The organism is Rheinheimera oceanensis, from assembly GCF_018831085.1.
In the GTDB taxonomy this organism is placed as follows: Bacteria; Pseudomonadota; Gammaproteobacteria; order Enterobacterales; family Alteromonadaceae; genus Alishewanella; species Alishewanella oceanensis.
Window position 1 is genome coordinate 346,030 of record NZ_JAGPNM010000002.1, and the last position, 57,411, is coordinate 403,440.

General features: G+C 49.1%; 57 protein-coding genes (2 of these 57 cut by a window edge). 29 read left to right on the forward strand and 28 right to left on the reverse strand.

Annotated features, from left to right (window positions below; all coding sequences use genetic code 11):
• A protein-coding gene (gene metB, locus J3B89_RS06185; RefSeq protein ID WP_215396645.1) for a cystathionine gamma-synthase crosses the window boundary here: on the reverse strand, window positions 1-178 show its 5' portion. Its footprint begins 1,094 nt before the window's first position; the window shows 178 of its 1,272 coding nt (coding positions 1-178); its start codon is at window positions 176-178; its stop codon lies off the left edge, out of view.
• A gap of 182 nt (window positions 179-360) precedes the next feature.
• Between metB and metJ the strand changes: the two genes are divergently transcribed.
• The gene (metJ, locus tag J3B89_RS06190) at window positions 361-696 is read left to right on the forward strand and encodes a met regulon transcriptional regulator MetJ (protein WP_008217699.1); all 336 of its coding nucleotides are present in this window, start codon (window positions 361-363) and stop codon (window positions 694-696) included.
• A gap of 99 nt (window positions 697-795) precedes the next feature.
• Here the strand turns inward: metJ and J3B89_RS06195 are convergent, their stop codons facing one another.
• Window positions 796-2,037 (reverse strand): malic enzyme-like NAD(P)-binding protein, encoded by a 1,242-nt coding sequence (locus J3B89_RS06195; RefSeq protein ID WP_215396646.1) that lies wholly within the window; start codon window positions 2,035-2,037, stop codon window positions 796-798.
• 305 nt (window positions 2,038-2,342) lie between these two features.
• Window positions 2,343-2,555 (reverse strand): 50S ribosomal protein L31, encoded by a 213-nt coding sequence (gene rpmE, locus J3B89_RS06200; RefSeq protein WP_215396647.1) that lies wholly within the window; start codon window positions 2,553-2,555, stop codon window positions 2,343-2,345.
• A 205-nt stretch (window positions 2,556-2,760) separates the two neighbouring features.
• Between rpmE and priA the strand changes: the two genes are divergently transcribed.
• From priA to J3B89_RS06225, 5 genes are read left to right on the forward strand one after another with little or no spacing between them, the layout of a single operon-like run.
• The gene (priA, locus tag J3B89_RS06205; protein ID WP_349814192.1) at window positions 2,761-4,935 is read left to right on the forward strand and encodes a primosomal protein N'; all 2,175 of its coding nucleotides are present in this window, start codon (window positions 2,761-2,763) and stop codon (window positions 4,933-4,935) included.
• Window positions 4,936-4,994: 59 nt separating this feature from the next.
• Window positions 4,995-5,576, forward strand: coding sequence for an SPOR domain-containing protein (locus J3B89_RS06210; RefSeq protein ID WP_251372266.1), 582 nt, complete (start codon window positions 4,995-4,997; stop codon window positions 5,574-5,576).
• 58 nt (window positions 5,577-5,634) lie between these two features.
• Window positions 5,635-6,153 carry an ATP-dependent protease subunit HslV gene (gene hslV, locus J3B89_RS06215; protein WP_215396648.1) on the forward strand — a complete coding sequence of 173 codons (519 nt, stop codon included), beginning with the start codon at window positions 5,635-5,637 and terminating at the stop codon, window positions 6,151-6,153.
• Between the two features lie 11 nt (window positions 6,154-6,164).
• Complete coding sequence (gene hslU, locus J3B89_RS06220) at window positions 6,165-7,499, forward strand: ATP-dependent protease ATPase subunit HslU (RefSeq protein WP_215396649.1); 1,335 nt, start codon at window positions 6,165-6,167, stop codon at window positions 7,497-7,499.
• A gap of 2 nt (window positions 7,500-7,501) precedes the next feature.
• Window positions 7,502-7,906, forward strand: coding sequence for a gamma-butyrobetaine hydroxylase family protein (locus tag J3B89_RS06225; RefSeq protein ID WP_215396650.1), 405 nt, complete (start codon window positions 7,502-7,504; stop codon window positions 7,904-7,906).
• A gap of 12 nt (window positions 7,907-7,918) precedes the next feature.
• On the opposite strand, the gene J3B89_RS06230 is transcribed toward J3B89_RS06225, so the two are convergent.
• The 4 genes from J3B89_RS06230 to J3B89_RS06245 all read right to left on the reverse strand — a co-directional run bounded on the left by J3B89_RS06230 (window position 7,919) and on the right by J3B89_RS06245 (window position 12,848).
• Window positions 7,919-8,164, reverse strand: a complete 246-nt coding sequence (locus tag J3B89_RS06230) for a type II toxin-antitoxin system Phd/YefM family antitoxin (RefSeq protein WP_215396651.1) — start codon at window positions 8,162-8,164, stop codon at window positions 7,919-7,921.
• Window positions 8,165-8,319: 155 nt separating this feature from the next.
• Window positions 8,320-10,179: a methyl-accepting chemotaxis protein gene (locus J3B89_RS06235; protein WP_215396652.1), complete on the reverse strand. Its 1,860-nt coding sequence runs from the start codon at window positions 10,177-10,179 to the stop codon at window positions 8,320-8,322.
• Window positions 10,180-10,258: 79 nt separating this feature from the next.
• The gene (locus J3B89_RS06240) at window positions 10,259-10,783 is read right to left on the reverse strand and encodes a phosphatase PAP2 family protein (protein ID WP_215396653.1); all 525 of its coding nucleotides are present in this window, start codon (window positions 10,781-10,783) and stop codon (window positions 10,259-10,261) included.
• Between the two features lie 55 nt (window positions 10,784-10,838).
• Entirely contained in the window at window positions 10,839-12,848 is a 2,010-nt protein-coding gene (locus J3B89_RS06245; protein ID WP_215396654.1) for a putative bifunctional diguanylate cyclase/phosphodiesterase, read from the reverse strand.
• A 169-nt stretch (window positions 12,849-13,017) separates the two neighbouring features.
• Here J3B89_RS06245 and rraA point away from each other — a divergent pair, with 169 nt between their 5' ends.
• Window positions 13,018-13,503 carry a ribonuclease E activity regulator RraA gene (gene rraA / locus J3B89_RS06250; protein ID WP_215396655.1) on the forward strand — a complete coding sequence of 162 codons (486 nt, stop codon included), beginning with the start codon at window positions 13,018-13,020 and terminating at the stop codon, window positions 13,501-13,503.
• Window positions 13,504-13,515: 12 nt separating this feature from the next.
• Window positions 13,516-14,574 carry a formimidoylglutamase gene (locus tag J3B89_RS06255; protein WP_215396656.1) on the forward strand — a complete coding sequence of 353 codons (1,059 nt, stop codon included), beginning with the start codon at window positions 13,516-13,518 and terminating at the stop codon, window positions 14,572-14,574.
• Here J3B89_RS06255 and J3B89_RS06260 read toward each other — a convergent pair.
• Together J3B89_RS06260 and hutI are read right to left on the reverse strand one after the other, a co-directional pair.
• Window positions 14,561-16,090: a putative bifunctional diguanylate cyclase/phosphodiesterase gene (locus J3B89_RS06260; RefSeq protein WP_215396657.1), complete on the reverse strand. Its 1,530-nt coding sequence runs from the start codon at window positions 16,088-16,090 to the stop codon at window positions 14,561-14,563. The genes J3B89_RS06255 and J3B89_RS06260 overlap by 14 nt on opposite strands.
• Before the next feature lie 62 nt (window positions 16,091-16,152).
• Window positions 16,153-17,379 carry an imidazolonepropionase gene (gene hutI, locus J3B89_RS06265; protein WP_215396658.1) on the reverse strand — a complete coding sequence of 409 codons (1,227 nt, stop codon included), beginning with the start codon at window positions 17,377-17,379 and terminating at the stop codon, window positions 16,153-16,155.
• 98 nt (window positions 17,380-17,477) lie between these two features.
• Between hutI and hutC the strand changes: the two genes are divergently transcribed.
• The 4 genes from hutC (at window position 17,478) to J3B89_RS06285 (ending at window position 23,604) form a co-directional block, all read left to right on the forward strand.
• Window positions 17,478-18,203 (forward strand): histidine utilization transcriptional repressor HutC, encoded by a 726-nt coding sequence (gene hutC / locus J3B89_RS06270; RefSeq protein ID WP_215396659.1) that lies wholly within the window; start codon window positions 17,478-17,480, stop codon window positions 18,201-18,203.
• A complete protein-coding gene (gene hutU / locus J3B89_RS06275) occupies window positions 18,203-19,876 on the forward strand; it encodes a urocanate hydratase (RefSeq protein WP_215396660.1) in 1,674 nt (557 codons plus the stop codon). Before hutC ends, hutU begins: the two co-directional genes overlap by 1 nt.
• 4 nt (window positions 19,877-19,880) lie before the next feature.
• Entirely contained in the window at window positions 19,881-21,416 is a 1,536-nt protein-coding gene (hutH, locus tag J3B89_RS06280; RefSeq protein ID WP_215396661.1) for a histidine ammonia-lyase, read from the forward strand.
• 157 nt (window positions 21,417-21,573) lie between these two features.
• On the forward strand, window positions 21,574-23,604 hold the full coding sequence (locus tag J3B89_RS06285; RefSeq protein ID WP_215396662.1) for a methyl-accepting chemotaxis protein: 2,031 nt from the start codon (window positions 21,574-21,576) through the stop codon (window positions 23,602-23,604).
• A 292-nt stretch (window positions 23,605-23,896) separates the two neighbouring features.
• Here J3B89_RS06285 and J3B89_RS06290 read toward each other — a convergent pair whose 3' ends face one another.
• From J3B89_RS06290 to typA, 6 genes are all read right to left on the reverse strand, one after another.
• Window positions 23,897-24,511, reverse strand: coding sequence for a restriction endonuclease (locus J3B89_RS06290; protein ID WP_215396663.1), 615 nt, complete (start codon window positions 24,509-24,511; stop codon window positions 23,897-23,899).
• Between the two features lie 111 nt (window positions 24,512-24,622).
• Window positions 24,623-25,426, reverse strand: a complete 804-nt coding sequence (locus J3B89_RS06295) for an NAD(P)H-binding protein (protein WP_215396664.1) — start codon at window positions 25,424-25,426, stop codon at window positions 24,623-24,625.
• Window positions 25,423-26,337: a bifunctional GNAT family N-acetyltransferase/hotdog fold thioesterase gene (locus J3B89_RS06300; protein ID WP_215396665.1), complete on the reverse strand. Its 915-nt coding sequence runs from the start codon at window positions 26,335-26,337 to the stop codon at window positions 25,423-25,425. The genes J3B89_RS06295 and J3B89_RS06300 overlap by 4 nt, the downstream gene beginning before the upstream one ends.
• A 19-nt stretch (window positions 26,338-26,356) precedes the next feature.
• Entirely contained in the window at window positions 26,357-26,794 is a 438-nt protein-coding gene (gene dtd / locus J3B89_RS06305) for a D-aminoacyl-tRNA deacylase (RefSeq protein ID WP_215396666.1), read from the reverse strand.
• 1 nt (window position 26,795) lies between these two features.
• A complete protein-coding gene (locus J3B89_RS06310; RefSeq protein ID WP_215396667.1) occupies window positions 26,796-27,695 on the reverse strand; it encodes a virulence factor BrkB family protein in 900 nt (299 codons plus the stop codon).
• 148 nt (window positions 27,696-27,843) lie between these two features.
• The gene (typA, locus tag J3B89_RS06315) at window positions 27,844-29,673 is read right to left on the reverse strand and encodes a translational GTPase TypA (protein WP_215396668.1); all 1,830 of its coding nucleotides are present in this window, start codon (window positions 29,671-29,673) and stop codon (window positions 27,844-27,846) included.
• A gap of 347 nt (window positions 29,674-30,020) precedes the next feature.
• Here typA and glnA point away from each other — a divergent pair, with 347 nt between their 5' ends.
• The 4 genes from glnA (at window position 30,021) to glnG (ending at window position 34,639) form a co-directional block, all read left to right on the forward strand.
• A complete protein-coding gene (glnA, locus tag J3B89_RS06320) occupies window positions 30,021-31,430 on the forward strand; it encodes a glutamate--ammonia ligase (protein WP_215396669.1) in 1,410 nt (469 codons plus the stop codon).
• 121 nt (window positions 31,431-31,551) lie between these two features.
• Window positions 31,552-32,070 carry a DUF4124 domain-containing protein gene (locus J3B89_RS06325; RefSeq protein ID WP_215396670.1) on the forward strand — a complete coding sequence of 173 codons (519 nt, stop codon included), beginning with the start codon at window positions 31,552-31,554 and terminating at the stop codon, window positions 32,068-32,070.
• Window positions 32,071-32,148: 78 nt separating this feature from the next.
• Window positions 32,149-33,225: a nitrogen regulation protein NR(II) gene (gene glnL, locus J3B89_RS06330; protein ID WP_349814193.1), complete on the forward strand. Its 1,077-nt coding sequence runs from the start codon at window positions 32,149-32,151 to the stop codon at window positions 33,223-33,225.
• A gap of 4 nt (window positions 33,226-33,229) precedes the next feature.
• Window positions 33,230-34,639 (forward strand): nitrogen regulation protein NR(I), encoded by a 1,410-nt coding sequence (gene glnG / locus J3B89_RS06335; RefSeq protein WP_215396671.1) that lies wholly within the window; start codon window positions 33,230-33,232, stop codon window positions 34,637-34,639.
• A gap of 76 nt (window positions 34,640-34,715) precedes the next feature.
• Here glnG and J3B89_RS06340 read toward each other — a convergent pair whose 3' ends face one another.
• Entirely contained in the window at window positions 34,716-35,174 is a 459-nt protein-coding gene (locus J3B89_RS06340; protein WP_215396672.1) for a Spy/CpxP family protein refolding chaperone, read from the reverse strand.
• 137 nt (window positions 35,175-35,311) lie between these two features.
• Here J3B89_RS06340 and J3B89_RS06345 point away from each other — a divergent pair, with 137 nt between their 5' ends.
• From J3B89_RS06345 to J3B89_RS06365, 5 genes are all read left to right on the forward strand, one after another.
• Window positions 35,312-36,007 (forward strand): response regulator transcription factor, encoded by a 696-nt coding sequence (locus J3B89_RS06345; protein WP_215396673.1) that lies wholly within the window; start codon window positions 35,312-35,314, stop codon window positions 36,005-36,007.
• Entirely contained in the window at window positions 36,004-37,368 is a 1,365-nt protein-coding gene (locus J3B89_RS06350; RefSeq protein ID WP_215396674.1) for an ATP-binding protein, read from the forward strand. Before J3B89_RS06345 ends, J3B89_RS06350 begins: the two co-directional genes overlap by 4 nt.
• Before the next feature lie 29 nt (window positions 37,369-37,397).
• Entirely contained in the window at window positions 37,398-38,402 is a 1,005-nt protein-coding gene (locus J3B89_RS06355; protein ID WP_215396675.1) for an alpha/beta fold hydrolase, read from the forward strand.
• Window positions 38,403-38,445: 43 nt separating this feature from the next.
• Entirely contained in the window at window positions 38,446-38,913 is a 468-nt protein-coding gene (gene trmL, locus J3B89_RS06360; protein WP_215396676.1) for a tRNA (uridine(34)/cytosine(34)/5-carboxymethylaminomethyluridine(34)-2'-O)-methyltransferase TrmL, read from the forward strand.
• A gap of 83 nt (window positions 38,914-38,996) precedes the next feature.
• A complete protein-coding gene (locus J3B89_RS06365; RefSeq protein WP_215396677.1) occupies window positions 38,997-40,847 on the forward strand; it encodes a putative bifunctional diguanylate cyclase/phosphodiesterase in 1,851 nt (616 codons plus the stop codon).
• A 39-nt stretch (window positions 40,848-40,886) separates the two neighbouring features.
• Here J3B89_RS06365 and gpsA read toward each other — a convergent pair whose 3' ends face one another.
• The 4 genes from gpsA to J3B89_RS06385 are packed head-to-tail and all read right to left on the reverse strand — an operon-like array spanning window position 40,887 to window position 43,099.
• Complete coding sequence (gpsA, locus tag J3B89_RS06370) at window positions 40,887-41,894, reverse strand: NAD(P)H-dependent glycerol-3-phosphate dehydrogenase (protein WP_215396678.1); 1,008 nt, start codon at window positions 41,892-41,894, stop codon at window positions 40,887-40,889.
• A gap of 3 nt (window positions 41,895-41,897) precedes the next feature.
• Window positions 41,898-42,383, reverse strand: a complete 486-nt coding sequence (secB, locus tag J3B89_RS06375) for a protein-export chaperone SecB (protein WP_215396679.1) — start codon at window positions 42,381-42,383, stop codon at window positions 41,898-41,900.
• Window positions 42,384-42,403: 20 nt separating this feature from the next.
• Window positions 42,404-42,661, reverse strand: coding sequence for a glutaredoxin 3 (grxC, locus tag J3B89_RS06380; protein ID WP_215396680.1), 258 nt, complete (start codon window positions 42,659-42,661; stop codon window positions 42,404-42,406).
• Between the two features lie 3 nt (window positions 42,662-42,664).
• Window positions 42,665-43,099, reverse strand: coding sequence for a rhodanese-like domain-containing protein (locus J3B89_RS06385; protein ID WP_215396681.1), 435 nt, complete (start codon window positions 43,097-43,099; stop codon window positions 42,665-42,667).
• Between the two features lie 158 nt (window positions 43,100-43,257).
• Between J3B89_RS06385 and gpmM the strand changes: the two genes are divergently transcribed.
• The 3 genes from gpmM to J3B89_RS06400 all read left to right on the forward strand — a co-directional run bounded on the left by gpmM (window position 43,258) and on the right by J3B89_RS06400 (window position 46,742).
• Window positions 43,258-44,802 carry a 2,3-bisphosphoglycerate-independent phosphoglycerate mutase gene (gene gpmM, locus J3B89_RS06390; RefSeq protein ID WP_215396682.1) on the forward strand — a complete coding sequence of 515 codons (1,545 nt, stop codon included), beginning with the start codon at window positions 43,258-43,260 and terminating at the stop codon, window positions 44,800-44,802.
• A gap of 99 nt (window positions 44,803-44,901) precedes the next feature.
• Window positions 44,902-45,942, forward strand: coding sequence for a murein hydrolase activator EnvC family protein (locus tag J3B89_RS06395; protein WP_251372267.1), 1,041 nt, complete (start codon window positions 44,902-44,904; stop codon window positions 45,940-45,942).
• A 26-nt stretch (window positions 45,943-45,968) separates the two neighbouring features.
• A complete protein-coding gene (locus J3B89_RS06400; protein WP_349814194.1) occupies window positions 45,969-46,742 on the forward strand; it encodes a divergent polysaccharide deacetylase family protein in 774 nt (257 codons plus the stop codon).
• 51 nt (window positions 46,743-46,793) lie between these two features.
• Here J3B89_RS06400 and rpoH read toward each other — a convergent pair whose 3' ends face one another.
• The 4 genes from rpoH to ftsY all read right to left on the reverse strand — a co-directional run bounded on the left by rpoH (window position 46,794) and on the right by ftsY (window position 50,548).
• A complete protein-coding gene (gene rpoH / locus J3B89_RS06405; protein ID WP_068233039.1) occupies window positions 46,794-47,645 on the reverse strand; it encodes an RNA polymerase sigma factor RpoH in 852 nt (283 codons plus the stop codon).
• A gap of 124 nt (window positions 47,646-47,769) precedes the next feature.
• Complete coding sequence (ftsX, locus tag J3B89_RS06410; RefSeq protein ID WP_215396685.1) at window positions 47,770-48,753, reverse strand: permease-like cell division protein FtsX; 984 nt, start codon at window positions 48,751-48,753, stop codon at window positions 47,770-47,772.
• Window positions 48,750-49,436 (reverse strand): cell division ATP-binding protein FtsE, encoded by a 687-nt coding sequence (ftsE, locus tag J3B89_RS06415; protein ID WP_092792377.1) that lies wholly within the window; start codon window positions 49,434-49,436, stop codon window positions 48,750-48,752. The genes ftsX and ftsE overlap by 4 nt, the downstream gene beginning before the upstream one ends.
• A gap of 2 nt (window positions 49,437-49,438) precedes the next feature.
• Window positions 49,439-50,548, reverse strand: coding sequence for a signal recognition particle-docking protein FtsY (gene ftsY, locus J3B89_RS06420; RefSeq protein ID WP_215396686.1), 1,110 nt, complete (start codon window positions 50,546-50,548; stop codon window positions 49,439-49,441).
• A gap of 82 nt (window positions 50,549-50,630) precedes the next feature.
• Between ftsY and rsmD the strand changes: the two genes are divergently transcribed.
• Window positions 50,631-51,254: a 16S rRNA (guanine(966)-N(2))-methyltransferase RsmD gene (gene rsmD / locus J3B89_RS06425; RefSeq protein ID WP_215396687.1), complete on the forward strand. Its 624-nt coding sequence runs from the start codon at window positions 50,631-50,633 to the stop codon at window positions 51,252-51,254.
• A gap of 15 nt (window positions 51,255-51,269) precedes the next feature.
• Here the strand turns inward: rsmD and J3B89_RS06430 are convergent, their stop codons facing one another.
• The 3 genes from J3B89_RS06430 to J3B89_RS06440 are packed head-to-tail and all read right to left on the reverse strand — an operon-like array spanning window position 51,270 to window position 53,564.
• On the reverse strand, window positions 51,270-51,884 hold the full coding sequence (locus J3B89_RS06430) for a YjaG family protein (RefSeq protein ID WP_215396688.1): 615 nt from the start codon (window positions 51,882-51,884) through the stop codon (window positions 51,270-51,272).
• Window positions 51,865-52,218 (reverse strand): putative signal transducing protein, encoded by a 354-nt coding sequence (locus J3B89_RS06435; protein ID WP_215396689.1) that lies wholly within the window; start codon window positions 52,216-52,218, stop codon window positions 51,865-51,867. The genes J3B89_RS06430 and J3B89_RS06435 overlap by 20 nt, the downstream gene beginning before the upstream one ends.
• A 2-nt stretch (window positions 52,219-52,220) precedes the next feature.
• Window positions 52,221-53,564 (reverse strand): coiled-coil domain-containing protein, encoded by a 1,344-nt coding sequence (locus J3B89_RS06440; protein WP_215396690.1) that lies wholly within the window; start codon window positions 53,562-53,564, stop codon window positions 52,221-52,223.
• A gap of 150 nt (window positions 53,565-53,714) precedes the next feature.
• Here J3B89_RS06440 and J3B89_RS06445 point away from each other — a divergent pair, with 150 nt between their 5' ends.
• The 3 genes from J3B89_RS06445 to J3B89_RS06455 are packed head-to-tail and all read left to right on the forward strand — an operon-like array spanning window position 53,715 to window position 56,278.
• Window positions 53,715-54,104 (forward strand): DUF2721 domain-containing protein, encoded by a 390-nt coding sequence (locus J3B89_RS06445; RefSeq protein WP_231732036.1) that lies wholly within the window; start codon window positions 53,715-53,717, stop codon window positions 54,102-54,104.
• A 37-nt stretch (window positions 54,105-54,141) separates the two neighbouring features.
• Window positions 54,142-55,668: a response regulator gene (locus J3B89_RS06450; protein WP_215396691.1), complete on the forward strand. Its 1,527-nt coding sequence runs from the start codon at window positions 54,142-54,144 to the stop codon at window positions 55,666-55,668.
• A gap of 16 nt (window positions 55,669-55,684) precedes the next feature.
• Window positions 55,685-56,278, forward strand: coding sequence for a DUF4136 domain-containing protein (locus tag J3B89_RS06455; RefSeq protein WP_215396692.1), 594 nt, complete (start codon window positions 55,685-55,687; stop codon window positions 56,276-56,278).
• Window positions 56,279-56,305: 27 nt separating this feature from the next.
• Here the strand turns inward: J3B89_RS06455 and J3B89_RS06460 are convergent, their stop codons facing one another.
• A complete protein-coding gene (locus tag J3B89_RS06460; protein ID WP_215396693.1) occupies window positions 56,306-56,893 on the reverse strand; it encodes a DUF3833 domain-containing protein in 588 nt (195 codons plus the stop codon).
• A 138-nt stretch (window positions 56,894-57,031) separates the two neighbouring features.
• Between J3B89_RS06460 and J3B89_RS06465 the strand changes: the two genes are divergently transcribed.
• A protein-coding gene (locus J3B89_RS06465) for an RNA polymerase sigma factor (protein WP_215396694.1) crosses the window boundary here: on the forward strand, window positions 57,032-57,411 show its 5' portion. Its footprint extends 181 nt past the window's final position; only the first 380 of its 561 coding nucleotides appear in the window; the start codon lies at window positions 57,032-57,034; its stop codon lies off the right edge, out of view.

Below are 57,411 nucleotides of genomic sequence, written 5' to 3' on the forward strand. Positions count from 1 at the left end.
CAGCTAATAAATCCCGGGTCGGGTTATTCGAACGTGAGTAATCATAAGGGCCGGGCTGTTTAAAGGCTTTTAATTCATAGGTTGAGGTTAAATACAGCGGTGGTGTAACCGCAGCGTGGGCAGAGTCCTGGGCAATACCGGCTCTGGCAGCGATAGTCGCGGCGTGGCGCTTTGACATAGGAAACCTCATTTAGATGTTTAGACGTCTAAAAGTATAATGATAGAAATAGAGATGTCAAACCATTTAGCCGTCTATAATCATTATTTGTTGTACACTATTTGACTGGGCGGCATAACAAGATAGAATTTCGCCACTTGCGTAAAGCAATACAACATAATGACTAATTACAAGGTAACCATATGGCTAAGTGGAATGGGGAATATATTCACCCGTACGCGGAACACGGTAAAAAATCAGAACTCGTAAAAAAAATCACCGTATCTATTCCGCTGAACGTATTAAAAGTGCTGACAGATGAACGCACCCGCCGCCAGGTAAACAACCTGCGACATGCAACCAACAGTGAATTATTATGCGAAGCGTTTCTGCATGCATTTACCGGCCAGCCACTGCCAGCCGATGAAGATTTACGTAAAGACAACCCGCACCAGATCCCGGCAGAAGTGCGTCAGATCCTGACCAGCATGGGCAAACCCATCCCGGTTATTATTGAAGCCGACAGCGACGAAGAATAACAAACAAAACACCCGCCAGCTGGCGGGTGTTTTGTTTTTGCGGCACGTTAACTGCACAAATAAAGTATAACAGCTAACTTTGGCAGTTAATTATGACAATTAGCTATAGTAGTTTTCCGGCAACGGCAACCTGGCGACCCCGGATGCCACTGCCGCTTGCGCCACTGCCAGAGCTACCCGTGACAACAGCCGCGGATCCATTGGTTTAGGAATTATATAGCTTTTACCAAAACTAAGCTGGCTAACCTTAGCGGCAGCTAATACCTCCTGCGGCACAGCTTCTTTAGCAATAGCCCGAATGGCATTTACTGCTGCCAGTTTCATTTCGTCATTAATAACACTGGCGCGTACATCTAAAGCACCGCGGAAAATAAACGGAAAACACAGCACGTTATTTACCTGGTTCGGATAATCCGAACGGCCGGTAGCCATAATTATATCGTCGCGCACGGCATGGGCCAGTTCAGGTTTAATTTCCGGATCCGGGTTAGAGCAAGCAAAAATAACCGGCTTATCGGCCATCAGCTTTAACGCTTCCGGTGGTAACACATCCGGGCCCGACACCCCGACAAACACATCAGCTCCGTTTAAGGCATCTTCCAGCGTGCGTTTATCAGTATTGTTGGCAAACAGCAGCTTGTACTGATTCAGGTCATCACGGCGGGTATGAATAACACCTTTGGTATCCAGCATATAAATATGCTCGCGCTGGGCACCGCATTTAATCAGCAGCTCCATGCAGGCGATAGCCGCAGCGCCTGCGCCCATACAGACAATAATTGCGTTTTTAATGTCTTTACCCTGAATTTCCAGCGCGTTTAACATGCCGGCAGCAGTTACAATAGCAGTACCGTGCTGATCATCATGAAACACCGGAATTTTGCAGCGTTTGATCAGCTCTTTTTCAATTTCAAAGCACTCCGGCGCTTTGATATCCTCAAGATTTATACCGCCAAAGGTGTCGGCAATATTGGCTACGGTATTAATAAACTCTTCTGTGGTGCGGTGCGTTACCTCAATATCAATCGAATCCAGGTTAGCAAAGCGCTTAAACAACAGAGCCTTACCTTCCATTACCGGCTTCGAGGCCATAGGGCCTAAATTACCCAACCCCAAAATGGCCGTGCCGTTACTGATCACCGCCACCAGATTGCCTTTGGCAGTGTACTTGTACACGTTATCAATATCTGCAGCTATTTCGCGTACCGGTTCTGCTACGCCCGGGCTATAGGCCAATGCTAAATCTGTTACGGTTTCGGCAGGTTTACTGATCTCAATACTGATTTTGCCGGGTTTGGGTTCTGCGTGGTAACGCAGTGCTTGTTCTCTGAAATCTGACATCTGTTTATCCTGCCGTTTGTTGTAGGGCCTAGCGTAAAGTTATTGTTGTACAGTTACGTCTGAGGGAGGCTTATTCTAAAGAGCTACCAGCGGTAAGAGAACCGTAATCAGTCTGATCGTACCAGCGTAAAATGGCCTGTCTGACTATACCACTTTAGTCGCAACCCGTAGCTGTTATAACAATTACGGCACACAAACAACATTTCTTTTAGCAATATTGAATATAAATTCCTCATCTGGCACAAATTTCAGGCACAAAAAAAGCACCCGCAGGTGCTTTTTCTGTTTTGCTGCAGCAAAACCGATTAACGGCTGCCCAGTACAGAGAAACGTTTTTTGAAGCGATCTACACGGCCGCCTACGTCTAACACTTTTTGCTTACCGGTATAAAACGGGTGGCAAGCAGAGCAAACGTCCAGGTGGATGTCTTTGCACAGTGCTGATTTAGTTTTGAATGCATTACCGCAAGTACAAGTAGCAGTAATCTCTTTATATTCTGGGTGAATACCTGGCTTCATGGGTTACCTCGTTAGGCCGTATCGCTATCTGGTCAAAATTTTTGCCAGACACCATACGTAATTACAGTTAATTAAGGGCGCGTAGCTTAATAGATAGCCACAAAAGTTGCAACAGCTTATGCAGTTGTGCAATAAATTTTGTTTTACTTGGCATTTCACCGGGCTGTCCTTACACTTGAAGGCTGCTATTTAACAGGACCCTGTTGTGACTGTAGTTCGCGTGGCTCTGCCGGTGCCGTTAAGACAACACTTTGACTACCTAATCGCCTCTGATCAACCCTGTCAGATTGGCTGTCGTGTGCTTGTGCCTTTTGGTAACCGCCAGTTAGTCGGCATTATATGGCAGCTTGCACCTGAAGATGGCTTTGATGCCGGCAAACTAAAACCCGTACTGCAACTGCTGGACACCACACCGGTGTTGCCACCACTATTGTGCCAGCTACTCAGTTTCGCGGCAGAATATTACCATTACCCGCTTGGCGAAGTGTTAGTCAGTGCCTTACCCGCTTTGCTGCGTGAAGGCCGTAACTTAGCAGACTATCAGCCCAAAGCTTACCGCCTGACCACAGCCGGCCAGCAGCTAAGTAGTACTGCATTAAAACGCTCGGCCAAGCAAAGTGCACTGTGGCAGGCGCTGCAAAGCCATCAGTTAACCGAATCAGTACTATTGCAGCAACACAGCCGTGCCACCTTAAAACAATTACTGGATAAACAGCTGGCAGAAGAGCTGATAGTGCCACCGGTGCCTTATGCTGCACCACTAAAACCCGCAGCGGGCCTTAAACTTACCAGCAATCAGGCGTTGGCAGTTACGGCAGTTGATCAGGCTTGCGGCCGCTTTGAACGCTTATTACTCGAAGGTGTTACCGGTTCAGGTAAAACCGAGGTGTACCTGCAAAGTATTGCTGGCTTGCTTAACCAGCAACAGCAGGTATTGGTAATAGTGCCGGAAATTGGCTTAACGCCACAAACACTGGCGCGGTTTCAGGCACGGTTTGATGTTCCGGTGCTATGCTGGCACTCTGCACTTAGCGATAGCGAGCGCTTACATTGCTGGCTGCAGGCCAGCACCGGTGCGGCGGCCATTATCATCGGTACCCGTTCGGCCCTGTTTTTACCCTTTTACCGGCTGGGTTTGATTATTATTGATGAAGAGCATGATCAGTCATTAAAGCAACAGGACGGTTTTCGCTATCATGCCCGCGATTTAGCCATTAAACGCGCGGCACTGCAACACTGCCCTATTCTGCTTGGCTCTGCCACACCAAGCCTGGAAAGCCTGCACAACGCACTGAATAAACGCTTTATCCATTTACCACTGCCGGATCGCGCAGCAGGCCAGACACTACCGGTATTTGAACTGATCGATTTAAAACAGCAGGTATTGCAATTTGGCTTAGCCAGCCAAACGCTGGCGCAAATTAAAAAGCAGCTGGCCCTGGGCCTGCAGGTAATGTTGTTTTTAAACCGCCGTGGTTTTGCCCCGGCATTAAGCTGCCAGGAATGTGGCTGGCTAACCGAATGCCATCGCTGCAGCGCTTTTACTACCTACCATAAACAAAGCCGCCAACTGGTATGCCATCATTGTGGCGCCAGCAAAACAGTGCCACGCCAGTGCGGTAATTGCGGCAGCACCCAACTAAAACCGCTGGGCCAGGGTACCGAACAATTAGAAGAAAACCTGCAGCAGCTGTTTACAGATGTGCCCATTACCCGGCTTGACCGTGACAGCACACGCCGCAAAGGCGCCCTGCATCAGGCGCTGGACGATATTCACCAAAGCGGTGCCAGGCTGATAGTTGGCACCCAGATGCTGGCCAAAGGCCATCATTTTCCTAATGTCAGCCTGGTAGTTATTGTTGATGTTGACGGTGCGCTATACAGCAGTGATTTTCGTGCCCCCGAGCAACTGGCACAGTTACTTACCCAGGTAGCGGGCCGGGCGGGCCGTGGCAACAGTGGTGGCAAAGTACTACTGCAAACCCACTATCCGGACCATGTTTTACTGCAGGATATTATTAATAACGGTTATGCGTCTTTTGCCCGCAGTGCGCTTAAAGAACGTGAGCAAACCCGCTTACCGCCTTATAGGCATCTGGCGATGTTTCGCGCTGAGGCGCATCAATCTGATCTGTGCCAGCAGTGGTTGCAGCAACTGGCCGACTACAGCCGCCAATTTACCGGTTTACAGCTGCTGGGGCCCATTCCGGCACCACTGGAGCGCCGGGCCGGTAAATACCGCTGGCAATTGCAGCTTTACAGCACAGGCCGGCCACAGCTACACAGTGCGCTGGATAACATGCTGCAACAACTACACAGCTGGCCATTAAGCCGCAAAGTAAAATGGCAGTTGGATGTTGATCCCACCGATCTTACCTGAAGCCGCGCTGTTGTTTCTTTTTCTGTTTAACCTAGTAGAATAGCGTCAAGCCCTGAAGTTTGAGCAAATTACCTGACCTTATGCCACAAAAAGATTACGTTAAAGCCAGCCGGCCTAAGGCCAAAACCGCCAGCCGCCGTCCGGCCAGAGCCAACAGTAACGCTGCCGCGCCGAAAAAACCCTGGTTGTTAATGCTGGTCACCCTCACCCTGGTCAGTGGTTTTATTTATTTTCTCTGGTATTTAAATCAGCAACCGGCTGCACCGGTAACCCCGGTGGCGCCAAAACAGCAAGCCGCTAAAAAAGACGAGTTACCGGCCAAGCCAACAGAAGAGCCATACCAGTACATTAAAGAGCTGGAAAACAAAGAAGTGATCGTAGAAGTGCCGGTACAGCAACAATCCAGCGGCCCTTATCAGATGCAATGCGGCTCATTCCGCCAGCAGCAGCAGGCTGAAGCCATGAAAGCCCAGATCGCTTTTGCCGGCTTTGCCTCAACTGTGCGCCGTACTGAAGGTGACAACGGTGTCTGGTTTCGGGTGGTGTTAGGCCCTTATGAGTCTAAACGCAAAGCCACTTCAGACATGAACCGCCTGCGCCAGCAGAATATCAATACCTGCCGCATATGGAACTGGACTTGAAAAGCGCCATGCGCAACCACACTTAAGCCTTAAGTTAATCACGCCACAGGGCTTATTCATGACCACTATTGTTTCTGTCCGCCGCGATGGCCACGTTGCCATCGGCGGTGACGGCCAGGTTTCGCTTGGTAACACTGTAATGAAGGGCAACGCCCGCAAAGTTCGCCGTTTGTACAACAACAAAGTTATTGCCGGTTTTGCCGGTGGTACCGCAGACGCCTTCACCTTATTTGAACGCTTTGAAGCCAAGCTGGAAGTGCATCAGGGCCATTTAATGCGCGCAGCCGTTGAGCTGGCTAAAGACTGGCGCACCGACCGCATGCTGCGTAAGCTTGAAGCACTGCTTGCGGTAGCCGACGCCAATACCTCGCTGATTATTACCGGTAACGGTGACGTAGTGCAGCCCGAGCAAGATCTTATCGCTATAGGCAGCGGCGGCCCCTACGCCCAGGCTGCAGCAACGGCACTGCTGCAAAATACCCAGTTAAGTGCGCGCGACATTGTTGAAAAAAGTCTGACTATTGCCGGTGATATTTGTGTTTACACCAATCACCACCAGACCATCGAAGAATTATAAGCAGGTATTTTATGTCTGATATGACCCCAAGAGAAATTGTGCACGAGCTGGACCGCCATATTATCGGCCAGAATAAAGCCAAACGTGCTGTTGCTATAGCCCTGCGTAACCGCTGGCGGCGTATGCAGCTGGACCCGGCGTTGCGCCAGGAAGTCACACCCAAAAACATTCTGATGATTGGCCCCACTGGTGTCGGTAAAACTGAAATTGCCCGCCGTCTGGCCAAACTGGCCAATGCGCCCTTTATTAAAGTAGAAGCCACCAAGTTTACTGAAGTAGGCTACGTCGGCAAAGAAGTAGAAAGTATTATCCGCGATCTGGCCGACAGCGCGGTAAAGATGTTCCGCGAGCAGGCGATTGAGAAAAACCGTTTTCGTGCTGAAGAAGCCGCTGAAGAGCGTATCTTAGATGTACTGCTACCACCGGCCCGAGACAGCTGGGGCGAAGCCGATAATAAACCCGTAGCAGACAGCAACACCCGCCAGGTATTTCGTAAAAAACTGCGCGAAGGCCAGTTAGACGATAAAGAAATTGAACTGGAGCTGTCACAAGGCCCTATTGGCGTTGAAATTATGGCACCGCCAGGTATGGAAGAAATGACGTCGCAGCTGCAAAGCATGTTTCAGAGCCTTGGCAGTGAGAAAAAGAAAAAACGTAAACTGAAAATCAAAGATGCTTTTAAGCAGCTTGTCGAAGAAGAAGCCGCCAAACTGGTAAACCCGGAAGAGCTAAAAGCCCAGGCACTGGAAGCGGTAGAGCAAAATGGCATAGTGTTTCTTGATGAAATAGACAAAATTTGTAAGCGCGGCGAAACCAGCGGGCCCGACGTGTCACGCGAAGGCGTACAGCGTGACTTACTGCCGCTTATCGAAGGCTGTACCGTTAACACCAAGCATGGCATGGTAAAAACCGACCATATTCTGTTTATTGCCTCAGGCGCATTTCAGATGAGCAAACCATCAGATTTAGTGCCGGAATTACAAGGCCGCCTGCCAATCCGGGTAGAACTGGAGGCATTAAGTGCTGCCGATTTTGAGCGCATACTAACTGAGCCTAAAGCCTCCCTGACCGAGCAGTCTATTGCGATGCTGGCCACCGAAGGCGTTAAACTGAGTTTTAACGGCGAAGGTATTAAAAGCCTGGCAGCAGCGGCATGGCAGGTAAATGAAACCACGGAAAACATCGGTGCCCGCCGCCTGTACACAGTAATGGAGCGTCTGCTGGAAGAAATTTCATATGACGCGGCAGACCACGCCGGTGAACATATAGAGGTTGACGCCGCCTATGTGGAAAAACATCTGGGTGCCCTGGTAAAAGACGACGACTTAAGCCGGTTTATTCTGTAACAATGGCCCACACAGAGCACAGCGCAAAAACTATTCAGCTGCAGGTTAGCCGCCTGCACTACCACCGCCAGAGCCGGATGCTGGATATTACCTTCAGCGATGGCTCTGTGGCGGGTTTTAGTGCAGAGTTTTTGCGCGTGTTCTCGCCATCGGCCGAAGTACGCGGCCACGGTAAGCCTAAACTGGTTAGCAATAAAAAACAGGTTAGCATCAGCAAGCTGCAGCCGGTTGGCCACTATGCGGTAAAGCTGGTGTTTGACGATGGCCACGACAGCGGTATCTATAGCTGGCAATATCTGAAACAGCTCAGTGAGCAGCAAAGCGAGCTATGGCAACAGTATCTGGCGCAACTGGAACAGGCCAACGCCAACCGCGACGATTTAATTGCTGTTAAGGTGCGTTATTAACCTGATTAATCATCATTTGATGCTTACTTCCACCGCTTCAGCAAGCCCCGCCCTTCGGCGTTCAACCAATTGTGATAACTGATAATCGTCCAGCATATCCATTAACCATTCATAGGTTTCTGCCGGCACAAGGTAAGCTGTAGGTTTATTGTGATTAAGAATAGCAATAGCAGCGCCGTTGGCTTCGTTAAGTAACGCTGTTGGGTTCTTTTTTAACTCTGAAATGCTGACTGAGCAATCTGCCAAAACCCGCCTCATAAAAACACCTTTTTCAACACCAAATTAAGTGCTAATTTCAGACCTATATAATAAAAAGTGCCAGCGCTGAGTTTATAGTGTTGCAGTTAGTGGCAAATACTAAAACCCGTCTGATAAGACGGGCCGGTTTTATGGTTAGTATTTATGCTGCCGGTTCAGGCGCGGAACCTGTCTACCGTTTGATGCAAACGGGCGGCCTGCTGGGCTACTTCTTCACTGATAGACGCATTTTGTCTGGCGTGGGCGTAGGTTTCATCTGAAAGATCCCTAATTTTAACCACGTTTTTATTTACCTCTGCTGCCACATGGCTTTGCTGTTCAATTGCTGCGGCTATTTGCGTGGTCATATCCATAATATTGCTGACATCTGCAGTGATTTCACCGAGTAAACGCATGGCTATATTAGCCTGGCTGGCGCTTTCGCTGCCCTGCTCGCGGCAACTTAGCATTACTTTGACAATCTCATTAGTGCGCCCCTGCAGGCCGCTTACTATGGCCTCAATCTGCCGGGTTGATTCCTGCGTGCGCATTGCCAGGTTACGTACTTCGTCGGCCACTACGGCAAAACCACGGCCCTGATCGCCAGCTCTGGCCGCTTCAATAGCGGCATTAAGTGCCAGTAAGTTTGTTTGCTCGGCAATACCGCGGATAACATCCAGCACTGAGCCTATGGTTTTGCTGTCCTGCTCCAGCTCTGACACTACCCCGGCGGCATTTTGCAGCCGGTCGGATAACAGCTGAATACGTTGTACCGTTTGCTGTACTTCCGTTCTGCCGGTTTGAGCATTCTGGTTGGTCGCTTCTGCTCTGGCCGCGGTATTTTCTGTATTGCTGGCAATTTCGTTTATGGTAGCGCCCATTTCCGTTACTGCTGTGGCAACCATGTCGGTTTCGCTTTGCTGTTGTTGCATGCCACGGCTGGTGTCAGCGGTAGACTGTGCCAGCTCATTAGTGGCCTGGTCCAACATTTCCAGCGCCTGATTTACCGTTTTAATTAAATCCTGAAAATCTCCCAGCATAGCGTTAAAGTCTGTTGCTAAGGTGCTCATTTCATCTTTACCGGCAACATCAACCCGCATACGAAAATCGTTACTGCTGCGAATAAGGCCAATGGTTTTACATACGTCGAGCACCGGGCGCAGTATGCTGCGGCTGGTCATGGCAACCAGCAACAACACTACCGCCAGTACAAAAACAAAAATACCTACCGCCAGCCGCTGCACTGAGGTAACAGCATTGGCAATAGCCTGGCTGGTTTGCACAGATAACTCGCTAAGGCTGGCTTCGGTAGCTTGAATAGCGCTACGCATTTGCCCGGTTAAGCCCTGGGTTTCATCCAGACCACTTTGCTGCATTGAATTAACCAGCGCAGCAAAATGTTGCTGATAATTAACCAGCAGGTTTTTACCGCTGGTATCATCAGCTACCGCTTGCTGTAACTGCAATGCCACCTGGTTAAACTGCTGCTGGTAAGCTAAATCGCGCCGTAACAGAAAGTCTTTCTCGGCGCGGCGTAATTGCAACAACAATACGCTAAGGTTGTCACGGCCCAGCTGTTCAAAGTGGCTTTCAAGCTGGTGTACCGTCTGGCGCAACTCTCCCATCATACCCGATGACGGGTTCAAACCAATAACCTGCTGCTGCGCCACTAGCTGATTAAACGCTTGCTGGTACTGCGCCGTTAAAGCAAGAAACTGCTGTAAGGGTTTAGCGTCAATATTGTGCTGCATTAACAACTGCTGTAGCTCAGTTGCGCGCTGCTGCATCTGGCTGTAGTGATCATTCAGCCGCTGCTGGTAGCGTAAATCGGTGCGCATAACAAAATCTTTTTCATGGCGGCGAAACATCAATACGTCGGTACTTATTTGTTCTACCAATTGCTGTGTTCTGGCCAGAGAGGTTAACTGCGCGCTCTGATAAAACAGGATCAGCAACATAACGGCCATTGCCACTACCAGCGCCCCGCCGTTAATAAACAACCGCTGCTTTATTGATAATTGTCGTAACTGATTCATGCTGCTCACCTGGATTATTAACAACTCAGTTGAGCATAGCGCAGCCAGATAAAAGTGCGGGCTATTTTTTAGTTAAACACTAACTGTATATAATATAGGCACTTAAACTACATAAAGTACCAAGAGTGGCACCGGCGATAACATCCAGCGGAAAATGTACGCCCAGCATAATACGTGACAAGCCCACACTACAGGCCCAAATCAGCGCTAAAACTGCCAGTGCCGGAAAATAAATAGCTAATGTGGTTGCTACCACAAAGGCACCGGCAGTATGGCCGGACGGCAGGCTAAAACGATCTGAAGGGGTAATATGTGCATAGCCGAATACCGTCAAAATATCTGCCGGACGGGCTCGTTTAATGCAGTTTTTCAACACCAGATACAACGGTAATTCCAACGAGAACGCCAGTAACAGCATCGTAGTTAGTTCTGTCGCGTCGGTATGGTTAAGCAGATACAAGATGCCGCAAAGCAGCAGATACAGCGGACCATCAGCTGTTTTAGACAAAAAGTAGCTGGCAACAAATGCCTGCCGGGACGAGCTGCGGCTGAACAAGCTGCAAAATGAGTGGTGATCCCATTGCTCCAGACGTTTAAGTAACATAACTGCGCCCTGTCATTTATCCTGACTAAGCGCAGCCTAACGGCTTTTTATGACGTTATAATGACATTTTATTACGATAAAACGCGATAGCAGCGGCTTCTGTCAACGGTTTAGCCAGATAGTAACCCTGCACCGCATCGCAGGACATACTCTGCAGCAGCTCTAACTGCACGGCCGTTTCAACGCCTTCTGCCAGAATACGCTTACCCAAACCATGCGCCAGCTGAATCATAGTTTTAACTATCATCATATCGGAGTCGTTACCGGCCATATCCATCACAAAGCTACGGTCTATCTTAATTTTGTCTATTGGCATACGCCGCAGATAGGCCAGCGAAGAATAGCCGGTACCAAAATCATCAATAGATACGCGAATGCCCATTTGCTGTAGCTCCATCACATAATTTGAGCCTTTTTCCATATCATGCATGGCAGTATTTTCAGTGATTTCGAGCTCCAGCAGATCCGGTGATACTTTGTACTGCAACAATAACCGCTGGATTTCACGTTTCAGGCCGTCGAGTTGAAAATTTACCGGTGACATATTTACCGCCAGCGGAATATGCAACTGTTGCTGCTTCCACTGGCTGATAGTATGTACTGCTTTGCGCAGCACCCACAAATCCAGTTGCCGGTTCAGCCCCAATTGTTCCACAAAGGGTAAAAACTGCCCAGGTAACAAAAAACCTTTTTGCGGATGCTGCCAGCGCAACAGCACCTCAAAGGCTTCTATGCTGCCCCCTCGCGCACTGCATTGCGGCTGAAAGTACAACACAAACTGGTTATGCTCCATCGCTGCCAGCAATTCGGTTTCCCAGCTGATCAAACGGCTGGTTTCATCTTCCATGCCTGGCTGATACTCCAGCCAGTGGCTTTGCATACGTTTGGCCTGATGAAAAGCAATGTTGGCTTTTTGTACCAATTGCTCTGCATTAGTTGCATGTTGGGGAAATTTAGCCAGGCCAATGCTGCAGCTTAACTTTAGTGAACCACAATCGAGCACAAAGCTTTTTTCTACTAATTGCTGTACATGCCGGATGGTAAACTGCAACTGGTTATCATTGTTTATATCAGTGATAACCAGAGTAAAAATATCGCCACCGGTGCGGGCAATTAATAGCGGTTTTAATACACTTTGTTCAAACCGCCGGATCAGCTGGCGCAAAATTTCATCGCCCTGCTTCAGGCCGACTGATTCATTAACGGTTTTAAATTTATCTAAACCCAGCATCAGTAAATGCAGCGGTGCTGCCTTTTCCTGTCGTAGCTGGTCGTTAAGAACAGATAACAGCGCATCACGGTTTAACGCCCCGGTGAGTTGATCGTAGCGGTTAAGATAGTGGGCTTTTTCGGTTAGCTGCTCATTTGTACTGCGTTCATGTTCTTGCAGCCATATAATCAGGCTTAACCCGAGGCAACAAAGCAGAAACAGTTCGGTGCTTTTATACAGCAGGATCCAGTAACTCCATTCCTCCTGGCGCTCAGCCAGCATTAACCAAATGCTATTACCAACATATAATAAACCCCAAAGCATCAGTGTCACGACCGCCAGCCGCTGCCCCAGCGTAGGTGACATTCTTTGCCACAACCCTACAGCAGCAGTTAGCAGCACAATGCCCATAAGTAACAGCCTGATATACAGCTGAAAATATAACTGCCAACCGGCCAAGGCATCGCTCAGCGCAAATGGCGCTACACTTAATAACGCCACAGCAATAAGCAGAAGCAGAGTAGGCCGCAATTTTAGCTTTAACAACAAATGCTGCCTGTCATGCCGTGTCATTACCATGCCGCGCAGTAGCAGCACGGCAAAAGCGTAACTGGTGAAAATCAGTAAAAACTGAAACACTGAAGGTATTAGCGTGGTTTCACGGACTTGCCCCAAAATCCCCTGAAGCAAAACTGCCGACTGATACACGGCAAAACACAGTAAAGCTGCAAACCAGCATTTTATGTATTCTTGCCGGTATATCCGGCTGAAATGCCATAGCAAATAGCACAATAGTAAAGCTATGCCCAGTTGGGTAAAGTACACAACAAACCTGGCAAATAATTCGGTGGTCACAACTGGCAGCCGCTAAATTTGGTTACCATCACCATAGCAAACAACCTGCAAAAACGACAACTGGCCTACCAAGGATTAACCACGAAAAACCAATAATAATAATAGTTTGAGCTTACTCCAGTCAGCGCTATACTGTGGGCTCAGTACCTTTTCTCAGCCGGAGCTTCGTATGGAATACAACACTTCTGAATTATGTGATCTTTATGCCGATTTAGTTGATGTAGTAGAGCCGCTGTTTGCCAGCTACGGCGGCAGACGTTCTTTTGGTGGTAAAATTCATACCATCAAATGTTTTGAAGACAACGGTCTGGTACGACAGATGCTAACCGATCCGGGCATTGGCAAGGTGCTGCTGATAGATGCCGGCGGCTCTGCCCGCCGTGCCATTATTGATGCTGAACTGGCATCACTGGCGGCCACTAATGGCTGGGAAGGTATAGTATGTTATGGCAGTGTGCGCGATCTGGATCTGCTGGAAGATTTTGATATCGGTATTCAGGCGGTTAATGCTATACCGGTAGGCGCTGATGATAAAGGCTTTGGTGAAACCGATGTGCCGGTGAATTTTGCCGGTGTGACCTTTTTGCCGGGCGATCATCTGTATGCCGACAGCACTGGCATTATTATGTCGCCAGATGCACTGGATATTGAATAAAGCGGCACTGGTATGCTGAATCTTTTTACCCACGATCAGCTCAGGCAATACTGCAGCATCCGGGATGGTGAGCAGCGCCTGGGGCAGGCATTAAGCCTGCCTGATCCGCTGCTAAACCTGGCCGGACAACTGGCACACAGCAAAGCTGAAGGCTGCCGTTTTGTACTGCTGGGCGTGCCGGAAGATATTGGCCCCCGTGCTAACTTTGGCCAGGGTGGAGCAGATAAAGGCTGGGCAGCTTTTTTAAGCAAATTTGTAAACCTGCAAAGTAATCATTTTATTGCTGCCGGGCAAATTCTGTTACTGGGCGAGATACAGTGCGCCGACTTACAACAGCAAGCCAGTACTCTTGATATCTCACAACCACTGCAGCTTAGCCAGTTACGGCAGTTGGTTGAAGTATTGGACCACAGAGTTGCAAGCGTGGTGCAGGCAATATTTGACGCAGGCCTATTACCGGTTGTTATCGGCGGTGGTCACAATAATAGTTATCCGATAATAAAAGCGTTAAGCCAGGTCAGCGGCCAACAGGTTAACTGTGCCAATATAGACCCCCACTCAGATTTCCGGCCGCTTGAAGGCCGTCACAGCGGCAATGGCTTCAGCTATGCCTGGCAAAATGGCATGCTAAAACATTATTTTGTGCTCGGCTTGCATGAGCTGAAAAACTCCGCCGCGACACTGGCCCAGTTACAACAGGCCGCTGGCGAATTTTGTAGCTACCAGCGTATTTTTGTCCGCCAGGAGCTGAATTACCAGCAAGCGCTGGATCTGTGTATCGACAATGTTGTGCAAGGCAGTGGCGACATAGGCATTGAAGTAGACACCGACAGCATCAGCCTGATGCCGGTAAGCGCCTTCACTAACTGCGGTATTAGTGTACAGGCCGCCGAGCAATTTGTTTATCAGTTGGCTAAATTGCCCCGCAGCCGTTATTTACACCTGGCAGAAGCGGCTCCGGCACAACATCCGGCAGGTTTGGCTGCCGGCGTTAACGAAGCCGGGCAAGTCTTGTCGGCTCTGGTATTGGCCTTTATACAGGGTAAAAAAGATCAGGCTATTGCAATTTAACCTTATCAGGCTGCCACTGCTTTAACCATACGGCAAAACCACTGAGTTCAAACGGCCGGGAGTAAAAAAAGCCCTGGCCCCGGCTGCAGCCCATGCGTAGTAATTTCTGCTCTACTTCTGCTTCTTCCACGCCTTCGGCTATCACACCCAGATCCAGATTACGCGCCATATCGATAATGGCACCGGTAATTGCGGCATTCATATCAGATTTATGCAAACCACTGATAAAAGAGCAGTCAACTTTAACGTACTGTACAGGTAATTGCCTGATATAAGCCAGCGATGATAAACCGGTGCCAAAATCGTCCAGTGCCAGCTCAACACCCAACTGGTGTAAACGCTGCAGCATGGTCTTGGCTTTTAGCGGCTCGGCTACCAAAGCACTCTCTTTCAGCTCCAGTATCAGTTGCCCCGGCTCTACCTGATATTGGTCAAGTAACTGCTCCAGCGCTTCTATCAGCTCATCGTGCAGTAAGTCTTTACTGGAAATATTCACAGCAATTTTGCTTACCAGCCCGGCCTGTTTCAGCTTAACGATCATGGCAATGGCTTCATTTAATACCCACTGCGTTAACGGGTAAATAACCCCCATTTCCTCAGCCAGGGTAAGAAAACTGTCTGGTGCCAGCAAGCCCCGCTTCGGGTGGCGCCAGCGGATATAAACTTCGCCAGCTAATACGTCATGGCTACGCATATCAACCTGCGGCTGGATATATAATGCCAGTTGTTGTTCGGCAATCGCCTGACGCAATTCTGCCATCAGGGTTAATTTGTCGTTGCTGTAGTGCAACATGTCGGTACTGAACACCTGGCTGCGGCCCCGCAAAGAACTGTGATATTGCAACGCAAGATAGGCCCGCTCCAATAACTCATTCAGTTGCGTACCATGCTCAGGATAATGCGCAATACCCGATTGCAGCTGGTAATCAATGGCACAGCCATACACGATCATCGATTCAGGAATAGCCCGCTCCAGTGTGTCTGCCAGATGTTCGGCCATATGCTCTTTGTCATCGCTGTTTACCCAGACAGCAAAATCAACCCCGCCTAAGTGACATACCCGGGTAGGTTTTTGCTGACGATATTCAAATGTCAGGGCTTTGTCTTCGTCGGCCAGTTGATCATTAATGCGCTGGGCTATCTGCGCCAGAATTAGGTTACTGTTACTGTGCCCCAGCAATTTGTTCACCTGATCAAACTGCGTTATTTTGATCAGTAACAATGAATAATGCTGCTCAGGCGAGCACTTTAACAACTCATCCAGTTGTTGCTGTAAAAAGAATTTATTAGGAAAACCGCTGATATCATCATGCAGAGAGTAAAAACCGAGCCCACTGTCTTTTTTTGTAATGCTGGCTTTTTGCAGCTTATAGATGTCGAGTTTTAGTTTAAACAAGTAAATAAACGCCAGCAGCAAAAAGCCACTAAGCAAACTGACTATTGGCAACGAAGACTCAGATGTCTGCGCTGCCAACGGACAACTGAGCAGGCCAGAAACAAGCAGCCGGTAAGACAAAGCAATACTCCAGCAAAAATAGTGCTATTAGCTTAAGCTAAAATACCAGCTTGTAAAGCAGATTAACGCTGTGGGTTTATCTCTTTACCATTAATAATCAGCTGCTTAAGTGAGTTTACACCAAATTGGTAGCATAACTCTGCTGGCCGGCTTATGGCGTAACAGGCAAAATCAGCCCGCTGCCCCACCGCCAGAGTACCGCGATCCGATAAGCCAAGCGCTTTAGCCGCATGCCGGGTTACACCCAGCAAGGCTTCTTGTGGCGTTAAACGAAACAGCGTGCAGGCCATATTCAGCATCAGCGGTAAAGAACACAGCGGCGACGTACCCGGGTTTAAATCAGTGGCGATTGCCATCGGCACAGCATATCGGCGCAGCAGTGCAACCGGCGGCAGCTGAGTCTCGCGTAAAAAGTAAAATGCGCCGGGTAACAGTACAGCCACAGTGCCTGCTTTGGCCATAGCCGCCACACCGGCTTCATCCAGAAACTCGATATGATCAGCCGACAAACCGCCAAACTCTGCTACTAAAGCGCTGCCGCCTAAATTGGACAACTGCTCAGCATGAGCTTTAACCGGTAAACCAAGTGCGCGGGCGGCAGCAAATACTTTACGGCTTTGTTCAGGGGTAAAACCTATGCCTTCGCAAAATACGTCCACAGCATCAACCAGCTTCAGCGCATGCAATTGCGGCAACATCCGGCACACTGCTTCAATGTAGCCATCAGCATCATGACTAAATTCGGCAGGTAAGGCGTGGGCACCTAAAAAGGTTTTTTGTACGCTTGCCGGATGATGCAAGTCCAGCTGCGCAGCAACTTCAAGAATTTTCTGCTCGGTAGCTAAATCAAGACCATAACCGGATTTAATTTCTACCGTGGTGACACCTTGTGCCAGCAAGGTGTTAAGCCGGTCTTTGGCTAACACAAATAAATCTGCGTGGCTGGCCGCACGCGTTGCCGCCACCGTAGCTTTAATACCGCCACCTGCTGCTGCAATATCCTGATAGCTGGCACCGTTTAAACGCATTTCAAACTCATTGCTGCGGTTACCGGCATATATCAAATGCGTATGGCAATCGATAAAACCCGGCAACAGCCACTGCCCGGCAGCGTCATACAAGGGGGTAGCTAAGGCATCAAATGGCGGCAAATCTGCTTTGCTGCCCACAAAGGCAATCAGGCCGTCTTTAACCGCTAAAGCGCCATTTTCTATGCTGCCATAGGCAGTACCGTTATCCGTCATGGTGGCGATGTTGGCGTTTATCCAGATAGCATCAAATTGCTGCATAAGAGCGTCCTGTAAGTCATTTGAAATAATTTTACACCAACAACTTGTATATACAACCGAATTGGCTTATTTTTTATTTAGTAAAACCGGAGGGTACTATGGCGGTTGCCAAATTTGCCGAAATTAAAGAATACATGCTTAGCCAGATTGAAATTGCGGCCTGGCCCGAACATAGCCGGGTGCCGTCAGAAAACGAACTGGCCGAACAATTCAGCGTTAGCCGGATGACTGCAAGGCGTGCGCTGCAAGAGCTGACCGAACAAGGCATTTTGTACCGCACTCAGGGGGTTGGCAGCTTTGTTGCGGCGCTTAAATCGCAATCGTCGCTGCTGGAGATCCGCAATATTGCCGACGAAATTAACAGCCGCGGCCATGCATACAGTGCCCGCTTATTACAGCTGACTGAATTACCCTGCCCAACGATTATCGCGGCTGCGCTCGGGTTAACGCGCAATGAGCCGGTGTATTTTTCCCTGATAGTACATTCAGAGAATAACCAGCCGCTGCAGTTAGAAGCACGCTACGTTAGCCCTAAACTGGTACCGGATTATGTAAAACAAGACTTTAATCAGCAAACGCCGCACCAGTATTTAAGTTTTATTGCGCCACTGACTGAAGCCGAACACACCGTTGAAGCGATTTGGCCGGACGATTTTACCTGCAAGCATTTAATGCTGAAAAAAGCCGAACCCTGTCTGCGTTTGACCCGCCGTACTTTTAGCCGTGAAGGCGCAGTCAGCCTGGCCTATTTAACCTCACCGGGTAGCCGCTACCGTTTAGGCGGCCATCTGAACTTTTCTTTACCCAGCAGAGAGACTATCTGATGACAGATCCACGTATTGATAACAGCCGGGTGATCCGCGCTGATCGCGGCAGCAAGATCACCGCTAAAAGCTGGCAGACTGAAGCCGCCAAGCGCATGTTAATGAATAACCTTGACCCGGAAGTAGCCGAACACCCGCAAGCCTTAGTGGTATATGGCGGTATTGGCCGGGCAGCCCGTAACTGGCAGTGCTATGACAAAATTGTCGAAGTATTAAACCGGCTGGAAGATAACCAGACGCTATTGGTACAAAGCGGTAAACCGGTTGGCGTATTCCCCACCCACCCGGATGCACCACGGGTACTGATTGCCAACTCTAACCTGGTACCGGCCTGGGCCAACTGGCAGCACTTTAACGAACTGGACCGCAAAGGCCTGATGATGTACGGCCAGATGACCGCAGGGTCGTGGATTTACATCGGTACCCAAGGCATAGTACAGGGCACCTATGAAACCTTTGTTGCTATTGCCAGGCAACACTTTAATGGCCAGGCAACCGGTAAATGGATATTAACCGGCGGTTTGGGTGGTATGGGCGGTGCCCAGCCATTGGCAGCGACTATGGCTGGTTTTCATATGCTGGCCTGTGAAGTAGACGAAAGCCGTATCGATTTTCGCTTAAAAACCCGCTATCTGGATAAAAAAGCCCACTCACTGGATGAAGCGCTGGCAATGCTGGAAGCAGCCAAAACAGCAGGTAAACCCACCTCTATCGGCTTGTTGGCCAATGCGGCCGATGTGTTTGCCGAGTTAGTCGCGCGCGGTATTACACCGGATGTGGTTACCGACCAAACCTCGGCCCACGACCCGTTAAATGGCTACCTGCCACAGGGCTGGAGCATGCAGCAAGCTGCTGAACAACGTAAAACCAACGAAGCTGGTGTGGTAAAAGCAGCCAAGCAATCAATGGCAGTGCAGGTGCAAGCGATATTGACCATGCAGCAACGTGGTGCTGTCGCCACCGATTACGGCAACAATATCCGCCAGATGGCCAAAGACGAAGGCGTAACGAATGCCTTTGACTTCCCGGGTTTTGTGCCAGCCTATATCCGGCCACTGTTTTGCCAGGGCATAGGACCGTTTCGCTGGGTCGCCTTATCGGGCAATGCCGAAGATATCTATAAAACCGATGCCAAAGTAAAAGAGCTGATCCCCGATAACCCACACCTGCATAACTGGCTGGATATGGCGCGCGAACGCATTCAGTTTCAGGGCTTACCAGCACGTATTTGCTGGATTGGCCTGAAAGACCGTGCCCGTATCGCACTGGCGTTTAACGAGATGGTAAAAAACGGCGAGCTGAGCGCACCGGTCGTAATTGGTCGTGACCATCTGGACTCCGGCTCTGTCGCCAGCCCGAACCGCGAAACCGAAGCCATGCTCGATGGCTCAGACGCCGTATCAGACTGGCCGCTGTTAAATGCGCTGCTTAACACTGCCGGAGGTGCTACCTGGGTATCACTGCACCATGGTGGTGGCGTAGGTATGGGCTACAGCCAGCACAGCGGCGTGGTAATAGTAGCCGACGGCACAGAGCAAGCTGCGGCTCGCTTAGGCCGCGTACTATGGAATGACCCCGGTACCGGCGTAATGCGCCATGCCGATGCCGGTTACGATATCGCAGTAAATTGTGCAACAGAACAAGGCTTAGATTTGCCAATGGTAACGGAGTAACAACATGAGCTTTAAACTGAATTTAGTGCCGGGCACCCTGACACTGGCGCAATTGCGCCAGGTACAACAAGGCCCGGTTGAACTGAGCCTGGACAACTCAGCCATCGCCGGGATTGAAAAATCGGCGGCCTGCGTTGCTGATATTATTAAACAAAACCGTGTGGTGTATGGCATTAATACCGGTTTTGGCTTACTGGCCAATACGCGGATCAAAAACGAAGAATTAGAGTTGTTGCAAAGGTCTATTGTGTTATCCCACGCCGCCGGCTTTGGCGACATTATGGACGACAGCACAGTACGCTTATTAATGGTGCTGAAAATTAACTCACTCGCCCGCGGTTTCTCAGGCATCCGCCTGTCAGTTATTGACGCACTGATCAAGCTGGTCAACGCTGAAGTTTACCCGTGTATTCCGAAAAAAGGCTCGGTGGGTGCATCCGGCGATTTAGCGCCACTGTCACATATGGTATTGCCATTGATTGGCGAAGGTGAAGTCAGCTACAAGGGCCAGATTTATGATGCCCGCGAAGGCCTGGCTTTTGCCGGTCTTGAGCCGGTAACCTTAGCAGCAAAAGAAGGTTTAGCCCTGCTTAACGGTACTCAGGCGTCTACCGCACTGGCACTGGAAGGTCTGTTTAAAGCAGAAGATTTATTCGCCGCCGGTAGCGTTATCGGTGCCATGAGTGTAGAAGCAGCTATGGGCAGCCGCTCGCCGTTTGATGACCGCATTCATCAGGCCCGAGGCCAGCGCGGCCAGATTGATGCCGCCGCCATATACCGCCATCTGCTGGGCACAACTTCAGAAATTGGCGAAGCACATCATAACTGCGAAAAAGTACAGGACCCATACAGCCTGCGCTGCCAGCCGCAGGTAATGGGCGCCTGTTTAACGCAAATACGCCAGGCGGCGGATGTATTGGTAATTGAGGCTAACGGCGTTACTGATAACCCACTGGTATTTGCCGATGACAACGATATTTTGTCCGGTGGTAACTTTCATGCCGAGCCTGTCGCCATGGCAGCAGATAACCTGGCGTTGGCAATTGCCGAAATCGGCGCAATATCTGAGCGGCGCATGGCGCTGCTAATAGATGCTACCTTAAGCAAGTTACCAGCATTTTTAGTACCCAACGGTGGTGTAAACAGCGGCTTTATGATCGCCCAGGTAACGGCAGCAGCGCTGGCTTCGGAAAACAAGAGCCTGGCACATCCGGCCTCGGTAGACAGCCTGCCAACATCCGCCAACCAGGAAGACCATGTGTCCATGGCTACCTTTGCCGCCAGACGCTTAGCCGATATGGCCGAGAATACCATTGGCGTATTAGCGGTAGAATATCTGGCTGCAGCCCAGGGCCTGGATTTTCGCGCCCCGCTAAAATCCTCCCCGGCTGTTGAGCAAGCCAAATACTACCTGCGTGAACAGGTAAGTTTTTATAGCGAAGATCGTTACTTTGCGCCAGACATTGAACAAAGCGCCAACTTGCTGCGTCAGCGTCAGTTAAATACCCTGCTGCCACAAAATTTACTGTGTAGCTTCTGAGTTATACGGCAGCACCATTTTGGTGCTGCCGCACCCTTTTCGTTCATGTCCCTTTTTACTGGCTGGACCAGTTCCCATTTCTTTGTTAACTTCAGGTTGTTTACCAGACAGCTAGTGTCTATGGTTAAGGCACAGCTACGGCGTGGAGTTTGCTTCCGTGACATCATTAAAAGTTGCGCATAAAGTTATTATTGGCTTCGGATTTATCGCTTTGCTGTTGCTATTATCCAGTGGCTCTGCACTGCTGAGCTTTGCCGCAATTACTCAGTCCAGTAACAGGGTTAATACCCTCGCTGTACCGGTACAGCAACAGAGTAACGCCGCGCAAATTCAGTTGTTAAAACTGGCGAAGTTGTCTGCGTTGGGTTTTACAGCAGAACAAGACAGTGAAATCAGCCAATACCAGCAACGGTTTAATAGCGGCAGTCAAACCTTACGCGATCTACTAACCGGCTTAACAACCCTCACCAGCGGCGAGGCGGCTTTTACTCAACCCCTGATTGATATCGACAACCACTACCAACAATATGCCGCTGCAGTTGATACGATGTTTAATGCCAGACTACAAAGCATTGCTATGCAACGCCAGGTGCAGACCGAACTGGCAGAATTGGAACAACTGATTGATAACATAGGCGCCAACCTGCTGGATATCTCTTATCTTGAACTGCGTGGTGGCAGACAACAAAATGAGTTGATAGCCGGCAGCGCAAACCGTATTGATGGCCAATTGCTTGGCTTGCTAAATACCCTGAAAGAAGTAGCCGCTTATAACGAACTGGCAGCGGCTGAAACCGGCCAGGAAAGTATTAGTTTTACGCTGAGTGATATGCAGGTCAACATCGACTATCTGGCTGATATTCTGGATAAGCTCGACACCGATGGTTTATGGCAAAATACCACTGAACAGCTGGCACAACTGACCCGTGAACTGGAAGCCCAAAACAGTCTGGCCAGCGTTAAGCTGCAGCAGGTCAGCGCGCAACAAGCTGCCCGTGTACAGCTGAATCTGTCTGAACAACGGGTTGAACAGGTTATTCTTGCGTTGGATAAACTACTTTCGGCAGCTGATATTCAATTCAGTACCTTACAACAGAATGTGTCTGATGCTGTCAGCTCAGGCAATACCCGCACACTTAGCCTGATGGTAGTGCTGATTTTACTGGCTGTAGCTGCAGCCTATCTAACAATAAATGCCATGCTGCGCCCGCTGGCCGATATTAATAAAGTACTGGGTGACATTGCCAGAGGCGACTTAACCCGCAAGCTGCACATTACCAATCAGGACGAATTTGGTGCACTGGCTGCTAAAGTAAACAGTCTGATTAATGCACTGAGCGCACTGATTATTAATATTCAGAACAACGCCACTGAGCTTAATTTAAACGCCAGCCAGTCAGCGAAAGAAGTGGGTGAAATTAACGACTCGCTGCACCAACAGCAACGCCAGATTGCACTGGTAAACGATGTGACACAACAACTGGCAGACAGTACCCGCGACATTGCCCTGCAATCGGCAGAAACTACCGCAGCAATGCAACAAGCATTGCTGCAGGGAGAGCAAATAGACTTAATAGCCGGCCAGAATAATAAACTTATTAATCACCTGGCAGAGCAACTGACTGCAACCAGCGCAGTAATGAGTAAAGTAAATGACGAAGCTAATAATATTGGCAGTATTTTAGCGACTATCCGCGGTATTGCAGAACAAACTAATCTGCTGGCACTAAACGCAGCCATTGAAGCGGCAAGAGCCGGAGAGCAAGGCCGTGGTTTTGCTGTAGTGGCCGATGAAGTACGCTCTTTGGCCGGACGCACCCAGCAGGCTACTGATGAAATCCGCCAGATGATCGAAACTCTGCAACAACAAAGTAAACAGGCAGTGCTTGCCGTTACTAATGGTAAAACAGATGCAGACAGCTGTGTGGCGCAAACCCTGGAGCTGGTATCTTCACTTGCTCTGGTGAATCAGGCGATAGCCCAAACGCAGGATATCAGCAACCGGGTAACAGCTGCCACTGAAATGCAGTTAGATCTGGGCCAGGCCATAGATCAAAATATGCAGCAGATGGTCAATATTGCCCATATCAGTGGTGAAAAAGCCAGCCGCACTTTACAGCACAGCGATGAGGTATCTGAACTGGCAGTAGAGCTGCAGCAAGCGGCCAGCGCCTTTAAAATATCCTGACAATACTGAGGCATGTTCCGCTGTGGCGGAATTTGTCTTCTGTGAGATAGCCGCGTACGCGCAGTACAGTGATTGCGTAATACGGTGATTGTATGATGTGGTGGTGTAATAAAGTATTGCGACACAGCGGCATCCTGCCGCTTTATTGCCTATCCTGAGCGAAGAAAAGGGCTGGACAATGTCCAGCCAGGCAGGAAGTATCTTTGTGTCCTTTTGTTTTTCTTTCGATTCCATTCGCTATTCATAGTGCCAAAACAGTAACAAAAAACCCGATGAAAACATGATATTGCTACTAAACCATAGCAAATTGTTGCTCACGCTGTCTTTTCTGCTGCTTTTTCAGACTTTTTGCATCAATCAATTCAATATTGGCTTCATGAGCAAAAATCCAGGCCTGATTACTAAACCCGGCATAGCTGACTACAACACCACTGCTGAAATCAGCAGCCAGCATTTGTTGAAACAACGCACGGATCTGGGAAATATCAACCGACTGATTTTTCTGCTGGATGTAAACCAGCTTTTCACTCTCGCCTTGCAGACACTTGTAATCAGGGCTGACGCGATTAGAATGTGTCAGCTTGCCCTGGCGTCCTAAAAAGCGCTCTGCTTCCTGCATAAACTGCTGCTGTTTGTCCGCTGACGACAAAAATGCTTTAATCGGGCGCGCCAGCCCCAGCAGCTTATGCTGCTCGTCCAGCTCAAAAAAGGCCAATACATTAAAGAACAATGCCACCATAAACATCAGCACAAAGGTCCATAGCATAAACGCTGACCAGAAAGCTGATAACACCCATTGGTTGTCACTCAGCAGCAGAGAATGCTCAGCAAAAAACAAATAAACAGCACCGGCAATAATGCCAAGACCAGTACTGACAGATGAGATAAGTAGCCATTTATTTTTCATATCAACCTCAAGTCCATATGCAACAAGCTACAGTATCAATCTGCAGCTGAAATTTTTCTTAACAAGAAGTTGATAAATGGATTATAAAGTCGCTGCCTGCTTAATTTTGCATCAGATACAATAAGTTAAAGCATCAGAAGCCACGGTAAAACGATAAGAAAAGTTGAACTGCCGGACAAACTTTTCAGCATTCACTTTACGCCCCTTAGTGCTTTCATTAGCAAAAATGGCTGGCGCCGTACCTGCTGACACAGCCGCCTGCTGATAAAAATCCTGCCGCAGTAAAGTTGACGGGCAACTAAGATTGAACACTCCGTTACAAGGTGTAACACCAAGTAAGAGTGTGACGGCCGCAATAATATCTGCTGCATGCAGCATATTAACCGGGGCAGTTGCATCAGGCAGCACCTTACCTGCGGCAAAACGCCCCGGATGCCGCCCCGGGCCCATTAAACCGGCAAGACGCAATGTTATTGCCGGTTGAAACTGCTGCAGTGCCTGTTCACCCTGCCATAGCAAACTAACCCGGGGCTCTGTCATTTGTATCGCGGCAGTTTCATCGACCTCACCTTGCAGGCCATGATAAATGCCGGTAGAACTAAAATGTATTATTTGCCTGCTGCCAGCCACTGTAGCCAGTGTGGCAAGTTGCTGTAAGGCTGCAATGTAATGTTGTGACTTCTGCTCCCGCCCCGGAGTAACAGCACAAATAACGATTGCATCATGCAAAATGGCCGCTACGGTGTGTTGATCTGCCGGTATATTTAAATCCAGTACAAAACCGGTTACGCCAGTTGGTAAATCAACCAATGCAGAGCCTGAACGACGGCTGGCATATACCTGATGACCTTGTGCTACTAAATCTGCCGCTAATTGCTGCCCCAACCAGCCACAACCAATAATGACGATTTTCATTCCTGCCCGGCCTTAACCGGCAATACGGCATAGCGGCCGCTAAATTCAGCAGCAAGTTCACCGGCAGAAAACACCTGCACTTTAATATGCTGCACGGCTTTACGCCCTTCAGCCAGCACATCCAGAGCTCCGGCACATTGTTGTAATGCACAGCGCGCCTGTGGCTGGGCCGCGACCGGTTTAAGATACTTAATTGTTGCATCTGCCAGTACCTGATCGCCGTGTAACCCCTGTGCCTGTAACTGCAGATACAACATGCCCCAGCCCGTTAATGTCGCCAGTGCATAGATACTGCCGGCAAACATGGTCTGGTGCAGATTAATGTTTGGCGCCAGCGGGGCGTCACAGCGTATTTCATTGCCATCAAAGCCAGCGACAGCCAATTGCATATACTGGCTAAGCGGTATGGTCTGCTGCCAGGTATCATTTAACTGACGACACCACAGCTGGTGTTGCTCTGAGGTGCCAGCCAGCCGGATTTGCTTTTGCATAACAAAGTGCGCAATACCGTACAGCTGAGGGGCAGCTCCCAGTTGGCGATAACCATTGCGTTGATAAAACGCCAAAGCAGTATCACGTGCATTTAATCTGATATAATCACAACCCCATTTTACCGCCTGTAACTCCAGCCCAGCCAAAACCCTGCCACCGGCACCTTTACCCTGATACTCCGTAGCAACCGCCATATAACGCACCTGGGCCCCGCCTTGTTCAAGCTGATGCAAACGCCCGATAGCAGCAATATCACCATCCGGTGTTAATAACATCAGATGATAAGCCTGCTCTTCCAGCCCGTCGCGTTCTGAACCAGGTGGTTGCTGCCAGGGGGCGCGTAATATTTGCCAACGTAGCTGATAATAACGATGCCATTCGTCTGGGGTGGCGGGCGAGCGTAATTGCCAATGCCGCATAAGGTACAACTCCGAAAAATTAGCTCTGCAGTAAAAACGTCACCGGACCGTTGTTCACCAAACTAACCTGCATATCGGCAGCAAATTGCCCGGTTGCGGTGTTCAGGCCCAGTGAACGGCAATATGCCACAAAAGTTTCGTAATACTGGTTGGCTTTGTCAGGTATTGCCGCGGGTGTAAAGCTGGGCCTTAAACCCGATTGGGTGTCAGCTGCCAGCGTAAACTGTGACACCACCAGTAAACTGCCACCAGCCTGCTGCACATTCAGATTCATTTTGCCATTGCTGTCGGAAAACACCCGGTAGTGGCAAACTTTGTGCGCCAGCCTGGTAATATCTGCCGGTGTATCTTCAGCTTCAACCCCCAGCAACACTAATAAACCATGCTCAATCTGGCCGATAGTGGCACCATTAACCGTAACAGACGCCTGATTCACCCGCTGGATTAATGCTTTCATTTTACAACTTAACCTCATTTGTGTCGTCAGACGGGTCAATCTGATCCGGATCGTCGGCATCGGCCTGTTCGGTATCTGCAGCAATTTGCTGCAACAAGGCTGTCATTTCAGCCCCCAGCAATACGACTAACCAACACAGGTACACCCATACAAAAACAATCGGTACTAACGCCAGTGCACCATACAGGGTGTCATAGGCCGGAAAATGCGTAACGTAAACCGCAAAACCACGTTTAGATAATTCAAACAGCAGCATCGCCAGTAGCGCCCCCCAAAAGGCATGCCGGCTGCGTACTTTAATATTTGGCACCACCAGATACAGCAGAAAAAATGCCAGTAAAGACATCAGATACGGCACTGTGCCCAACAACAGCGTAGACAGCCCCGGAGTATAATCCTCAGCAAGGCGGGTCAGCCTGATCAGGTAAGATGTTACTGCGATAGATGAGCCAAACAGAATGGGCCCTAATGTCAGGATCATCCAGTAAATCGAGAACGAGATAACCGGCCTTGGCCTTCTGGTCACCCGCCAGATTTTGTTCAGCGTTTTATCAATGTTATGAATAAGCAGCAACGCCACAAACACCAGTACCGCAATACCTATTGCCGTCATGCCACCGGTATTACCGATAAACTGGTTAATGTAGGTTTGAATTTCTTCACCACGCGAAGGAATAACATTGGCGTAAACAAAAGCTTCAATGCCCTGGCGAAACTCTGCAAACATCGGAAAAGCACTTAGCATGGAAAACATTACGGCTATCAAAGGCACAACAGACAACAGTGAAATGTAAGCCAGATAACCGCCAATCATACCAATTTGATCCTGCTGGCAACGCTGGATATAAAGCTTAACAAAGCGCACAGCAGTTTTCAGATAGGATTGCCATTCAGGCAGCATAACGCCTCCAAATCACATAAATACTAGCAGAGGATACAAGAAAAGCAGTGGTTCAACCAGCTTGGCAACTAGCTAACCCTCTGAGTACTAAAAATAACCCAGAAAAAAGGCCAGCTTGATGCTGGCCTTATACACAGATTGCCCGGTATTAACCGCGGCTGGCGCGTTTACGATCGTTTTCTGTCAGGTGGCGCTTACGGATACGGATCGATTTAGGTGTAACTTCTACCAGTTCGTCATCATCGATAAATTCCAGCGCCTGTTCCAGCGTGTAGCGGATTGGCGGCACGAGATTAATCGCTTCATCGGTACCGGACGCCCGTACGTTAGTTAATTGCTTACCTTTTAAGCAGTTAACTGTTAAGTCGTTACTGCGGCTGTGAATGCCGATAACCTGACCTTCGTATACTTCTTCAGCGTGGCCAATAAACATACGGCCACGTTCCTGCAACGAGAAAATGGCATAACCGGCAGCTTTACCCATGGCGTTAGAGATCATTACACCGTTGGTGCGCTGGCCGATAGTACCGCCTTTGTGCTCGCCGTAGTGATCAAAGCTATGGTACATCAGGCCGGTGCCTGAAGTGATGGTCATAAACTCGGTACGGAAACCAATCAACCCCCGGCTTGGCATTAAGAAATCCATGCGGATACGGCCTTTACCATCGGGTTGCATATTGGTCATTTCAGCTTTACGCTCACCCATACGCTCCATAATAGAACCCTGGTTCTGCTCTTCGCAGTCAATGGTCACGTTTTCCATGGGTTCCATCTTCACGCCGTCAACCATTTTCATGATAACTTCCGGCCGTGATACCGCTAATTCAAAACCTTCGCGGCGCATATTTTCAATTAATACACCCAGGTGCAATTCACCACGGCCGGATACTTTGAATTTATCGCCATCTTCCGTTTCTTCAACCCGCAGCGCAACGTTGTGTTTCAGTTCGTGGTTTAAGCGTTCCAAAATTTGGCGCGAGGTAACAAATTTACCTTCTTTACCAGCGAATGGCGACGTGTTTACCTGGAAAGTCATGGTAACGGTAGGTTCATCTACCTGCAGCGGCGGTAACGCTTCTACTTTAGTAGTGGCGCAGATAGTATCAGAAATTTTCAGTTCACCCAGGCCGGTAAAGGCTACGATATCACCGGCGTTGGCTTCAGTAGTTTCTACCCGCTCTAAACCTAAGTAACCAAACACCTGGCCTACTTTACCGTTGCGCCTGGTGCCATCAGCACCAACAACCGTAACCTGCTGGTTTGGCTTTAAGGTACCGCGCTTAATACGGCCGATGCCGATAATGCCCAGGTAACTTGAGTAATCCAGCTGTGATACCTGTAGCTGGGTTTCACCATCCAGCTCAACTGCTGGCGGAGCTACGTGTTTAACAATAGCTTCAAACAAATCGGTAATATCGGTTTTGGGTTCGTTATAATCTAAGGTTGCCCAGCCGTTTAACGCAGAAGCGTAAACAATCGGGAAATCCAGTTGCTCATCAGTGGCGCCTAAGTTATCGAACAGATCAAACACCTGATCAATAACCCAATCCGGACGTGCACCCGGACGGTCAATTTTATTCACTACAACAATTGGCTTTAAACCGTGTGAAAACGCTTTTTGTGTTACAAAGCGCGTTTGCGGCATAGGGCCGTCAACGGCATCAACCAACAGCAATACTGAGTCTGCCATTGACAGTACGCGCTCAACTTCACCACCGAAGTCGGCGTGACCCGGGGTATCAAGAATATTAATATGATAACCGTTCCAGCGCACCGAAGTATTTTTTGCCAGGATAGTTATACCGCGCTCAGATTCCTGCGCATTCGAGTCCATTACGCGCTCCTGTAGCTTGGCGCGGGCGTCGAAGGTGCCAGACTGCTGTAGCAGTTTGTCAACCAAAGTGGTTTTACCATGGTCAACGTGCGCAATAATGGCAACGTTGCGCAGCTTGTCTAAGTATGTCGCGGTAACGCTCATGTAAATATATCCTCTGTGGCACTAGATGACCGTAATGACCACCAGGCAAAACTAACTGAAACGAAAGGGCGCACATTCTACTCTGTTTTTGCATGGAAATAAAAACGGCAACCGCAGTTTAAGCAATTTTTTTTCTCACAGCCCTCAGCAGCATCTAGACTTAAGCCTGCCATAGGCGCACCATAAAAATGCAACCAAGCACCATAGTGGTGCAACACTGATATCCAAGGCGCTGCATCAGCTAACAATACAAATATAAATCAAACACTTAAATGTTTGGCATATATCTGGCATTTATTGGAGCAACACCGCTAAATCAGTTCAAAACAGATTAATTGGAGGAATGCATGTCTGCATCATCTGTACTGAGTTTAATTAAAGAAAATGAAGTGAAGTTTGTAGATTTACGTTTTACTGACACCAAAGGTAAAGAACAGCACGTGACAGTTCCTGTTAATCAGATCAGCGAAGACTTCTTTGAAGATGGCAAGATGTTCGACGGCTCTTCTATTTCTGGCTGGAAAGGTATTAACGACTCAGACATGATCCTGATGCCGGATGCATCTACCGCAGTACTGGACCCGTTTTTTGAAGAAACCACACTGAATATTACCTGTGACGTTATCGAGCCGAGCACCATGCAGGGTTACGACCGTGACCCACGTTCTATTGCCAAGCGCGCTGAAGAGTACCTGAAATCTACCGGTATTGCCGATACTGTGCTGTTTGGGCCAGAGCCGGAATTCTTTATGTTTGACGACATCCGCTTTGAAACTACGATGTCTGGTTCTTTCTTTAAAATTAACTCGACTGAAGCGGCATGGAACTCAGGCACCAGCTATGAAGATGGTAACAAAGGCCACCGCCCAAGCGTAAAAGGCGGTTATTTCCCACTGCCACCGGTAGATTCAGGCCACGATATCCGCAGTGCCATGTGTATGGTACTGGAAGAGATGGGTCAAACTGTTGAAGCACACCACCACGAAGTTGCTACTGCCGGCCAGAACGAAATTGCTACCAAGTTCAACAGCCTGACCAAAAAAGCTGATGAAGTGCAGCAACTTAAGTATGTTATTCATAACGTAGCGCACCTGTATGGTAAAACGGTTACCTTTATGCCAAAACCTTTAGTGGGTGATAACGGTTCAGGCATGCACTGCCACCAATCGCTGGCAAAAGACGGCGTAAACCTGTTTGCCGGTGATAAGTATGCCGGCCTGTCTGAAACCGCGCTGTACTATATCGGCGGTATTATTAAACATGCTAAAGCCATTAATGCCTTTACCAACCCGTCTACTAACTCATACAAGCGTTTAGTACCGCACTTTGAAGCACCGGTAATGCTGGCTTATTCTGCGCGTAACCGTTCAGCCTCTATCCGTATCCCACTGGTACCAAGTGCCAAAGCACGCCGTATTGAATGCCGCTTCCCGGATCCGGCAGCTAACCCATACCTGGCTTTTGTTGCCCAGTTGATGGCTGGTTTAGACGGTATCCAGAACAAGATCCACCCTGGTGATGCGATGGACAAAGACCTGTACGACTTACCGGCAGAAGAAGCGGCCAATATTCCACAGGTTTCAACCTCTCTGGAAGAAGCGCTGAACGAGCTGGACAAAAACCGTGCTATTTTCACTAAAGGCGGCGTAATGTCTGATGCAATGATCGATGCCTATATCGACATGAAACGTGCTGAAGCCCGTAAAGTAGCGGTTGCTGTGCACCCGTTAGAATTTGAACTGTATTACAGTGTTTAAATAACAATTTGATTAAAAGCTCACTTCGGTGAGCTTTTTTTTTGTAGAAAATTAAAGCGAAGCAAGCTAGAGTAACCCGGTGGAGTAACAACAATAAAATAACATGGAACCTGCAAAGTATATGAATAAAGTATTGTTTATTATAATAATGTTGCTTTGCACAACATCTTTGCCAGCGCAGGAAAACAAAAAAGTATTTGTAACACGCGATGCTAACGGCGTGCTGGTATTTTCTGACAGCCCGCAACCTGGCGCAGAAGAACTGACGCTGTCGACCCGGGCCAATATTATGGCCGCCACAGATCCCACCCTGCCCGCGCGTAAGGCACCTGCCGCCGAGCCTTTTAACGTTGAGATTGTACAACCTGAAGAACAAGGCACAGTGCGTGATAATACCGGCTCTGTTTATGTATCCGGCAAAATCAGCCCGATGTTTGAACGCGGTTTGCGGGTACGCTTGTTGTTAGACGGTAAACCTCAGGGCGAGCCGCAAAGCAATGCGGTATTTATTTTGCGCGATGTTCACCGCGGCGAGCACAAATTGCAGATGGAGCTTTTTGATCAAAACGGCAAGCTTATTGCAACAAGTCCTGTAACGACCTTCTATTTACATAGAACATCGGTAATCTCACCAAATTAGTGCGCATGCTATGCAATTCAGCCTGAACTGAATTACACTGCTAAACTGGCGCACCAAATTGGTGCATAAGGTGAAGCAGTGACAAATACAGTAATAGCAACCGAACAATTACATGCTCATATCAGCGAACAACTGACAACGGCAATAATGCTATTGGACGCAGGCTTGACGATCCGCTACTTCAATACCGCATGTTGTGCAGTGTTAGGTTTGGGCGAAAAACGTCTTAGCGCGCAATTTTTTCCGGATTTATTCCAGCATTGCGATATAAACGCACACCACTTTGTTGGAGCACTCAACAGCAAGCAGGGCTTTGGTGTCAGCGACGTGCAGGCGGTATTAGCCGACGGCCGTCATTTGCTGCTGGATATTTCAGTTACTATCTGCGAAAACCCGGCCGAACATTTATTGCTGGAAATCCGCCAGGTTGACCAACAACGCAAAATTAGCCTGGAAAGCCTGCAGCAACATCAGCATCTGGCAGCGCGGGAATTAATTCGCGGCCTGGCCCACGAAATTAAAAATCCGCTGGGTGGTTTGCGCGGTGCCGCGCAGTTGTTGGAAGAATCGTTAAATGATGAGTTAAAAGAATACACCCAACTTATTATTGCGCAGGCCGACCGGCTGCGTAACCTGGTAGACAGACTATTAGGGCCTTACCGGCCGGCACAGCGTGTAAGTGCTAACCTGCATCAGATTATTGAGCAGGTACGCCAGCTGGCATTAATGGACAATCCGGCATTAGTGCAGTTTAGCCGCGACTACGATCCCAGCATTCCCGATTTTCCGTTTGATCCGGAGTTAATTGAACAGGCATTGCTGAACATAGTGCGTAATGCCCAGCAAGCTCTGGAGCAAACCGAGCAACCAGCCATTTGCCTGCAAAGCCGCGTATTGCACCAGCACACTTTACATGGCAAACGCTACAAACTGGTGGCACTGATCCGGGTTATCGATAACGGCCCCGGCATTCCTGCTGATATTAAAGACACTTTATTTTACCCGATGGTCAGTGGCAAAGCCGGCGGTACAGGGCTTGGCTTGTCTATTGCCCAAACCCTGATCCACCAGCACGGCGGCTGGATTGATTGCGACAGCTGGCCCGGCCATACCGAATTTACGTTATACCTGCCAATTGCAGACACTGAGGATTGAACTAATGAGTCATACTGTGTGGATTATTGATGACGACAATTCTATCCGCTGGGTTCTGGAAAAAGCCCTGGCCCGGGCGGATATTTTATGTGAAAGCTATGCCTCAGCCGATTTGATGCTGCAGCGGCTGGAGTATGACCAGCCTGCTGTCGTAGTATCAGATATCCGCATGCCTGGCACTGATGGCATGGCGTTGCTTGGCAAGTTGCAGGAACTTGCCCCGGAGCTGCCGGTAATTATTATGACTGCGCATTCCGATCTGGACAGCGCAGTTAACGCCTTTAAACGCGGCGCGTTTGAGTATCTGCCAAAACCCTTTGATGTTAATGATGCCGTAGCGCTAATCAGCCGTGCGCTGGAACATGCCAGTGCACGCCAACCTAAACACAAGGCTGTAGCGCCTGCCCTGTCACCGGAAATTATTGGCGAAGCGCCGGCAATGCAGGAAGTATTCCGTGCTATTGGCCGGCTGGCGCGCTCCAGTATCAGCGTGTTAATTAATGGCCAGTCTGGTACCGGTAAAGAGCTGGTGGCCCGCGCGCTGCACAAGCACAGCCCGCGCTGCGAGCTGCCGTTTATTGCACTGAATATGGCAGCAATACCAAAAGATCTGATTGAGTCAGAGCTGTTTGGCCATGAAAAAGGCGCCTTTACCGGCGCGAATAATTTGCGTAAAGGCCGCTTCGAGCAAGCCGATGGCGGCACCTTATTTCTCGATGAAATCGGTGATATGCCGCTGGATGTGCAAACCCGTTTGCTGCGGGTGCTGGCAGATGGCCAGTTTTACCGTGTGGGTGGCCACCAGGCTATTGGTGTAGATGTACGCATTATTGCCGCTACCCACCAAAACCTGGAGCATCTGGTAGGTGAAGGCAAGTTTCGCGAAGACTTATTCCACCGGCTAAACGTCATCAGAGTGCATTTACCGCAGTTAAAGGAGCGTAAGCAGGATATCGCCAAACTGGCACAGCATTTTTTATTGCAAGCAGCAAAAGAGCTGAACGTCGAGGCAAAAACCCTGACCAAAGAGGCTGAACAGTTTTTAAGCCAGCTCGACTGGCCCGGTAACGTACGCCAGTTAGAAAACACCTGCCGCTGGCTAACGGTAATGGCCAGCGGCAAGCATATTGTAGTGGCCGATTTACCGCCTGAGCTGACATCGCCACAAAAAGCTGTACCGGCAGTGCAAAACGGCCAGGGAGGTAGCTGGCAGGATTTACTGGCAGGCTGGATCAGCCACAAATTAAATGCCGGCGAAGAAAATATACTGGCTGAAGCCGGGCCGGAGTTTGAGCGTACCGTGTTGCAACAGGCTCTGCAGTTTACCCACGGCCATAAACAGGAAGCGGCAAAACGGTTGGGCTGGGGCCGCAATACCCTGACCCGTAAACTTAAAGAGCTGGATATAGAATAAAAATAAGGCCGGGCGTTAAACGCACCGGCCTGTTGTTAATTGTAAAAACGCCGACAATGTCAGGCCCTCAGATACTTCAGGCATCACTACGTTGCTGCTTTTTTTGCTGCCATTTCTGCCGTTTTTCATTTAGCTGCTGGCGCTGCTCATCAGTCAGCACCTGTAACACCTGATGCTGTAACTTCATCGCGGCCAGCCGTCTGTCTACTGCTTGTTGCTGCTGCTTTTCTAACAGCAGACGTGCAGCGGTTTCATCAAAGGTGTCTGCGGCCAGTAAATCACGCATTTGCTGGCGTTCAGCCTTATCTGGCCGGGCCGTTTTTTGCTCACTACGGTGTTGCTGCATTAACTGTTTAATCTGTTCACGCTGGCTATCGGTAAGTTCCAGCCCCGCCAGCATGCGCTTCATCGGAGCATGCTGCATATGACGGCCGTGTTCATAACCTGCCGCTTTGTGTTCATGGGCAACAGCAATACCTGACAGGCTGCTGGCAGTAAGTAAACCTAAAGCAAAAATCAGTTTTGATACTTTCATCGGATACACTCCTCTATTAAGACAGCCTAAGCATAAAACAGCCAATGCAAAGCAACGCAAAGGCCGGGTAAAGATTCTGTAAAGCTGTATTGCAAGGCGCTGACATTAGGTAAACTCATAGCAAATAAGGAGTGGTTATGCCTGCAATTTTAATGATCGACGACGACACCGAACTGTGTGAACTGGTAGCCGAATATCTGGCGCTGGACGGTTTTCAGTTTACTGCTGCCCACGACGGCCAGCAAGGCCTGACTATGGCACAAAGTGGCGACTATCAGTTAATTCTGCTGGATATTATGCTGCCCGGTATGGATGGCCTGTCAGTGCTTAAAGCTTTGCGTGCCAGCCAGTACTGCCCGGTATTAATGCTAACGGCCCGTGGCGATGATGTTGACCGTATTGTCGGCCTTGAGCTGGGCGCGGACGATTATCTGGCCAAACCCTTTAATCCACGCGAGCTGGTTGCACGTATTAAAGCGATATTACGCCGGGTTGAACTGACTCAGGTACCACAGAGCAATAGTGACACTGTGCTTAATCTGAACGGGCTGCTGCTGAACCCGGCCAGCAGGCAACTGAGCTGTAACGGCGAAGTGATAGCATTAACCGCCACAGAGTTTCAGCTGCTGGAACTGTTGATGCGCCGCGCCGGTGAGGTTGTCAGTAAAGATGAACTTAGCCGTGAAGTATTAGGTAAACGGCTGCAAATGTATGATCGCAGCCTGGATATGCATATCAGCAATATCCGCAAAAAGATCGCGGTATATAGCAGCAACGAGAAAATTCAAACCTTACGCGGCAGCGGTTATCTGTTTTTGCAAGGTGAAGCATGAACTGGTTAACGCACCTTAACCCGTTTCATTATCTGGCCGGGCGGATATTTCTCTGGTTCTGGCTGGTATTGTTAAGCGCCGTGTTTGCCACTTTGGCACTGTCACGGGCTTTAGTTGAGCAAACCGAAATCCGCCGTCTGCCACATAATGTTATTCAGCAATTACAACAACATCTGGCACCGCTGGCAGACAGCGAAAACAGTGCGCATTTAGTTGCCCGGCTACAACAAGACAGCCCGGACCGCTGGCTGGTAGTTGATGCGCAAACGCAAATCGTACTGACGCCACAGCTGTTGCCACGTGATTTTGATCAGCACTGGCTGACGGAGCTGTCACAATTATCCCGCCCACGCTGGTTAAAACACCATAACACCTCGCTGGCCGGCCCTTTTATCCTGCAGCTTGGTGATGAAACCCTGGCACTGTACCAGAAAAGGCAACGCCCGCCGCAGCCGTGGTGGCGTTTAAGCGAAATCCCACAACATGTATTAATGTTGTTTACCTTACTTATTTCTGCCGTTGCCAGCTTTGTGCTGGCGGTATCCATTTCCCGGCCGCTGCGTGAGCTGTTACAGCGTAATCTGCAATTTGCCGATGGCCAGCTTAACAGCCGGGTGACCAGCCTTATTAAACGCAAAGATGAACTGGGGCAACTAGGCCACAGCTTTAATACCATGGCCGAACGCATTAGCGCCCTGCTAACCAATCAGCAGCGCTTACTACGTGATATCTCGCACGAGCTACGCTCGCCGCTTGCCAGAGCGCAGCTGGCACTGGGTTTAACTGAGCGTCAGCAAAATCTGGAGCAGGTACCCAGGCTAAAACAAGAGCTGGACCGGCTGGATAGTATGCTGGATGAACTGCTGACCTTTAGCAAACTGGATGCTGGCCAGTATCAGCTGCAGCAACAAAGCTTCGACTTAACCGAGCTGCTGTCTGATATTATTGATGTTAACCGGGTAGAGGCCGATGTAAAACAACAACAAATCCTATTGCAGGCACCGCAACAGCTGGAAATAACAGCAGACAGCAGGCTGCTGGCCCGGGCGATTGAAAATATTCTGCGTAATGCTATTAAATACGGCCCGCCGAACAGTGACATAACCTGTGCAATAACACAGTTGCAGCAACAACTGGTGCTACAAATTTGCGATCAGGGGCCTGGTATTGCCCCCGATCAGCTTGAGGCGATATTTGAACCCTTCTACCGGGTGTCAGACAGCCGTACCAGCAGTACCGGTGGTACCGGGCTTGGCCTGGCAATAGTGGCACAAATTATCCGCCAGCATGGTGGAAAAGTGCACGCAGCCAATACCACCGGGCAAGGGCTTTGTATCACTGTGCAGTTACCGCTACACTAGCGCCACAATACTGATTAAAAGAGCCTATTTTGACAGCAAGTGATTTCCCTTTGTGGCAGGCCAGCGGCCATGCTGCCAATCTGGCAGAGAACTGGGCGCAGCAATTACTGCCATTCTGGCAAAGTATGACCTCAGGCGTACTAACCAGCAGTGATGGCCTGAAATTAAGTTACCACTATCATCAGAGCCCCAACGCACGTCATGCCGTAGTGATCAGCGCAGGCAGGATGGAAATGGCCGTAAAATACGCCGAACTGTGTTTTGAACTGGTTAGTGCAGGCTATAGTGTTTTTTTACTCGATCACCGGGGCCAGGGCCTGTCGCAGCGTGAACTTGGCAACCCGCACAAGGGCTATGTGGCTGATTTTGCGCTGTATCAGCAAGATTTAGCCCAGTTTATTCAACATATAGTGCTGCCAACCGGCCACAGCAGCCATATTGCCCTTGCTCACTCAATGGGCTGTGCCATCCTTGCCGGTTACTTACAACAACAACCGCATCCGTTTAAAGCCGCAATACTGGCTTCGCCAATGCTCGGTATTTATACCGGCCTGGTACCGGCCCGCTTAGCAGAACCTCTGGCCCTGGCATTTGGTGCTGTTAACCGGGCGCTTAAAGCCCCGCCATGGTATTTCCCCGGCCAAGGTAATTATCAGGAAAAAGCGTTTGCCAATAACCCGCTGACCAGCTGTGCCGAACGTTATCAGTGGTTGCATCAGTTATACCGCACATATCCTGATACCCGGCTTGGCGGCGTGACCACAGCCTGGGTTGATGCAGCAATAAAAGCCATGCGGCGCCTGCAGCAAGACGCCACTAAATGGCATACACCGGTGTTAATGCTACAAGCCAGTGAAGACAAGGTAGTTAGCAATTACGCCCAGCAGCTCTGGTATCAGCAATTGCCTGAAAACCTGTATCGCGGTCGTGTGGTACTAAAGCAGGCACGACATGAAATTTTTATGGAAACAGACAGCATCAGACAACAGGCATTTGCCGCTATTAATGATTTTTTGGCACAGCTGCCAGACTAATCCGCTTTTGCTACAATACCGCCTTATTAAGCCGGAGAGCCCCATGCTGCATATAGTGCTGTTTGAACCTGAAATTCCGCCGAATACCGGCAATATTATCCGCCTTTGTGCCAATACTGGCTACCAGTTGCATCTGATAGAACCGTTAGGTTTTGAGTGGGACGACAAGCGGGTAAAACGTGCCGGGCTGGATTACCACGAGTTTGCCAATGTAAAACGCTACGCCAGTTTCAGCGACTTTATTTCACAACAAAAGCCAGGCCGCTTATATGCCTGCACCACCAAGGGCCATACCACGCACAGCGATGCGGCTTTTGCCGCCGGAGATACGCTGATATTTGGCCCGGAAAGCCGGGGCCTACCATTGGAGGTATTGCAACAAATGCCAACTGAAAACTGGCTGCGTATTCCGATGACAGCCAACAGCCGTTCAATGAATTTATCTAATGCCGTAGCAGTTTTTGTTTATGAATCATGGCGCCAGCTGCTCTACGCCGGAGCCAGACCATAACAACCGGTAATAGCATTTGCATATAGCAAAAGACTGCGGCTATATTTAATGCTGTTTTTATCGATAACAAGGATGTCGATACTATGCTGCTGTCTGGTTGGCTGCTATCTGGTTGGCTGCTGTTGTCTGCTGCGGTACAACTGCCGGCAACGGCTTTGAGTGGAGATACTCACACTATTATGCTACTGGCACTAGCCGTATTACTGCTGTTGGTTATTGTACTTAGCCTGTACAACCGCAAGCTGCTACATAGCAATAAAACTGCCGGGTCAGAACAACAGGCACTGAAAAACCTGCTTGATCAGTCAGCTGAATTTATTGCTATTTTGGACAGTAATTTACAGCCCACTTATCTGAATCCGGCATGCTCATCAGTTATATCAGCTACGCCAGCTCCACCGGCCGTTTTTAAAGACGAAGAAAGTGATGTGTTGCTGCTTGCCGAAATTGCCTCACAGCCACACTGGCAAGGTGAAGCCTGGCTACAACTGGCAAATAATGAAAAGCGCACGCCGGTAGCTTTAACCATGACCCGCCACCTGGATAGTGGCAGCTACCTGCTGATTGGGCGTGATATCAGCCACTGCAAGCGAAAGCAAACAGAGCAGGATGCCGATTATATTTATGATGCCGACACCGGCCTTTTTACCCCATTACTGCTTAACCAATTTATTCAGACTGCGATAAACAGCTCCACCGTCAGCCAGTCACAATTCGCTATTTGTCTGATCAAGTATAATCAGATCGTAAGTTATATGGCCACAGCCCCCCAGGACAAAGTGCCGGATGTGCTGCGCAGCCTCAGCGCACAGTTAAAACAGTACAGTAGCAAAGGCGCCATAATTGCCAGATACAATACAGATACACTGGCTATGCTGATCCCAACGCATCTGTGCTCGGCCCAAATTGAAGTTAACCTGAACCGGCTGGCGCATAAAATACTGCTACTGGCCGACCAGGCAGCGCAGGAATTTAAACAATCAGCCCTGCAAACCTATATCGGCATTAGTATTTATCCTTTGGATGGTACCAGCCCGGCAGTACTGCTAAGCAGTGCTTCAACGGCAATCTGTAACGCAGCCAGACTGGGCCGCAGTAATATGCAATTTGCCAACAGCCGCTATCAGCTCAAAGCGCCGGAATATCTCGCTCTGGAAGCCGAATTGTTAAAAGCACAGGATAACAACGAGTTTGATGTTTACTATCAGCCCAGGCTCAGTATTGGCAGTAACCGTGTTGTCGGTTACGAAGCCTTGCTACGCTGGCACAATCCGAAACGCGGTATACTGGCACCACAGTATTTTATCAATATAGCGGACGACACCGGCCAGATTGTTGCCCTGGATAAACTGGTATTCCGTAAATGCTGCCAGCAACTGAATCACTGGCAACAAACCGGCATCAGCCGTGGCCGCATCTCGGTAAATATTTCTACACTGAGCTTTCGCCAGCAAGATTTTGTCAGTGCGCTGCAGCAACAGCTGGACGATGCACAGTTATCAGCCGACTTATTTGAGCTGGAACTGCATGAAGATATTTTCCTGCAACCTGACAGCACAATAAACACCACATTACAGCAACTTATAACCTTGGGTTTTCATTTAACACTGGATAATTTTGGCCAGGGTATATCGTCACTATCTGTACTGCGCGAATACCCGCTGCACAGCCTGAAAATAGCACAGAGCTTTATCCGCGATATGGAACACAATGAACAACAGCGCAATATAACCGCAAGCTTGATCCGGCTGGCGTCTTATTTACAAATAGATGTGATAGCAACAGGTATTGAAAATGAAATGCAGGCTTACCTACTGCATGTAATGGGGTGTGATATTTTACAGGGCCATTTATTTAGTAAAGCCCTGCCAGCAAGCGAAGTACCCGCTCTGCTGGCGAGGGAAAACCGGTTATTACGTAAAGAAGTCGGCTAATAAAACGCAGTGAACTAAAGTAGTTAACTGCGTAACGCTCTAAGTGACTTCATCGCGCTTTTCCCGGCCCAGTAGATCCAGTGCCGCCAGTTTTGCATCTTTAGCCTGATACAATACCTGATAGATCTGCTCGGTAATCGGCATTTCTACACCAACACGCTGAGCCAGATTAAACACTTCTTTGGCGTTGCGATAACCTTCAACTACCTGACCAATAGTCTGTATCGCCTCTTCAACCCCCTTTCCCTGCCCCAGCAGTAAACCAAAACGCCGGTTGCGCGACTGGTTATCGGTACAGGTAAGCACTAAATCGCCCAAACCTGCCATCCCCATAAAGGTGTCTTTTTTTGCGCCAAGCGCACAGCCTAAGCGGCACATCTCGGTAAGGCCACGGGTAATTAATGCCGTACGGGCATTAGCACCAAAACCAATGCCATCGGCCATACCGGCACCAATGGCAATCACATTCTTAACTGCACCACCCAGCTGAACACCGATAAAATCGGTGTTGGTGTAAACTCTGAAGCTTTTTGCACAGTGCAGTAAATCTGATAACTCGCGGATAAACTCCGGGTCGGTAGAAGACAATGAAATCGCTGTAGGCAAGCCCATGGCCATTTCTTTAGCAAAAGTAGGGCCGGAAAACACTGCCAGCGATACCCGCTCGCCCAGAATATCACGCGCCACATCCTGCAGTAATCTGCCGGTATCCGGCTCCAGGCCTTTGGTGGCCCAGGCAACACGGCCCTCAGCCTGCAAATGCGGTTTAATCAGCCGCAGTGTGTCAGCAAAGGCATGGCTTGGTACCACAAGCAGAATATCGCGACTGCTGGCAACAACTTCAGCTAAGTTTGAGCTTACCTGCAAGGTTGCCGGCAAACGGACGTCCGGCAGGTATTTCTGGTTAACCCGGTGCTCTGCCATCCGGGCCATTTCCTGCTCGTTACGGCCCCACAAACTGATGGTATTGCCATTACGTGCCAGACAAATAGCCAGAGCAGTGCCATAAGACCCTGCTCCGATCACAGCAATTGCTGAAGGCTGCATTATTTAAGCGTCTGCCTTCACGCCCTGCATTTCTGCCTGACGTTTTTGCAGGTATTGCGCAAACAGCGCGTCAAAATTCACCGGAGCCAGGTTCAGCTGTGGGAAAGTACCACGGTTTACCAGGTTAGATACGGCTTCACGGGCATAAGGGAATAATGTGTTCGGGCAAAACGACGCTAACATATGCGCCATTTGCGAGTCTTCCAGCTGGCTGATAGAGAAAATACCTGCTTGCTGAACTTCACATAAAAATGCAACTTCGCCTTCTACTTTAGTGGTTACTGTCAATGACAGCACAACCTGATACACGTTATCTTCCAGTTTTTCGCTGCGGGTATCTAAATCCAGCTGCACTTCTGGTTTCCATTCTTTACGGAAAATAGCAGGTGCGTTAGGTGCTTCAAACGAAATGTCTTTTACGAAAATACGCTGGATAGCAAATTGTAAACCCTGCTCAGTGGCAACACCGTTTACTTGTTGTTCGGCCATGATAATTCCTGTTGTTGTATTTATGATTGCAATAAAGGATCGAGCTTACCTGCCGCATCAAGCGCCAGCATGTCATCGCATCCACCAATATGCTGCCCGCCGATAAAAATCTGTGGCACTGTTGTACGCCCGGCAGCACGTTCGATCATTTGTGGGCGCAGCTCAGGTTGCTCGTCAATACGAATTTCCTCATAGGCCACGCCTTTGTTGTCCAGTACTGACTTTGCGCGAACACAATAAGGACAATAGGCCTTAGTGTAAATAGTCACTTGCGACATCAATTACCTCTTCGATTTAACGACCGGCAAACTGGCACCTGTCCAGCTTCCCATGCCGCCCTGTAATACAGATACAGCAGTGAAGCCTTGCTTAACTAAACTGGACGCCGCTTTTGATGCCGTCATTCCAGCCTGACATACCACAATAATGGGCACGTCTTTTTGCTTTTCAAGCCCGGCCAGCTGTTGTTTTTCAATATCGGCCAGTGGTAAGTGTTTGGCGCCGGTGATATGGCCTTTGGCAAAATCGGCTTCAGTGCGGATATCCAGCACCACCGCATTGCTGCGGTTTACCTGCAACGTCAGCTCCGTAGGTGATATCTGTTTTATGGCAGAAAAACGCGACTTAATCAGGCTGCTGATTAACATAATAAATAACACCACCCAAACCGCACTTAAGATCGGATGATTAGTAACAAACTCTATATACTGCTGCATACTCATTCTGCTTATCGGAAAATAAACCAGCGCAGAGTATACTCAGTTTGCCCGCCCTGAGCCAGCACACTGCCGATACAGGGCTGGAGAATTGCGCAAAATTCGGTAAGATAGCCATTCACTTTATCCGCATGTCTTAGCTAAACAACGGAGCACACATGACCAGTCGCAAAAAACCTTTGGTATTATTAATTCTCGATGGCTGGGGCTACCGGGAAGAGACCAGCAACAATGCGATTGCCCAGGCCAACACTCCGGTAATGGACCAGTTATGGCGTGATTACCCACACACTCTGATTTCAGGTTCAGGGCTGGATGTCGGCTTGCCCGAAGGCCAGATGGGTAATTCAGAAGTCGGCCATGTTAATCTGGGCTCCGGCCGCGTGGTATACCAGGATTTTACCCGCATAACCAAAGCCATCAGCGATGGTGATTTCTTCACCAACCCGGTACTGACAACCGCAGTAAAAGCTGCAGCCAAGCAGCAAAAAGCGGTACATATTATGGGGTTGCTATCTCCTGGCGGCGTACACAGCCATGAAGATCATATACTGGCGATGATTAAACTGGCAGAGCAACAAGGTGCCGGCCCGGTTTATTTACACGCCTTTCTTGATGGCCGCGATACCCCACCACGCAGCGCTCAGGCCTCGCTGGAAAAAATTCAGGCACATTTTGCCGACAGTGGCAGTGGCCAGATTGCCTCAATAATTGGCCGTTACTTTGCCATGGACCGCGACAAACGCTGGGACAGGGTGCAAAAAGCTTATGATCTGATCACTCAGGGCAAAGCAGATTTTCAGGCGGCAGATGCTGTTACTGCGTTACAACAAGCTTACCAACGCGATGAAAATGACGAATTTGTCAAAGCTACCGCAATACTCACTAAAGATGGCTCAGCGGTAAAAATGCAGGACGGTGATGCGCTGATTTTTATGAACTTCCGGGCTGATCGCGCACGCCAGTTCAGCCGCGCGTTTATCAATGATGATTTTGACGGCTTTAAGCGCGAATACCGCCCGGCCCTGAGCAGTTTTGTTATGCTGACAGAATATGCTGCTGATATAAAAGCTCCTTGTGCCTACCCGCCAGAAAGCCTGAACAATGTATTGGGTGAATGGCTGGCCAAACATCACAAAACCCAGTTACGTATTTCAGAAACTGAAAAATATGCCCATGTGACCTTTTTCTTCAGCGGTGGCCGCGAAGAACTGTTTAGCGGCGAGCAACGTATTCTGGTTGACTCACCCAAAGTAGCGACATACGACCTGCAACCAGAAATGAGCTCAACTGAGCTGACCGACAAGCTGGTAGCCGCAATTCATAGCTGCGAATTTGACGTGATTATCTGTAACTACCCGAACGGAGATATGGTTGGCCACACCGGTATTATGTCTGCAGCCATAAAAGCCGTTGAAGCTGTTGATTCCTGTATTGGCCGTGTTGTTGCCGCGCTGCAGGAGGTGGGGGGTGAATGCCTGATCACTGCAGATCACGGCAATGCCGAGCAAATGCTTGACACCGAGTCTGGCCAGGCTCATACCGCCCACACCAGCGGCCCGGTGCCGTTAATCTATGTTGGCCGCCAGGCAAGCGTGGTTGAAGGCGGGATCCTGAGTGATATTGCTCCTACCATGTTGCATTTAATGTCGATGCCAGTACCTGCCGAGATGACAGGTAAAGTACTGATGCAGCTGAAATAGATGCCTCTACACTGTATAAAACGCTACTTACAGCAGTCTTGTTGGCTGCTGTGTTTTTGCCTGCCTGTAACCAGCGTTGCCCAACAGCAGGAGCAAGAGTTGGCAGAAGTTAAACAGCAAATACAGCAAACAGAAAAAGAAGTTAAACAGCAACAAAAACAGCTGGAGCAAGCAGAAAAAAAGCTGCAACAGTCTGATAAAGCACTGGCAGAAGCCTCTGCCAGCGTGCGCGAAACCGAGCAACAACGCCAGCAACTTATTACGCGTGAACAGCAGTTACTTAAGCAAAAAACAGAGCTGGAGCAAAGCCTGCAGCAACAGCAAAAGTTGTTGGCATCACAGTTAAAAAGCGCTTACAGCCTGGGGCAACACGACTACAGCCGTATGCTGTTAAACCAGCAGGATGCAGGCAAGCTGGAGCGGGTACTTAGTTACTACCAATACTTTAACCGTGCCCGTATGCAACAACTGGCCGAACTTAACAACACCATTAGCCAACTGCAGCAGGTTCTGTCTGAGCTAAGTGACAAACAACAGCAACTGGCGCAAACCCTGGCAATACTGCAACAGCAACAACAACAATTGCTTGGTGCCAAAACAGAACAACAACAAGCCGTTGGCCGGTTACAGGCCATGTTAAAACAGCAGGGACGGCAGTTGGATTATCTGCGCCAGAACGAAGCCAGCTTGCAAAGCAAACTGGAAGAGCTGCGCCGGCTGGCACAACAAGCGCGGGAGCTGGCAGGATTGACCAAAGACAAAGGCAAGCTAAGCTGGCCACTGCAAGGCAGCCTGCTACAGCGCTTTGGCGAAAGCCGTCAGGGCGGTATATCATCCCGTGGCATTCTGATCCAAAGTACTGAAGGTCAGGCCGTTAAAGCGGTTGCTGACGGTCAGGTCATCTATGCGGACTGGCTCAAAGGTTATGGCTGGGTCATCGTGCTGGACCACGGCGCCGGTTTTATGAGCCTGTACGGCCATAACCAGAACCTGCTGAAAAAGCCGGGCACCCGTATCAGCGCCGGTGAAACCATTGCTCTGGCCGGCACCAGCGGCGGCCAGTCTGCTGCCGGGCTGTATTTTGAGATCCGCAATAAAGGTGAAGCGGTTAACCCGCTGCAATGGCTCAGCAGAAATTAGCAGTTAAACATAGGAATAACCGTAACGTGCGTTTGTTAACTTACCTGCTACTTAGCCTGCTTAGCATACAGCTCTATGCCGTAGAGCCCAATGCCAGGATAGCTATTATCATTGACGATATTGGTTATCAAAAATCGGATTTAAAACTTATTGATTTACCTTTTCCGCTGACTTACGCCGTGTTGCCACACACCCCGTACGGTGCCCAGGCAGCACGGCAGGCTTTTGCGCAACAAAAAGAGGTAATGTTGCATATGCCAATGGAGGCCAGCAACGGCAAAGCACTTGGCCCGGGAGCCCTGACCAGCGACATGTCAAAACAGCAGGTTCAACACACCTTAGAGCTGGCTTTAGCTGATATTCCTTACGCCATTGGCGTTAATAATCATATGGGCAGCCTTTACACCGCGCAGGAACAACCAATGGCCTGGATGATGGAGTATTTAAGTCGCCGCCAGCTATTTTTTGTCGACAGCCTTACCACGCCAAACAGCACAGCTGCCAAATATGCCAGCCATTACGGCGTAACAAATTTAAGCCGGCATGTGTTTCTTGATAACATCCAGACAGAAGCGGCTATCACAATACAGTTTGAGCAATTACTTGCCATTGCCCGCAAGCGCCACAGTGCCATTGCTATTGGCCATCCATACCCGGAAACATACCGCTTTTTACGTAAACACCTGCCGGCATTGCGCCAGCAAGGTATAGAACTGGTCAGCATTTCAGCGTTGTTGCCTACAGGCCACAATGTAGTTGCTGCCGGTTTTACTGCACCGGCTATTTCAGCGGCGCAGTAATGTTACAGGCATAAAAAAACCGCCGGACGGCGGTTTTTTTTATGCTCAGGCTTAGCTCATGGCAGCCTGTAGCTTTTTCATTGCATTCTTTTCAAGCTGACGTACACGCTCGGCAGACACACTGTATCTGTCGGCCAGTTCCTGTAATGTCAGCTTATTGTGGTCAAGCCAGCGGGCACGGATAATATCCTGGCTACGATCATCAAGGGTACGCATTGCAGCCTGCAAACGGTCTACTGCTGCGTTATCCCACTGATCTTCTTCTACCCTTAGTGCTAAATCAGAGGCTTTATCCTGCAGATAGTATGCCGGTGCAGTATAGGCGGCTTCGTCGTCATCATCCGGTGCGTCAAATGGCATATCGTAGTTGCTCATGCGTGATTCCATCTCACGCACTTCATGCTCGGCCACACCCAGCGACTCCGCTACGTTTTTCACTTCTTCCTGATTAAACCAGCCTAAGTGTTTCTTGGCTTTACGCAGGTTAAAGAACAGCTTGCGCTGGGCTTTAGTGGTCGCAATTTTAACTATGCGCCAGTTTTTCAGCACATACTCATGAATTTCAGCTTTAATCCAGTGCACGGCAAAAGAAACCAAACGCACACCAACATTCGGGTCAAAACGTTTTACCGCCTTCATCAGGCCGATATTGCCTTCCTGAATTAAATCGCTTACCGGTAAACCATAACCAGAGTAGCTGCGCGCAATATGCACCACAAAACGCAGGTGTGACATAATTAACTGGCGTGCGGCTTCCAAATCACCATTCTGGTGTAAACGTTCAGCCAGGTTGCGCTCTTCTTCTGCGCTGAGCATGGCAATGGAACTGACAGCATGAGTGTAAGCTTCCAGGCTGCTGCTGGCTGCTACCGGTAGTGACATCATTTCTGCTGTATCGCTCATTTGTGTGTCCTGTCCTAACTAAGTGAACCGATATTAGCACTCTTTGACAGAGAGTGCTAATTTTAGTTGCTGCAGTTTTTAGATCTGCTTATTCTAAAAACTGTAATGTAATAATTAAACGTTATTAAGGGCCGGTGGGTTCAATAGCACTGATATGGCGGCGTACGGACAGATAAGAACCGGTAAGGCCCAATAGTACTGCCAGTAACATTAAGCTGAAAAACTCTGTTACGCTAAACGCCATCAGACGAAAATCGCTGTCGTATAAAGAGGTAACGCTGCCAATAGCACCCTGTAGCCACCACAGCATGGCTTCTACAATCAGAAATGCCAGCAAGCCACCGAATACACCAAACCATACACCACTGTATAAGAACGGCCGCTGAATAAACGCATCGGTTGCCCCTACCAGCTTCATGACTTCAATCTCGTCTTTTTTACTCATAATAGATAACCGGATGGTATTACCAATGATCAGCAATACCGCCCCCAGCAACAAAATTGCGATGACCAGCACAGCCTGGCGTAGCAGGCCAACAATCGCATCAAGCCGGGTAAGCCAGTCAATATCCAACTTACCAAACTCGACAATGCGCTCTTTTGACAAGCGCTCCAGCAACTGTCGGGCACTGCCGGCACTGGTGTTCTTCGGCAATACCAGCAACACATCCGGCAGGGGGTTGTCTGTCAGGTAAGTTAGTGCAGCACCAAAACCCGAAACATCGGCAAATTCATCCAGTGCCTGCTGCTTACTGATATGGGTGACGCGGGCAATGTCATTGTCGGCCTGCAGAATTTTCAGCAAACTGTTAATTTGCCTGTCGTCAGTGCCATCTTTAATAAACAGGCTGATCTCAGCAGCCTGGGTAAAGCTGTCACTCACCTGCTGCACATTTTTTACCAGCAGATGCAATGTAGCCGGTAATGTCAGGCTAACGCCCAACACCCCGATAGTCAGAATAGAAGCCGAAGGCGTGCGCCATAACTCGCCCAGGCTAAACAGCGCCTGGCGTACATGGTTAACCCAAAACATTATAAAGCGGCGGCCAAAACTAATTTTATGCGCCGAAGCACCGCTGCTGACCCGGCCGGAAAACAGAATACTCATAGTGGGTCTTCCTGATACTGCAGCAGGCCATCGTTAATCATTTTGCCTTGTTTTAATGTCAGGGTGCGGTATTTCATCCGCGCCACCAGGCCAAGGTCGTGTGTGGCAACCAGTACCGACACCCCTACCTGATTAAAAGCTTCAAACACCCGCATAATGTCTTTGGACAAATCAGGGTCAAGGTTACCGGTAGGCTCATCGGCCAGCAGCAAAGGCGGCTTATTGACCACAGCCCGGGCAATACCCACCCGCTGCTGCTCACCACCAGACAAGGTTTGCGGCAGGCAGCGTACTTTATCCAGCAAGCCCACTTTATCCAACGCGGCATGCACACGCTTTACCATATCTTTGCCACTAAAGCCTTCTATCACCAATGGCAGTGCAACATTGTCAAATACGGTGTGATTCATCAGCAGGCGGTGGTTTTGAAAAATAATGCCGATATCGCGGCGCACATAAGGAATGTGCGGCCGGCGAATACGGCTTAAATCAACGTCATTAATTAATACCCGGCCAACGCTGGGCCGCTCAATCAGGCTGATCAGCTTTAACAGCGTACTTTTACCGGCACCAGAGTGACCGGTAAGAAATGCCATCTCACCTTTTTCCAGTTTAAAACTGACACGATCCAGTGCAACAAAACCACCCGGATAGCTTTTACTGACCTGATCAAACTCCAGCATAGTTAAGTATCCCGGTTAAATAGCGCGCGAATAAAATCCTGGCTGTTAAACACGCGTAAATCATCTATACCTTCGCCAACGCCAATGTAACGCAGTGGCATTTTAAATTGATCAGCAATGGCAAAAATGACGCCGCCCTTAGCGGTGCCATCAAGCTTGGTTAAGCTGATGCCGGTTAGCTGCACTGCTTCATTAAATACTTTGGCCTGGCTGAGCGCATTCTGGCCCGTGCCGGCATCCAGCGTCAGCATCACTTCATGCGGTGCTGTCGGATCAATTTTTTGCAGTACCCGAACAATTTTTTTCAGCTCTTCCATCAGATGGGCTTTATTTTGCAAACGACCGGCCGTATCAGCAATTAACACATCAACCTTACGTGCTTTGGCCGCCTGATACGCATCAAAAATAACTGAAGCACTGTCGGCGCCGGTGTGCTGGGCAATAACCGGGATCTGGTTGCGCTCGCCCCATACCTGCAGTTGTTCTACCGCAGCCGCACGGAAAGTATCACCTGCCGCCAGCATGACCGACTTACCCTGTTGTTTAAATTGTTGTGCCATTTTACCGATAGTGGTGGTTTTACCTACACCGTTAACACCTACCATCAAAATAACAAAAGGCCCGCCTGCATTTACCGGTAGCAAAGGTTGCTCAACATCTTTTAGCAGCGCCGCCATATCCTGCTGTAACTTTTCAAACAACAGTGCGGAGTCTTTCAGAGATTTACGATCAGCATGCTGCTCAAGCTGGCGGATCAGTTTCTGCGTGGTATCAACACCCACATCGGCTAACAGCAACTGGGTTTCCAGCTCTTCATACAGCTCGGCATCTATTTTCCGGCCGCTGAATAAACCCGCCAGGCCAGAGCCTAAGTTCAGGCTGGTTTTAGCTAAGCCCTGCTTTAAACGCGAGAAAAAGCCGGTTTTTTTAGTGGATTCAATAACAGGTTCAGCAGCGGCTACCGGTGCGGCTGCTGTTTCAGCTGCAACCTCAACAGGTGCAGTTTCTGCTGGTTCTACATCAGATACAATAGTGTCTGGCACAGCAGTTTCAGCCTGGCTATCGTCTTTGCCAAAGCCAAGCCAGGAAAACAGTTTATTTTTTTTGCTCATAAGCCCAAGTGTATGCAGATAAAAACTAAGGTAAACTTGGCCGTTATACTAACACCTTTGTGTTAAAGGCAAAACGGATTAGATGAAACAAGCAAAAAGCACAATAAAACGCCCGGCTACCGGCACAAAACGTGTTGCCGCCACAGCAGGTGCACCGGGAGAAGTACGGGTAATCAGTGGTAAATGGCGCGGCCGCAAACTGGCCGTGCTGGATGCAGAAGGCCTGCGGCCCACCACAGACAGAGTAAAAGAAACGCTGTTTAACTGGCTGATGCACGACATTAACGGGGCGGCGGTGCTGGATTGCTTTGCCGGTAGCGGCAGCCTGGCGATAGAAGCCTTGTCACGTTATGCCGCCCATGCCACCTTAGTAGAACGTGATGCCAGCCTGGCAAGGCATCTGAAACAGAACCTGCAAAAGCTAAGCTGCGACAACGCTCAGGTGGTAAATCAGGATTGTTTAAGCCTGTTGTCGGCCAAGGCAACACAGCAATATGATGTGGTGTTTATCGATCCGCCTTTTCGCAAAGGCCTGGCACTGCCCTGCAGTCAGGCGCTGGAACAGCAGCAATGGTTAACCGACAACGCCCTGATATATCTGGAAACTGAAAAAGAACTGATAACCGCACAGATACCGGCAAACTGGCGCCTGCTAAAAGAGAAAATAGCCGGCCAGCTGGCTTACCGGCTATATCAGCGTGGTTAATACCGCGCCGGATGTTTAATCTGTATTATGCAAATCCATGCCCAGGTTAGTCAGCCCTTGCTCTTTTACCCAGTTTTGCAGCATTTGCCGCTCTTCGCGGCCAAATTGCTTAACCGGCGTCACCAGTTCAATTAACTCCGCCAGACAGTCCATTTCGTATTGCATCAAAGGATGTTCACGAACAATTTTTTTCAGCTCAGCTTCGGTAGTAATGTCATCGTCAATACTGTCATGTTCTATTAAGCGTGCTACGGTAGCCTGCGAAATTTTAGCCACATTGATAAATTCGCCGGCATCTTGCTGAGCAATACCGCTTAGCATCATATCCAGGGCTGTGGCACAATCTACCGCCGGATATACACCAAAAATATCAAAGTCACTTAATTCCGGTGTTATTGCATCCAGTTCTTCAGATAACTTTTCAAAATTAATTTTGGCTTTCTTTACCGTTAACCACTCCCATACCAGCGTAAGTATATGACGCGGCAGTTCGGCATCACCGGTTTGGGTTACTTCAGCAAACAGCTGGTAATTGGGTAACATACGTTCAAGCAAGGTCGTAGCAATAGCAGCTTGCTGGTAAAAACCCAACTCACGCATCGCCTGAAAATTATTGGCTTTTTGTTTCATCTTTGTCCTGAAGACATGACCAGCAAATATCAAAACTCTGGTAGTTAAGTTCACCACAGCTACATTGCCACTGTGCGGGTTCATGCTTTAATTGTTGTAAATACTGGTTAATTATACGCTGTGCAGAGGGAAATTGCTGCTGTGGCACCCAAAGCTGAATACCTACGTCATTTAATGGCAGCTCACCCGCTGCTCCGGCAAGATATTCACCGCTAACCCTGACCAACACTGCAGCCTGCTGCAATAAACCCTGCACCAGACCCGCCTCAAAACTGTTAGCGGCCTGATATAACCGCTGCCATTGCTGCACATCATTGGGGTGCAACAGTTCCATTGTCAGCCCGTCACGTTAAGTTGTTTTTGCGCATATTCAAATTTCAGCTTAAATTCCATCATACGCTCTTCCATCGCCTGCACCTGAAGTTGATGTGCTTCCTGCTGTTGCTGTAACTCGCTACGAAGTGTGCGGATTAACTCGCGACTGCTGTCAGCTTCCTGCTGCTGCTTTTGCTCTGCCGCATACTGGCGGTTTTGAGCATGTTCAAGCTGGGCTTCTATTTTTTGTTGCCTGCTCTGGCTAAGCTGGTACTGCTCTGTCAGGTTAACGTAATCGGCCTGTATGCGGGTAAGTTCAGAGCCTAAGTCGTTGCTTTCAGCAGTGGCTCTGGCCAATTGTTGCTGTAAGTCTGTCTGCTGTTGCTCTGCTTCGTTCAGCTGTTGTTGCCATTGTTGCTGTTGCTCAGCCTGGGCAGATAGCTGTTGTTGCAGTTGCTGAATTTTCTGCTGCTGTAAGTCATGGGTTCTTTTACGATCCTGCACTTCCTGCTGCAACCTGGCAATGACTTGCAGTTTGTCCTGTTGCGCCGCCTCCATTGCGGCCGCATGCTGATGCTCTGCCGCTAAGGCTGCAGCCTGAGTATTCAGGTTTTGCTGCAGCTCGGCCAGTTGCAGCTCATACTTAGCCTGCAATGCGTCCAGTTGCTGCTGGTGCTTTTGTTGTTGCTCGTGGGCTGCTTTCAGCTCAGTTTTAGCTTGTTGCACAACCAATTTTAATTCGTGGGCAGCCGCTTTGGCTTGCTCAGTGTCAGCTTCAGCTGATGCCAGTTGCTGTTGCAGCTGGCTTAACTGAAGCCCGGCCTGCTGCAGCTTTTTCTCAGCTTCGCTATTGCCGTTATCGGCATGCTGCAATTGCACAATCTGCTGTTGCAATTGCTCGTACTGTTTAATCTGTGCTGTGTAGTTTTGCTGTATTGCCGCCAACTGGGTACTGGTTTTTTCCAGCTCTTCGGTAACGGCATTATGTTGCTGGCGTAACTTAGCCAACTCCTGCTGATCGCTATTAGCTGCCGGCGTGGCCATATCAAGCTGCTGTTTAGTCTGTTGCCAGTCTTTAAATAACTTCTGGTAGGCTTGTTCTTGTTCAAACAAGCGTTGTTGCCACTGTTTTTGACTATCAGCCAGCACATCACTGGCGAACTGTTCCAACTGTTGCTGCTGAATATTAAGAAGCTGGCTGGAAAAATCGACCAGACTGGCCTCCAGCTGCTGCTGTGCGGTCTGGGTTAATTCGGCAATAATTTGCTGCTCGTTTTTATTATTGTTTTTCTTCACTGCATTCATTATCAGCTCTCGTTTTACTTCAGTGGCCATTGCCCGATTTTGCAAGCGCCACGACGTCAACAGTTAAGCACACCTTAGCCAGAAGCTCAGCATAAAAGGCTATAACATGCTATGCCGGACTTTAGTGTAATATGACTTATCATTGATAGCTAACGCTATTGATAATTTTAACATTTTCTCGGTTTAATTTTTTATAACAGGAGCCTGCATATGATGGATTTAACCACCCCCGCCCTGCTGTTTCCCGCAATCTCTTTGCTGTTTTTGGCTTACACCAACCGCTTTTTGGTGTTAGCTCAATTGATCCGGGAGCTAAACCAGCGCGAAGGCGATAATGTACGCCAAATGGCCAGACGTCAGATTGACAACCTACGCCGCCGTATAGTGTTAATAAAAGTAATGCAAGCTTTTGGTGTACTTAGCTTTGTACTATGTACCGCAGCCATGTTCTGCCTGTTTATGCTATGGCAAACTGCAGGCCAGCTTTTGTTTGTTGTCAGCCTGATTAGCTTATTAATTAGTCTGCTCTATTCTTTATATGAGATCCAAATCTCCTGTGATGCCATAAATATAGAACTGGAGTCACTGCAAAACCGCTAACGGACACCGATGATGACAACCAGCACCGGATGACAATATGAGTAATAATGAGTTTCTGTTTCAGGATGAAAACGCAAATCCGGAGCAAGAACCGGATATCAATACCAGCCCACCCTGGCAGGTACTGATAGTCGATGACGATGCCAGCATCCACCAGATCACTACTTTGGTGCTGAACAACTTTGAATTTGAGCAGCGGCCGTTACGGTTATTACATGCTTATAGCGCCCGCGAAGCTTTAGGTATCATCTCGCAACAGCCGGATATTGCGCTGGCTATTATTGACGTTGTTATGGAAACACAACATGCCGGCCTTGAATTAGTTAAAACCATTCGCCAACAGTTGCAAAACCGCAGTATGCGTCTGATTTTACGTACCGGCCAGCCGGGAGAAGCGCCAGAAGAACATGTTATCCGCGATTACGACATTAACGATTACAAAAACAAAACTGAAGTAACCGCGATAAAACTGAAAACGATGTTATACGCGGGGCTGCGTTCATACCGCGACTTATGCATTATCGAGCACCACAAAACCGGGCTGGAAAAAATAATTGGTTGCACCACCAGTTTCTTACAGTGCAGCAGTTTAAAAGAGTTTGCCTCATTAATTCTGGGCCAGGTTGCTTATTTACTCGGTCTTGAACGTGAGCAAATATACTGCTGCGCAGCAATTCATAACACCGGGCAGCAAGGCTCAAAGCTGGACATTATTGCCAGCAGCAACCCTGTAAGCGGCAATACGTTACCAGACGACATCGCAGGTAAAATACGGCAGGTGCAGCAAAGTAAAGAGTCGTACTATGCTGAAGATTGCTTTATCAGCTATTTCACCACGCACAAGGGCAACGAAAACTTCCTCTTTGTTAGCAAAGGCAGTAAGTTAGAACAAAGCGATCACCATCTGCTCAGTTATTTCTCGCACAGCATTGCCATAGCATATGAAAATATCCAATTGCGCGAGCTGATGCGGGAAAGCCAGCGCGAGCTGTCATATATTTTGGGTGAAGCAGTAGAAAAACGCTCGAAAGAAACCGGCAGCCATGTAAAGCGGGTGGCTAATTACAGTTATCTGCTGGCAGTAAAATGTGGTTTGTCTGAATACGAGGCAGAAATAATAAAGCTGGCGTCGCCACTGCATGACTTGGGCAAAATTGCTATTCCGGATCATATTTTAAATAAACCCGCTAAACATGATGCCAGTGAATGGGCTATTATGCTGCAGCACGCCGAGCTCGGTTACCAGATTTTACAACATTCCACTAACGAGATACTGCAGATGGGTGCCATTATTGCTTATCAGCATCATGAAAAGTGGAATGGTAAAGGCTACCCGCAAGGGCTAAGTGGCCACAATATTCATATTGCCGGGCGCATAACCGCACTGGCAGATGTTTTTGACGCTTTAGGCAGCGACCGGTGCTATAAAAAAGCCTGGCCATTGCCCGAAATTATCGAACTTATTCGCCATGAACGTGGTCAACACTTTGACCCGGTATTGGCGGATATATTGTTAAACAATTTGGATGACTTCCTCGCAATACGCGAGGCGTACCCAGATTAAGCATAGGAAGAAGTGTATGCTACGCAAAAATATTAAACAGATGGTTATCACCTGTGCTGCACTGGCAGCACTGGTTATTACCGGTTGTGCTACCGGACCTAAAGTGCGCTCTGACGCTGCGGCCAACACCAACTTCTCTGACTACAAAACCTTTGCTTTTATGCCAGAGCCCGCAACCGACAAAGCAGGCTACGCCACTTTGGTAACCCAGCATTTTAAAGATGCTATCAGCGCCCAAATGACAGCTTTGGGTTATCAGTACAGCGAAACCAACGCTGATTTGCTGGTAAACTTTAACTCTAATGTAGAAACCCGTACTGATGTACGCTCTATGCCATCAGCAACCTTTAACTATGGCTACTATAATTACCGTCGTGGCTATTATGCCGGTTTCCCGCTGTACACCAATGACATAGATACCATTCGTTACAAGTACGGTACGGTAAATATTGACGTTATTGATGCCGAGAAAAAACAGCTGATTTGGGAAGGTATTTCTGAAGGCACGCTGAAAAAGTCTGACCTGGAAAAGCCTAAACAGGCAATTTCAGAAGTAGTAAGCCTGATTTTCCAGCAGTACCCTACGCGCCAGGTTACACCGCAGTCTTAATTGCGGCCTGATGCCAGAATAAGCAGCTCAGACAGCGTCTGGTATGAGCTGCTGAATTTTCTGTTGTAACGCCGCACAGTCGGCGTTTTTATTTTGCTGCTGAATGGCTAATGTCAGCTCACCTACCGTTACACCAAACTTATGCAGCATGCTGCGGTTTATCAGGTTCTGCTCGTCTACCAGATAGAGCCAGTCTTTTACCTTCACATCCAGCGTGTCGCCATCATACGGAACACGCAGCGTATATTCCCAGTACAAGGCATTGCCAGCCAACTGCCCGGCAGCACTGCCGATAACATCACCAGCAGTACCGCTAACACTGCCATCAGAATTTTGCTGCAATTGCCAGTGGCGCTGCTCTGTGCGGCCATCACTAAAATAAAACAGCTCATACAAATTGCCGCTATTGCCCTGCCAACTACCGCACAACTCTGCGGTAAAACGCACACTCTGCTTACCTTGCCAGTTGTGCAACACGCCCCAGGCCAGGCTTTCACCCTGAAAAAACTGATCAAGCTTTAATACTGGTACCTCATTGCTATACTCGGACACCGACTGGCTACAACCAACCAATATCAGGGCACCGGCAACAGCAGCTAACGATAATTTGTGCATAATTTCCTCCACTAATCTGCCAATTTACGCAGTGCAGCAGCTAGCGGCTCAGAAAAATAAAAAAAATTTTGCTAACGGCCAACTAAATTTGCAGTCGGCCCGACTTAATAAACAAAACCAGCAGAGAATAACAATATCGTGTTTAAACGCAGTGACGAGAGCTTAATTGCCAAAGCGTTAAATGGTGATCAACGTGCCTGGCAGCAGTTGGTGAACCGGCATCAGAGTGCGCTGTTTTATTTTGGCTTACGCTTGCTAGGCTCGCGTGAAGACGCCAATGACCTGCTGCAGGATGTATTGATGGTGTTGTGCCGTAATCTTGGCCAGTACCGTGGCGACAGCAGCTTTAAAAGCTGGCTGTTTGGTATTGCCAACTATCGCGCCATGGACATGCTGCGCCGGCGCAAATACAGCGACAACGACGATGAACTGGCTGAAATGCCAGCCGATCACCCGGGCCTGCCAGAACAACTGGCCAGTGACCAGCAGCAAAAGCAAGTGCAACAGCAGTTACGCAG

What these genes read in the sequence shown, in the direction of transcription:
- glnG (WP_215396671.1), top strand. Translation starts at nt 33,230, where the DNA reads ATGAGTCATACTGTGTGGATTATTGATGACGACAATTCTATCCGCTGG.
- hslU (WP_215396649.1), top strand. Translation starts at nt 6,165, where the DNA reads ATGTCTGATATGACCCCAAGAGAAATTGTGCACGAGCTGGACCGCCAT.
- J3B89_RS06300 (WP_215396665.1), bottom strand. Translation starts at nt 26,337, where the DNA reads ATGCGGCATTGGCAATTACGCTCGCCCGCCACCCCAGACGAATGGCAT.
- J3B89_RS06295 (WP_215396664.1), bottom strand. Translation starts at nt 25,426, where the DNA reads ATGAAAATCGTCATTATTGGTTGTGGCTGGTTGGGGCAGCAATTAGCG.
- J3B89_RS06195 (WP_215396646.1), bottom strand. Translation starts at nt 2,037, where the DNA reads ATGTCAGATTTCAGAGAACAAGCACTGCGTTACCACGCAGAACCCAAA.
- J3B89_RS06430 (WP_215396688.1), bottom strand. Translation starts at nt 51,884, where the DNA reads ATGAAACAAAAAGCCAATAATTTTCAGGCGATGCGTGAGTTGGGTTTT.
- J3B89_RS06350 (WP_215396674.1), top strand. Translation starts at nt 36,004, where the DNA reads ATGAACTGGTTAACGCACCTTAACCCGTTTCATTATCTGGCCGGGCGG.
- glnA (WP_215396669.1), top strand. Translation starts at nt 30,021, where the DNA reads ATGTCTGCATCATCTGTACTGAGTTTAATTAAAGAAAATGAAGTGAAG.
- trmL (WP_215396676.1), top strand. Translation starts at nt 38,446, where the DNA reads ATGCTGCATATAGTGCTGTTTGAACCTGAAATTCCGCCGAATACCGGC.
- J3B89_RS06290 (WP_215396663.1), bottom strand. Translation starts at nt 24,511, where the DNA reads ATGAAAAATAAATGGCTACTTATCTCATCTGTCAGTACTGGTCTTGGC.
- J3B89_RS06240 (WP_215396653.1), bottom strand. Translation starts at nt 10,783, where the DNA reads ATGTTACTTAAACGTCTGGAGCAATGGGATCACCACTCATTTTGCAGC.
- gpsA (WP_215396678.1), bottom strand. Translation starts at nt 41,894, where the DNA reads ATGCAGCCTTCAGCAATTGCTGTGATCGGAGCAGGGTCTTATGGCACT.
- rsmD (WP_215396687.1), top strand. Translation starts at nt 50,631, where the DNA reads ATGAAACAAGCAAAAAGCACAATAAAACGCCCGGCTACCGGCACAAAA.
- J3B89_RS06345 (WP_215396673.1), top strand. Translation starts at nt 35,312, where the DNA reads ATGCCTGCAATTTTAATGATCGACGACGACACCGAACTGTGTGAACTG.
- J3B89_RS06230 (WP_215396651.1), bottom strand. Translation starts at nt 8,164, where the DNA reads ATGAGGCGGGTTTTGGCAGATTGCTCAGTCAGCATTTCAGAGTTAAAA.
- rraA (WP_215396655.1), top strand. Translation starts at nt 13,018, where the DNA reads ATGGAATACAACACTTCTGAATTATGTGATCTTTATGCCGATTTAGTT.
- J3B89_RS06340 (WP_215396672.1), bottom strand. Translation starts at nt 35,174, where the DNA reads ATGAAAGTATCAAAACTGATTTTTGCTTTAGGTTTACTTACTGCCAGC.
- J3B89_RS06255 (WP_215396656.1), top strand. Translation starts at nt 13,516, where the DNA reads ATGCTGAATCTTTTTACCCACGATCAGCTCAGGCAATACTGCAGCATC.
- J3B89_RS06325 (WP_215396670.1), top strand. Translation starts at nt 31,552, where the DNA reads ATGAATAAAGTATTGTTTATTATAATAATGTTGCTTTGCACAACATCT.
- gpmM (WP_215396682.1), top strand. Translation starts at nt 43,258, where the DNA reads ATGACCAGTCGCAAAAAACCTTTGGTATTATTAATTCTCGATGGCTGG.
- ftsE (WP_092792377.1), bottom strand. Translation starts at nt 49,436, where the DNA reads ATGCTGGAGTTTGATCAGGTCAGTAAAAGCTATCCGGGTGGTTTTGTT.
- dtd (WP_215396666.1), bottom strand. Translation starts at nt 26,794, where the DNA reads ATGAAAGCATTAATCCAGCGGGTGAATCAGGCGTCTGTTACGGTTAAT.
- J3B89_RS06450 (WP_215396691.1), top strand. Translation starts at nt 54,142, where the DNA reads ATGAGTAATAATGAGTTTCTGTTTCAGGATGAAAACGCAAATCCGGAG.
- J3B89_RS06365 (WP_215396677.1), top strand. Translation starts at nt 38,997, where the DNA reads ATGCTGCTGTCTGGTTGGCTGCTATCTGGTTGGCTGCTGTTGTCTGCT.
- J3B89_RS06310 (WP_215396667.1), bottom strand. Translation starts at nt 27,695, where the DNA reads ATGCTGCCTGAATGGCAATCCTATCTGAAAACTGCTGTGCGCTTTGTT.
- J3B89_RS06225 (WP_215396650.1), top strand. Translation starts at nt 7,502, where the DNA reads ATGGCCCACACAGAGCACAGCGCAAAAACTATTCAGCTGCAGGTTAGC.
- J3B89_RS06435 (WP_215396689.1), bottom strand. Translation starts at nt 52,218, where the DNA reads ATGGAACTGTTGCACCCCAATGATGTGCAGCAATGGCAGCGGTTATAT.
- metJ (WP_008217699.1), top strand. Translation starts at nt 361, where the DNA reads ATGGCTAAGTGGAATGGGGAATATATTCACCCGTACGCGGAACACGGT.
- J3B89_RS06385 (WP_215396681.1), bottom strand. Translation starts at nt 43,099, where the DNA reads ATGCAGCAGTATATAGAGTTTGTTACTAATCATCCGATCTTAAGTGCG.
- hutC (WP_215396659.1), top strand. Translation starts at nt 17,478, where the DNA reads ATGGCGGTTGCCAAATTTGCCGAAATTAAAGAATACATGCTTAGCCAG.
- hutU (WP_215396660.1), top strand. Translation starts at nt 18,203, where the DNA reads ATGACAGATCCACGTATTGATAACAGCCGGGTGATCCGCGCTGATCGC.
- J3B89_RS06455 (WP_215396692.1), top strand. Translation starts at nt 55,685, where the DNA reads ATGCTACGCAAAAATATTAAACAGATGGTTATCACCTGTGCTGCACTG.
- ftsX (WP_215396685.1), bottom strand. Translation starts at nt 48,753, where the DNA reads ATGAGTATTCTGTTTTCCGGCCGGGTCAGCAGCGGTGCTTCGGCGCAT.
- rpoH (WP_068233039.1), bottom strand. Translation starts at nt 47,645, where the DNA reads ATGAGCGATACAGCAGAAATGATGTCACTACCGGTAGCAGCCAGCAGC.
- hutH (WP_215396661.1), top strand. Translation starts at nt 19,881, where the DNA reads ATGAGCTTTAAACTGAATTTAGTGCCGGGCACCCTGACACTGGCGCAA.
- hslV (WP_215396648.1), top strand. Translation starts at nt 5,635, where the DNA reads ATGACCACTATTGTTTCTGTCCGCCGCGATGGCCACGTTGCCATCGGC.
- J3B89_RS06235 (WP_215396652.1), bottom strand. Translation starts at nt 10,179, where the DNA reads ATGAATCAGTTACGACAATTATCAATAAAGCAGCGGTTGTTTATTAAC.
- J3B89_RS06460 (WP_215396693.1), bottom strand. Translation starts at nt 56,893, where the DNA reads ATGCACAAATTATCGTTAGCTGCTGTTGCCGGTGCCCTGATATTGGTT.
- typA (WP_215396668.1), bottom strand. Translation starts at nt 29,673, where the DNA reads ATGAGCGTTACCGCGACATACTTAGACAAGCTGCGCAACGTTGCCATT.
- grxC (WP_215396680.1), bottom strand. Translation starts at nt 42,661, where the DNA reads ATGTCGCAAGTGACTATTTACACTAAGGCCTATTGTCCTTATTGTGTT.
- secB (WP_215396679.1), bottom strand. Translation starts at nt 42,383, where the DNA reads ATGGCCGAACAACAAGTAAACGGTGTTGCCACTGAGCAGGGTTTACAA.
- J3B89_RS06445 (WP_231732036.1), top strand. Translation starts at nt 53,715, where the DNA reads ATGATGGATTTAACCACCCCCGCCCTGCTGTTTCCCGCAATCTCTTTG.
- rpmE (WP_215396647.1), bottom strand. Translation starts at nt 2,555, where the DNA reads ATGAAGCCAGGTATTCACCCAGAATATAAAGAGATTACTGCTACTTGT.
- ftsY (WP_215396686.1), bottom strand. Translation starts at nt 50,548, where the DNA reads ATGAGCAAAAAAAATAAACTGTTTTCCTGGCTTGGCTTTGGCAAAGAC.
- hutI (WP_215396658.1), bottom strand. Translation starts at nt 17,379, where the DNA reads ATGCAGCAATTTGATGCTATCTGGATAAACGCCAACATCGCCACCATG.